This window comes from Tersicoccus mangrovi, from assembly GCF_036881825.1.
Classification (GTDB): domain Bacteria; phylum Actinomycetota; class Actinomycetes; order Actinomycetales; family Micrococcaceae; genus Tersicoccus; species Tersicoccus mangrovi.
Genome location: NZ_JBAJMW010000008.1, coordinates 1 through 57,671, shown reverse-complemented (window position 1 = coordinate 57,671; position 57,671 = coordinate 1). Strand labels below are relative to the sequence as shown.

Annotated in this window: 52 protein-coding genes and 1 other RNA gene (1 of these 53 running past the window's edge); 40 read left to right on the top strand and 13 right to left on the bottom strand. The window is 72.5% G+C overall.

Annotated elements, in window-relative coordinates:
• Window positions 1-135, bottom strand: the beginning of a protein-coding gene (locus V6N00_RS14955) for a GH25 family lysozyme (protein ID WP_334233522.1). Its footprint begins 1,848 nt before the window's first position; the window shows 135 of its 1,983 coding nt (coding positions 1-135); its start codon is at window positions 133-135; the stop codon falls past the left edge of the window.
• A gap of 779 nt (window positions 136-914) precedes the next feature.
• Between V6N00_RS14955 and V6N00_RS14950 the strand changes: the two genes are divergently transcribed.
• The 8 genes from V6N00_RS14950 to V6N00_RS14915 all read left to right on the top strand — a co-directional run bounded on the left by V6N00_RS14950 (window position 915) and on the right by V6N00_RS14915 (window position 7,210).
• Window positions 915-2,111, top strand: a complete 1,197-nt coding sequence (locus V6N00_RS14950; RefSeq protein ID WP_334233521.1) for a hypothetical protein — start codon at window positions 915-917, stop codon at window positions 2,109-2,111.
• Between the two features lie 290 nt (window positions 2,112-2,401).
• A complete protein-coding gene (locus V6N00_RS14945) occupies window positions 2,402-3,622 on the top strand; it encodes a CpaF family protein (protein WP_334233519.1) in 1,221 nt (406 codons plus the stop codon).
• Between the two features lie 2 nt (window positions 3,623-3,624).
• The gene (locus tag V6N00_RS14940; RefSeq protein WP_334233517.1) at window positions 3,625-4,482 is read left to right on the top strand and encodes a type II secretion system F family protein; all 858 of its coding nucleotides are present in this window, start codon (window positions 3,625-3,627) and stop codon (window positions 4,480-4,482) included.
• On the top strand, window positions 4,479-5,420 hold the full coding sequence (locus V6N00_RS14935; protein ID WP_334233515.1) for a type II secretion system F family protein: 942 nt from the start codon (window positions 4,479-4,481) through the stop codon (window positions 5,418-5,420). The genes V6N00_RS14940 and V6N00_RS14935 overlap by 4 nt, the downstream gene beginning before the upstream one ends.
• A gap of 183 nt (window positions 5,421-5,603) precedes the next feature.
• On the top strand, window positions 5,604-5,786 hold the full coding sequence (locus V6N00_RS14930; protein WP_334233662.1) for a hypothetical protein: 183 nt from the start codon (window positions 5,604-5,606) through the stop codon (window positions 5,784-5,786).
• A complete protein-coding gene (locus V6N00_RS14925) occupies window positions 5,783-6,214 on the top strand; it encodes a TadE/TadG family type IV pilus assembly protein (protein WP_334233513.1) in 432 nt (143 codons plus the stop codon). The genes V6N00_RS14930 and V6N00_RS14925 overlap by 4 nt, the downstream gene beginning before the upstream one ends.
• On the top strand, window positions 6,201-6,701 hold the full coding sequence (locus V6N00_RS14920; RefSeq protein ID WP_334233511.1) for a hypothetical protein: 501 nt from the start codon (window positions 6,201-6,203) through the stop codon (window positions 6,699-6,701). The genes V6N00_RS14925 and V6N00_RS14920 overlap by 14 nt, the downstream gene beginning before the upstream one ends.
• Entirely contained in the window at window positions 6,698-7,210 is a 513-nt protein-coding gene (locus V6N00_RS14915) for a pilus assembly protein TadG-related protein (RefSeq protein ID WP_334233510.1), read from the top strand. The genes V6N00_RS14920 and V6N00_RS14915 overlap by 4 nt, the downstream gene beginning before the upstream one ends.
• A gap of 54 nt (window positions 7,211-7,264) precedes the next feature.
• Here the strand turns inward: V6N00_RS14915 and V6N00_RS14910 are convergent, their stop codons facing one another.
• A complete protein-coding gene (locus V6N00_RS14910; RefSeq protein WP_334233508.1) occupies window positions 7,265-8,488 on the bottom strand; it encodes a glucose-1-phosphate adenylyltransferase family protein in 1,224 nt (407 codons plus the stop codon).
• Between the two features lie 266 nt (window positions 8,489-8,754).
• On the opposite strand from V6N00_RS14910, the gene V6N00_RS14905 reads away from it, so the two are divergent.
• From V6N00_RS14905 to V6N00_RS14815, 19 genes are all read left to right on the top strand, one after another.
• A complete protein-coding gene (locus V6N00_RS14905; RefSeq protein ID WP_334233506.1) occupies window positions 8,755-10,008 on the top strand; it encodes a family 1 glycosylhydrolase in 1,254 nt (417 codons plus the stop codon).
• Complete coding sequence (locus V6N00_RS14900; protein WP_334233503.1) at window positions 10,005-11,426, top strand: MFS transporter; 1,422 nt, start codon at window positions 10,005-10,007, stop codon at window positions 11,424-11,426. The genes V6N00_RS14905 and V6N00_RS14900 overlap by 4 nt, the downstream gene beginning before the upstream one ends.
• Window positions 11,426-12,046 (top strand): TetR/AcrR family transcriptional regulator, encoded by a 621-nt coding sequence (locus V6N00_RS14895; RefSeq protein WP_334233501.1) that lies wholly within the window; start codon window positions 11,426-11,428, stop codon window positions 12,044-12,046. Before V6N00_RS14900 ends, V6N00_RS14895 begins: the two co-directional genes overlap by 1 nt.
• Window positions 12,043-13,392 carry an alanine racemase gene (locus tag V6N00_RS14890; RefSeq protein ID WP_334233499.1) on the top strand — a complete coding sequence of 450 codons (1,350 nt, stop codon included), beginning with the start codon at window positions 12,043-12,045 and terminating at the stop codon, window positions 13,390-13,392. The genes V6N00_RS14895 and V6N00_RS14890 overlap by 4 nt, the downstream gene beginning before the upstream one ends.
• A 38-nt stretch (window positions 13,393-13,430) precedes the next feature.
• Window positions 13,431-14,726 carry a D-arabinono-1,4-lactone oxidase gene (locus V6N00_RS14885; RefSeq protein WP_334233497.1) on the top strand — a complete coding sequence of 432 codons (1,296 nt, stop codon included), beginning with the start codon at window positions 13,431-13,433 and terminating at the stop codon, window positions 14,724-14,726.
• Window positions 14,723-16,210, top strand: a complete 1,488-nt coding sequence (locus tag V6N00_RS14880) for an aldehyde dehydrogenase family protein (RefSeq protein WP_334233495.1) — start codon at window positions 14,723-14,725, stop codon at window positions 16,208-16,210. Before V6N00_RS14885 ends, V6N00_RS14880 begins: the two co-directional genes overlap by 4 nt.
• A gap of 50 nt (window positions 16,211-16,260) precedes the next feature.
• Entirely contained in the window at window positions 16,261-17,376 is a 1,116-nt protein-coding gene (gene prfB, locus V6N00_RS14875; protein ID WP_334233493.1) for a peptide chain release factor 2, read from the top strand.
• A gap of 242 nt (window positions 17,377-17,618) precedes the next feature.
• The gene (locus V6N00_RS14870; RefSeq protein WP_334233491.1) at window positions 17,619-18,617 is read left to right on the top strand and encodes an alpha/beta fold hydrolase; all 999 of its coding nucleotides are present in this window, start codon (window positions 17,619-17,621) and stop codon (window positions 18,615-18,617) included.
• A gap of 150 nt (window positions 18,618-18,767) precedes the next feature.
• The gene (ftsE, locus tag V6N00_RS14865; protein WP_334233489.1) at window positions 18,768-19,457 is read left to right on the top strand and encodes a cell division ATP-binding protein FtsE; all 690 of its coding nucleotides are present in this window, start codon (window positions 18,768-18,770) and stop codon (window positions 19,455-19,457) included.
• On the top strand, window positions 19,454-20,368 hold the full coding sequence (gene ftsX / locus V6N00_RS14860) for a permease-like cell division protein FtsX (protein ID WP_334233488.1): 915 nt from the start codon (window positions 19,454-19,456) through the stop codon (window positions 20,366-20,368). Before ftsE ends, ftsX begins: the two co-directional genes overlap by 4 nt.
• A gap of 2 nt (window positions 20,369-20,370) precedes the next feature.
• Entirely contained in the window at window positions 20,371-21,831 is a 1,461-nt protein-coding gene (locus V6N00_RS14855) for a peptidoglycan DD-metalloendopeptidase family protein (RefSeq protein WP_334233487.1), read from the top strand.
• A 134-nt stretch (window positions 21,832-21,965) separates the two neighbouring features.
• The gene (gene smpB / locus V6N00_RS14850; RefSeq protein WP_334233485.1) at window positions 21,966-22,451 is read left to right on the top strand and encodes an SsrA-binding protein SmpB; all 486 of its coding nucleotides are present in this window, start codon (window positions 21,966-21,968) and stop codon (window positions 22,449-22,451) included.
• Entirely contained in the window at window positions 22,444-22,845 is a 402-nt protein-coding gene (locus V6N00_RS14845) for a hypothetical protein (RefSeq protein WP_334233483.1), read from the top strand. The genes smpB and V6N00_RS14845 overlap by 8 nt, the downstream gene beginning before the upstream one ends.
• Before the next feature lie 140 nt (window positions 22,846-22,985).
• Window positions 22,986-23,356, top strand: a transfer-messenger RNA (tmRNA) gene (gene ssrA, locus V6N00_RS14840).
• A gap of 151 nt (window positions 23,357-23,507) precedes the next feature.
• Window positions 23,508-24,284, top strand: a complete 777-nt coding sequence (locus V6N00_RS14835) for a dienelactone hydrolase family protein (protein WP_334233481.1) — start codon at window positions 23,508-23,510, stop codon at window positions 24,282-24,284.
• Window positions 24,285-24,346: 62 nt separating this feature from the next.
• A complete protein-coding gene (locus tag V6N00_RS14830) occupies window positions 24,347-24,571 on the top strand; it encodes a hypothetical protein (RefSeq protein ID WP_334233479.1) in 225 nt (74 codons plus the stop codon).
• Window positions 24,568-25,971 (top strand): MFS transporter, encoded by a 1,404-nt coding sequence (locus V6N00_RS14825; protein ID WP_334233478.1) that lies wholly within the window; start codon window positions 24,568-24,570, stop codon window positions 25,969-25,971. Before V6N00_RS14830 ends, V6N00_RS14825 begins: the two co-directional genes overlap by 4 nt.
• A gap of 79 nt (window positions 25,972-26,050) precedes the next feature.
• On the top strand, window positions 26,051-27,916 hold the full coding sequence (locus tag V6N00_RS14820; RefSeq protein ID WP_334233476.1) for a glycoside hydrolase family 13 protein: 1,866 nt from the start codon (window positions 26,051-26,053) through the stop codon (window positions 27,914-27,916).
• Window position 27,917: 1 nt separating this feature from the next.
• The gene (locus V6N00_RS14815) at window positions 27,918-28,355 is read left to right on the top strand and encodes a YrdB family protein (protein ID WP_334233474.1); all 438 of its coding nucleotides are present in this window, start codon (window positions 27,918-27,920) and stop codon (window positions 28,353-28,355) included.
• Here the strand turns inward: V6N00_RS14815 and V6N00_RS14810 are convergent.
• The 6 genes from V6N00_RS14810 to V6N00_RS14785 form a co-directional block, all read right to left on the bottom strand.
• Window positions 28,294-29,145 carry a metal-dependent transcriptional regulator gene (locus tag V6N00_RS14810; protein WP_334233472.1) on the bottom strand — a complete coding sequence of 284 codons (852 nt, stop codon included), beginning with the start codon at window positions 29,143-29,145 and terminating at the stop codon, window positions 28,294-28,296. The two genes, V6N00_RS14815 and V6N00_RS14810, sit on opposite strands and share 62 nt — an antisense overlap.
• The gene (locus V6N00_RS14805) at window positions 29,142-30,326 is read right to left on the bottom strand and encodes an Nramp family divalent metal transporter (protein WP_334233660.1); all 1,185 of its coding nucleotides are present in this window, start codon (window positions 30,324-30,326) and stop codon (window positions 29,142-29,144) included. Before V6N00_RS14805 ends, V6N00_RS14810 begins: the two co-directional genes overlap by 4 nt.
• Before the next feature lie 302 nt (window positions 30,327-30,628).
• Entirely contained in the window at window positions 30,629-31,468 is an 840-nt protein-coding gene (hisN, locus tag V6N00_RS14800; protein ID WP_334233471.1) for a histidinol-phosphatase, read from the bottom strand.
• Between the two features lie 109 nt (window positions 31,469-31,577).
• Window positions 31,578-32,708, bottom strand: coding sequence for a ribosome small subunit-dependent GTPase A (gene rsgA / locus V6N00_RS14795; RefSeq protein WP_334233470.1), 1,131 nt, complete (start codon window positions 32,706-32,708; stop codon window positions 31,578-31,580).
• 31 nt (window positions 32,709-32,739) lie between these two features.
• Window positions 32,740-34,092 (bottom strand): 3-phosphoshikimate 1-carboxyvinyltransferase, encoded by a 1,353-nt coding sequence (gene aroA / locus V6N00_RS14790; RefSeq protein WP_334233468.1) that lies wholly within the window; start codon window positions 34,090-34,092, stop codon window positions 32,740-32,742.
• Window positions 34,093-34,102: 10 nt separating this feature from the next.
• Window positions 34,103-34,834, bottom strand: coding sequence for a DoxX family protein (locus V6N00_RS14785; protein ID WP_334233466.1), 732 nt, complete (start codon window positions 34,832-34,834; stop codon window positions 34,103-34,105).
• Window positions 34,835-35,164: 330 nt separating this feature from the next.
• Between V6N00_RS14785 and V6N00_RS14780 the strand changes: the two genes are divergently transcribed.
• Both V6N00_RS14780 and rsrA read left to right on the top strand, forming a co-directional pair.
• Window positions 35,165-35,881 (top strand): sigma-70 family RNA polymerase sigma factor, encoded by a 717-nt coding sequence (locus V6N00_RS14780; protein ID WP_416385094.1) that lies wholly within the window; start codon window positions 35,165-35,167, stop codon window positions 35,879-35,881.
• A complete protein-coding gene (rsrA, locus tag V6N00_RS14775; RefSeq protein ID WP_334233462.1) occupies window positions 35,878-36,141 on the top strand; it encodes a mycothiol system anti-sigma-R factor in 264 nt (87 codons plus the stop codon). Before V6N00_RS14780 ends, rsrA begins: the two co-directional genes overlap by 4 nt.
• 112 nt (window positions 36,142-36,253) lie before the next feature.
• On the opposite strand, the gene V6N00_RS17235 is transcribed toward rsrA, so the two are convergent.
• Window positions 36,254-36,328 (bottom strand): 50S ribosomal protein bL37, encoded by a 75-nt coding sequence (locus V6N00_RS17235; RefSeq protein ID WP_369299106.1) that lies wholly within the window; start codon window positions 36,326-36,328, stop codon window positions 36,254-36,256.
• Window positions 36,329-36,496: 168 nt separating this feature from the next.
• Between V6N00_RS17235 and V6N00_RS14770 the strand changes: the two genes are divergently transcribed.
• Window positions 36,497-36,895 carry a VOC family protein gene (locus V6N00_RS14770; RefSeq protein ID WP_334233461.1) on the top strand — a complete coding sequence of 133 codons (399 nt, stop codon included), beginning with the start codon at window positions 36,497-36,499 and terminating at the stop codon, window positions 36,893-36,895.
• 34 nt (window positions 36,896-36,929) lie between these two features.
• Here V6N00_RS14770 and V6N00_RS14765 read toward each other — a convergent pair whose 3' ends face one another.
• A complete protein-coding gene (locus tag V6N00_RS14765) occupies window positions 36,930-37,532 on the bottom strand; it encodes a GDSL-type esterase/lipase family protein (protein WP_334233459.1) in 603 nt (200 codons plus the stop codon).
• 106 nt (window positions 37,533-37,638) lie between these two features.
• Complete coding sequence (locus V6N00_RS14760) at window positions 37,639-41,475, bottom strand: multifunctional oxoglutarate decarboxylase/oxoglutarate dehydrogenase thiamine pyrophosphate-binding subunit/dihydrolipoyllysine-residue succinyltransferase subunit (RefSeq protein ID WP_334233456.1); 3,837 nt, start codon at window positions 41,473-41,475, stop codon at window positions 37,639-37,641.
• A 381-nt stretch (window positions 41,476-41,856) separates the two neighbouring features.
• On the opposite strand from V6N00_RS14760, the gene guaB1 reads away from it, so the two are divergent.
• From guaB1 to V6N00_RS14730, 6 genes are all read left to right on the top strand, one after another.
• Window positions 41,857-43,329 (top strand): GMP reductase, encoded by a 1,473-nt coding sequence (gene guaB1, locus V6N00_RS14755; RefSeq protein WP_334233454.1) that lies wholly within the window; start codon window positions 41,857-41,859, stop codon window positions 43,327-43,329.
• 222 nt (window positions 43,330-43,551) lie between these two features.
• A complete protein-coding gene (locus tag V6N00_RS14750; protein ID WP_334233452.1) occupies window positions 43,552-45,030 on the top strand; it encodes a hemolysin family protein in 1,479 nt (492 codons plus the stop codon).
• The gene (locus tag V6N00_RS14745) at window positions 45,027-46,082 is read left to right on the top strand and encodes a hemolysin family protein (protein WP_334233449.1); all 1,056 of its coding nucleotides are present in this window, start codon (window positions 45,027-45,029) and stop codon (window positions 46,080-46,082) included. The genes V6N00_RS14750 and V6N00_RS14745 overlap by 4 nt, the downstream gene beginning before the upstream one ends.
• A gap of 235 nt (window positions 46,083-46,317) precedes the next feature.
• Entirely contained in the window at window positions 46,318-47,301 is a 984-nt protein-coding gene (locus V6N00_RS14740) for a metal ABC transporter solute-binding protein, Zn/Mn family (protein ID WP_334233448.1), read from the top strand.
• On the top strand, window positions 47,298-48,128 hold the full coding sequence (locus V6N00_RS14735; protein WP_334233446.1) for a metal ABC transporter ATP-binding protein: 831 nt from the start codon (window positions 47,298-47,300) through the stop codon (window positions 48,126-48,128). Before V6N00_RS14740 ends, V6N00_RS14735 begins: the two co-directional genes overlap by 4 nt.
• A 1-nt stretch (window position 48,129) precedes the next feature.
• Entirely contained in the window at window positions 48,130-49,038 is a 909-nt protein-coding gene (locus tag V6N00_RS14730) for a metal ABC transporter permease (protein ID WP_334233444.1), read from the top strand.
• A 53-nt stretch (window positions 49,039-49,091) separates the two neighbouring features.
• On the opposite strand, the gene V6N00_RS14725 is transcribed toward V6N00_RS14730, so the two are convergent.
• Window positions 49,092-49,550 (bottom strand): Fur family transcriptional regulator, encoded by a 459-nt coding sequence (locus V6N00_RS14725; protein WP_334233442.1) that lies wholly within the window; start codon window positions 49,548-49,550, stop codon window positions 49,092-49,094.
• Window positions 49,551-49,668: 118 nt separating this feature from the next.
• Between V6N00_RS14725 and V6N00_RS14720 the strand changes: the two genes are divergently transcribed.
• The 4 genes from V6N00_RS14720 to V6N00_RS14705 all read left to right on the top strand — a co-directional run bounded on the left by V6N00_RS14720 (window position 49,669) and on the right by V6N00_RS14705 (window position 53,157).
• Complete coding sequence (locus V6N00_RS14720) at window positions 49,669-50,328, top strand: MBL fold metallo-hydrolase (protein WP_334233440.1); 660 nt, start codon at window positions 49,669-49,671, stop codon at window positions 50,326-50,328.
• 114 nt (window positions 50,329-50,442) lie between these two features.
• Window positions 50,443-51,504, top strand: a complete 1,062-nt coding sequence (locus V6N00_RS14715) for a magnesium transporter CorA family protein (RefSeq protein WP_334233437.1) — start codon at window positions 50,443-50,445, stop codon at window positions 51,502-51,504.
• A gap of 37 nt (window positions 51,505-51,541) precedes the next feature.
• Window positions 51,542-52,408 carry a sulfurtransferase gene (locus tag V6N00_RS14710; RefSeq protein WP_334233435.1) on the top strand — a complete coding sequence of 289 codons (867 nt, stop codon included), beginning with the start codon at window positions 51,542-51,544 and terminating at the stop codon, window positions 52,406-52,408.
• Window positions 52,409-52,641: 233 nt separating this feature from the next.
• Window positions 52,642-53,157 carry an HIT family protein gene (locus V6N00_RS14705; RefSeq protein WP_334233434.1) on the top strand — a complete coding sequence of 172 codons (516 nt, stop codon included), beginning with the start codon at window positions 52,642-52,644 and terminating at the stop codon, window positions 53,155-53,157.
• A gap of 400 nt (window positions 53,158-53,557) precedes the next feature.
• On the opposite strand, the gene hrpA is transcribed toward V6N00_RS14705, so the two are convergent.
• A complete protein-coding gene (gene hrpA, locus V6N00_RS14700) occupies window positions 53,558-57,583 on the bottom strand; it encodes an ATP-dependent RNA helicase HrpA (protein ID WP_334233432.1) in 4,026 nt (1,341 codons plus the stop codon).
• Window positions 57,584-57,671 lie beyond the last annotated feature (88 nt).

Genomic DNA, 57,671 nt, shown 5'->3' with positions numbered 1-57,671 from the left:
GGCACCGGGACCGACGACGAGAGCGAGGGCGAGTCCCGCGGTGAGCAGGCGGGTGATGGCCCGGTTGGGGCGCGGCGTGGTCGAGTCCGAGTGTCCGCCTGCTGAGACCAGGCGTTCGTTGCAGTGAAGTGTCATTGAATAATCTCCGCGATGACGCCCGCGGGGCTGGGCGCGAATTGGCACACCGGTCGGTCCGGTGAGGGCTGATCCCGCCGTGAACACCCCCCGATGCTCACGACGTGTCGCCTCGACACCGGGCGGCTGGCGGCCGCCCCGTCGAGATCACGACAGTGTTTCAGGGTGGGGCCGGTGTGGCTGCCGTGATGACGTGTCGATCACGACCGTCACTCCAGTCCCGCCTGCGACTATCGGCCCCGCCTATACCCGTGTAAGCGCTGTCAGCTGAGAATCACGGGCCTCGGCGTGTCCTCCCTCCGGCGTGTCGGGGCGGTGCGGGAAGGATATGCCGGTGACCCGGCACATCACGAACAGCTCACCGCCGCTCTCGATCAGGCAGCCGCCCGGAGGAGCCCTCCGGCCAGATCAGCCGACTCCGGTCGTCTGCCGCGGGCGGCCCTGCGGCGATCCGGCCGCGGCCCCGATTCCGCTCGCGGGGCTGGTGCGGGTTCGGGGCTGGGGCCGGGGTGGGTTCGTCGTGGGCGGCTTCCCGCTGGTGCGAGGAGCGGGGGCTGTCCACCGGACGCCGCCAGTGGCTGGTCGGCATGGGCCGCACCGGTTACGCTGCTTCCACGGTCCGGTGTCGACGGGCCGTCGCGGAAGCCGGTGGGGGACGCCGCGTGAATACGGGGGGTCCGTGTGGACGCTGTTCCTGTCGTCAGGTACCGGTCCGCGGATGTGCCGGAGCGCGGTCGAGCCGGATCGAGTCGGCCGACGAGCGTTGTGCAGCCCGGCTGATGCGGCGGCGCTGGACCGGCCTGCCCTGGTGGGCGCGCGCGGTGATCGTCGCGGTCGTCATCCGGATCGCCCTGCTGCCCCCGCTGCTCCTGGCGTGGCACGAGCAGGGGCCCAACCGCACCTCCTACCCGCAGGGTTCGCCCACCTTCGGGCGGTTCCTCGGCGAGTCCTGGGACGGTTACTGGTATCGGCGGATCGCCGGGAGCGGGTACCCGCCGACGCTTCCCGTCGGGCCGGACGGCACCGTCCAGCAGAACGCCTGGGCCTTCTACCCGGTGTTCCCGTTCCTCTGTCGTGCCGTGATGACGGTGACGGCACTGCCCTGGGACGTGGCAGGGCCGCTGGTGGCCACGCTCTGCGGACTCGGCGCCGCCGTCGTCGTCGCCCGAGTGGTCCAGGTGGCGGCGCCGGCCGCGGTGCACGCCCGGCCGGCTCTGCCGGAGCTGGCCGCCGCGGCGGTGACGGCATTCCCGAGTGCGGGCGTTCTCACGATCGCCTATTCCGAGGCCACGGCGCTGCTGCTGATCGCCGTGAGCCTCCTGCTCCTCCATCGGAGGCGATACGGGTGGGCCGCGCTGGCCATCGTGGTGCTGGGGTTCACCCGGGCCGCCGCCCTGCCGATGGTGGTGGTCGTCCTCTGGCACGGGATCGCCCGCTGGCGCAGCCGGGGCTGGGAGGACTTCGCGCCGCGTGACCGGGTGGTGGTGCTGCTCCTCGCCGCCGTCGGCGGCGTCTCAGGATTGATCTGGCCGTGGCTGACAGCGGCGGTGACCGGAGTGCCGGACGCCTACTTCCGCACGCAATCCGCGTGGCGCGCCGGGGCCGCGGCCGATGTGCCCTTCCGTGGGGTCGCGGACAAGCTCGCCGAGTGGGTGGGCTCGTTCGCCCTGCCCCTGGTGCTGGTCGGTGCCGTCGTGGTGATAGTCCTCTCCTTCACGCCCCCGGCACGGCGGCTGGGCCCGGAGCTGCAGGCCTGGGGAGGCTCGTACTTGGTCTACCTGCTGGCGGTGGGCACCCTGTCCTCGAGTCTGCTCCGTTTCGCCCTGCTGTCGATCACCCTGCCCCTGGCGCTGGTCGCGTGGCCGCGCCGCCGCTGGATGCAGGCCGTCCTGGTCGTCGCACTCGTGGCCCTCCAGGCGGTCTGGTTGCTGCGGATCCTCGTCTACGACGGGCCCGGTGACGCCTTCGCGCCGTGAGGCCCCCGTGGCAGGTCGGAACCGCGCCGTCCTGCCGGCTCCCCGCACCTCGGGGGAGGCCGCGAGCCCACCCCGTTCGCCGCACCGGGTGGGCCCGTCGTCCGCGGCATGCCGCCGGCTGCGACGCCGGCACCGTCGGCCGGTGCGAGGAGCGCGGGGCGTTGTCCACAGGGCGCTCCCCAAGGCTGGTCGGCTTCGGCCGCGCCGGTTACGCTGCTTCCACGGTCCGGTGACGACGGGCCGTCGCGGGAGCCTGTGGGGGACGCCGCGTGAATACGGGGGGTCCTTCAGTGGACGCTGTTCAGATCGTCGAGGGGGAGGTCCGCGAGCTCATCCGGCTCCGTGGCCTGGACCCGGCCCGGCAGGGGCCGGAGGTCCGCTTGCTCATCGACGCCGCGGTCAACGACTACTCCGAGCGCGCTCTCGTCACGTCCCTGCCTCCGCTCGGTGCCCTGTCCGCGGCCCAGCGTCAGGTCTTCGACGCGGTCGCCGGCTTCGGCCCCCTGCAGCCGTTCCTGGACGATCCGGGCATCGAGGAGATCTGGATCAACTCACCTCGCGAGGTGTACGTCGCCCGCGGCGGGGAATCCGAGCTGACCTCGCTGTCGCTGACCGACCAGCAGGTGCGCGACCTGGTCGAGCGGATGCTCGCGTCCTCGGGTCGGCGTCTCGACCTGTCCAGCCCGTTCGTCGACGCCGCGCTGCCGGACGGCTCCCGGCTGCACGTCGTCATCCCCGACGTGACCCGGCGGCACTGGTCGGTCAACATCCGCAAGTTCGTCGTGCGCGCCCGCCGCCTCGAGCACCTCGTCGACCTCGGGTCCCTCTCGCCGTCGGCCGCCCGATTCCTGGCCGTGGCTGTCGGGGCGGGTCTGAACATCCTGGTCTCGGGGGCCACGCAAGCGGGCAAGACCACGCTGCTCAACTGCCTCGGCGCGTCGATCGGCTCACGCGAGCGGGTCATCACGGTCGAGGAGATCTTCGAGCTGCACCTGCCGCTGCGGGACGTCGTCGGGATGCAGTGCCGCCAGCAGAATCTCGAGGGGACCGGTGAGATCCCGCTGCGACGGCTGGTCAAGGAGGCGCTGCGGATGCGGCCGGACCGGCTCATCGTCGGCGAGGTCCGCGAGGCCGAGGCGCTCGACATGCTCATCGCGTTGAACGCCGGTCTGCCGGGCATGGCCAGTGTCCACGCCAACTCCGCACACGATGCGCTCGCCAAGATCTGCACGCTTCCCCTGCTCGCCGGCGAGAACATCAGCGCCGCGTTCGTCGTCCCGACCGTCGCCTCCTGCCTCGATCTCGTCGTCCACGCCGAGCGACTGGCCTCGGGCCACCGTCAGGTCGCCCAGATCCTCGCCGTCGGCCGCCGCGTGGAGAACGGCGTGATCGAGAGCGCCGTCCTCTTCGACCGGCGCGACGGCGAGTTGGCTCCGACCGGCAGCGGCATGCCAGTCGAGGACAAGCTGATCCGCGCCGGTCACCGCGTCGCCGACCTGCTGGAGGTGTGACGATGTCCGTGGTCCTCGGCACGCTTCTCGGCATCGGCCTGCTGCTGGTCTGGTGGTCCTGCTGGCCCCGGACGGCCGCACGCGCTCCCGGCGATCGCCCCGGCCGCCTGCGGGCCATGCTCCTCTCCGCGGGAATCGAGAACGTGAGCCCGGCGGCTCTGCTCGCCACCTGCATCGGCGCCGGTGTCCTCGTCCTCCTCCTCGTCTTCGTGGTCAGTTCGGGTGCCACGCCCATCGCTGCGTGCTTCGGGCTGTTCGGCGGCTGGCTCCCCCTGGCCGTGGTCCGGTGGCGCGCCCACCGGAGGGCAGCGTCCCTGCGGGAACTGTGGCCCGACGTCGTCGACCATTTGCGATCTGCCATCCGTGCCGGCCTCTCGCTCGCCGAGGCGCTCACGCAGCTGGGGGAGCGCGGGCCGGAGGACCTGCGCCGTTTCTTCCGGGACTTCGGCGCCGACTATCGTTCCGGCGGCCAGTTCGAGGCCGCCCTCGATCGACTCAAGGAACGGCTCGCCGACCCGGTCGCCGACCGCATCATCGAGGCGCTGCGCATGACGCGCGACGTCGGCGGCTCGGACCTGGGCCGGCTGCTCGGCACCCTCTCCGACTTCCTGCGCGAGAACTCCCGCACCCGCAGCGAGCTCGAGGCCCGGCAGTCGTGGACGGTCAACGCCGCACGGCTGGCGGTCGCGGCGCCCTGGATCGTCCTGCTCCTGATGGCGACGCGTCCGGAGGCCGTGGCGGCCTACAACTCCGCCGCCGGTGCCGCCGTGCTGATCGGCGGGCTGGTCGTCTCGATCGTCTGCTACCGGCTGATGCTGCGGATCGGCTCCCTCCCGCCCGACGAACGGGTGCTGCGATGACGGCCGAGCAGTGGGGCTGGGCCGTCCTGCTCGGGTCGGCGGCCGGTCTCGGTCTGTGGCTCGCGATCGTGCGGCTGCCCGTCCTGCGGGCGCCGACGTTCGCCGACCGGATCGCACCGCAGCTGCGCGGCGCCGCCACCCGTTCCCGGCTCCTCGACGACAGTGCACCCGCGACGCCGTTCGGCCCGGTCGAGCGCATCTTCCGTCCCGTGATCGTCGACGTCGCGCGTTGGTTCTCGCGCTTCACCATCGGCAACGCGGCGACGGACCGTCGGCTCCAGCAGGCCGGACGGGACGACACCGTCCTCGACTACCGCGTGCAGCAGACCGTCTGGTGCGGTCTCGGCCTCCTGGCCGGCACGGTGGTGGCGGTCGCAGGCGCCCTTGCCGGCCGGCTCTCGACCCTGGCCGCCCTGCTCCTCGTCCTGGCCGGTGCGGTCGGCGGCTTCGCCCTGCGCGATGCCGTGCTCGGTGCGCAGATCAAGCGCCGGGAGGCGCGCATGCTCGCGGAGTTCCCGAGCCTGGCCGAGCTCATGGCGCTCGCGGTCAGCGCCGGGGAGAGCGCGGGCGGCGCACTCGAGCGGGTGGTCCGCACCTCGCACGGTGAGCTGGCAGGGGAGTTCGCGCGGGTCCTGGCACAGAACCGGGCGGGTACGCCCCTGCGGACGGCCCTCGGAGACCTGTCGCGCCGCACCCGGCTTGCGCCGCTGGCTCGATTCGTGGACGGACTGAATGTCGCGATCGAACGCGGGACGCCGCTGGCCGACGTGCTCCACGCGCAGGCCGCGGATGTCCGGGACCTGTCCAAACGCCAGTTGATGGAGGCCGCCGGCCGCAAGGAGATCGGCATGATGGTGCCGCTCGTCTTCGGTGTCCTGCCGCTCACGGTCGTCTTCGCCGTCTTCCCCGGCATCGCCCTGCTGAACCTCGGTTGGTGACGCACGGACGATCCGATCCCTTCCCACCCGCCGGTCCGCCGGCACGACACCGCACAGGAGAGCACCATGACGCACCACATCACCACCCTCGCCACGACGCTGCCGCGGACCCGGCCGCAACGGTCAGAGAGCAGTGCAGCCCCGACCGGCATCGTCGCCCTGCTCGTCGCCGCACTCGTCGCACTGCCGCGGCTGGCCCTCGCACGGGTGCGGAGCGACGACGGCGCCGAGCGGGGCGACGTCCCCGGCTGGGTGATGATCACCCTCATGTCCGCCGTGCTGGTCGCGGCCCTGCTCGCCATCGCCGCTCCCGCCCTGCAGGGACTGTTCGAACAGGCCATGCAGCAGGTGCAGCCCCGCCGATGAGATCGGCGGGGGCGGGCAAGGTCGCCGACGAGGTCGCCGCCGGTCGCCGGCAGCGCGAGGACGCCGAGCGGGGATCCGCCGTCGTCGACTTCGTGCTCGTCGGCGCGGTCCTCACGCTGCTCGCCATGTCCATCGTCCAGCTCGCCGTCATCCTGCACGTCCGGAACACGCTGATCGATGCCGCGAGTTCCGGTGCCCGTTACGGGGCCCTGGCCGACCGAACTGCTGGCGAGGGGCAGGAGCGCGCCCGGGAGCTCGTGCAGTCCACCCTGGGGGCGGACTACGCCGGGTCGGTGACGGCCGAGGAGACCCGCGACGGCGGTCGCCGCACCCTCACGATCGTCATCAGTGCGCCGATGCCCGTGCTCGGGTTGATAGGGCCGTCGGGGTCGCTCCGAGTACAGGGGCACGCCAGTGCAGGGCCATGACGCGGCGCACCGTGCATCGGCGTCCCCGCGGCCCTCCCTCGACGCGATACGTCGTCGTGTCACCGGTGCCCCCGGTGAGGCGGACAGCGGCAGTGCCGTCATCGAGTTCGTGGTGCTCGGGAGCCTCCTGGTGGTGCCGGTGGTGTACTTCATCCTCAGCCTCGGGGCCGTGCAGGCCGGGTCCTTCGCCGTCGTCGGAGCCGCCGATCAGGCCGCCAAGACCATCGCGCTGAGCGAGGCCGCGGCCGACACCGGTGCGGCCGAGGCCGCGGCGTCCACGACGATGGCCGACTTCGGCTTCGATCGGGGCGCGTACACCGTCGGCGTCGCGTGCTCGGACTCGCGGTGCAGCGAGCCGGGTTCCCGCGTCACCGTGACCGTCCGCCTGACCGTGCCGTTGCCCCTGGCGCCGTCGGTCGGCGGGTCGGCGCTCAGTGCCGCCACCGTCCAGTCCAGCGCCACCGAGATTCTCGGCAGGTTCCGGTGAGCCGCCGTCACCCGACAGCCCGCGCCGCGACGGACTGCGCGACGACGGGCCGCCGGGCAGCGACGAAGCGACGCGCCGATGACCGGGAGGCCGGTCAGATCACGGTGCTCATCATCGGGTTCGTGCTCCTGACCCTGCTGGTGACGAGCGTGGCCGCCGGCATCACCGCCGTCTACATCGAGCACAAGAAGCTGCTCGCGATCGCCGACTCGGCGGCGCTGGCCGCCGCGGACACCTTCGACCTGGCCGGGGACGGCGCGACGACCGCGCCTGTTCCGGTGCTGCGCTCGGACCGGGTGAGCGGGGCCGTTCGCGCCTACCTCGACGGCCTGGGTCCGGACGCGGCCGCCGACGGGTTGGCGATCGGCGCGGGAACCGGCACCTCCGACGGGCGGACCGCGCAGGTCGAGCTGCACGCCGTCGTCCGGCCCCCGCTGATCAGCATCGTCATGCCCGACGGCATCCCGATCACGGCGGTCGCGCAGGCCCGCGCCGAACTGCGGCAGTGACCGGCGAGCTGTGACGCCGACTCGACCGAACAGTGGGGAACGCCGACGCGGTGCTCAGTCCGCCCGGTCGGCCACCGGGAACTGCGCACCGGCCTGGATCGTGCGCCGTGCACGCACCTCGTAGTGGTCGCCGAGAACGGTGATGTCGGCGTCGCCGTCCCCGTCGGAGGAGAGGGTGTGGTCCTCGGACGCGCCCACGCCCACCTCGGCGCCCGCGCCGATCCGCGTGTCGATGTCCACGAGCGCCTTCGTCACCGTCGCGTCCTCGGCGACCCGCACACCGTCCATCAGCACGGAGGCCCGGACGGTGGCGCCCGCGGCGACGTTCACGCGCGGCCCGATCACCGAGTCGATCACCATGCCGTGGATCTCCGCGCCGGGGCTCACCAGGCTGTTGCTCACGCTCGCGTCCGCGGCGATGAACGCCGGCCGGGTCTGCGGCTGCGCCGTGTAGATCGGCCAGGCGGCATCGGCGACGTCGAACCCGGTGCCGCGCAGCAGTTCCTGGTGCGCCTCCCAGTAGCTCTCGATGGTGCCGACGTCCCGCCAGTAGGTCTCGAGCCGGTGCTCGACCACGGTGCCGTGCTCCACGAGGTGGGGCACCAACGCGTCCCCGTAGTCCTCGAGCTTCCCGTCCCGCTCCAGCAGCATCGCCAAGGTGTCCAGCAGCGCGTCCGCGTCGTAGAGGAACACCTCGGTGCCCACGAGCCTGCTCGCCGGCTCGTCCGGCTTGTACGCGAAGTCCGTGACCCGCCCGTCCTCGGTCTGCACCACGGAGAACCGGGACACGTCCCCGGAGAGCTGGGTGGTCACCATGGTCAGGTCCGCGCCCGCAGCGAGGTGGGTGTCGACGACGTCCCGGTAGTCCAGCCGGTAGAGATGGTCGGCGCTGAGGGTGAGCACGAGGTCCGGGTCGAGCTCGCGGATCAGCTCGGCCTGCCGGTACAGCGCGTCCGCGTTGCCCTGAGCGAAGCCCTCTCCGTCGTCGCCCTGAAACGGCGGCAGCAGCCGCAGCCCGCCGTGCGTGCGGTCCAGGTCCCACGGCCGGCCGTTGGCCACGTGCTCGTTGAGGTAGTGCGGCTGGAACTGCTCGATCACCCACACGTCCGTGATCCCGCTGTGCACGAGGTTGGAGAGCGGCACGTCGATCAGGTGGTACGAGCCGGCGAACGGCAGCGCCGGCTTGGCCTTCTCCGCCGTCAACGGGCCCATCCGACCGCCGGCACCTCCGGCGAGCAGCACGGCCAGGACGGTGGGGCGGGCACGGCCGGCACTCATGGGACTCCAGACGGGGAGGGGGGTGAATCCGCCGAGCGTAGCAGCGGGCCGTGGGAGGTGTCTGGGTCGCAGCCGGACACCGGACACCGTCGACGGCACCATCGGCCGGCCACGGTCGTCGGCCACGACACGCGTCCGTGATCAGCCCTTGACAAGGGACGGAACTTCTTGGACGCTTGTCCCACTTCAGGATGGGGGTCCCGGTCGTATCCGACGGCCGGCTGATTCGATCAGGCCGAGCATCCTCTCGAGTCAGGAGCACCGACGTGCCAGGACCCCAGCTCACCGACCAGCACACGCCGCACCTGACCGACGACGAGTCGATGTTCGGTGCGGCGTTGGAAGGTGCGGTGCTCGACGCTGGAGCAGTCCCGTCGGGCCACCTCGGGGAATCCTCCGACGACGCCGCGCTCGCGGCGGCCCTGGGGCTGGACGACTACCGGTTCTGCCTGAGCTGGCCGCAGGTCCAGCCCGACGGCGGCCTCGGCGGCAGTCTCGACCCCGCCGCCCTCGACCACTGGGACGCGCTCGTCGACCGGCTGCTCGCCGCCGGAGTCCGCCCCATCCCCACGCTGCACCACGGCGACCTGCCGCCGGGTCTCGAGGCCGCCGGCGGCTGGACCGGACCTCAGGTGGTCGAGCGGTTCACCGCATGGGCCGAGGCCGTCGCCGCCCGCCTCGGGGACCGCGTCGACACGTGGATCACCCTCAACGAGCCGGTCATGACGACGCTGCGGGGCGGCGCCGCAGGCGACCCCGACGCCGGTGCGCGCGCCCTGCGCGCCGCGACGCCCACCGCCGTCGCTCAACTGCTCGCCCACGCGACCGCCGCGCGGGCGATCCGCGCCACCCGGTACGACGCCCAGGTGGGCCTCGCCAACGACCATGCCCGGGTGCAGCCCGCCTCGGACCGGCCAGAGGACATCGCCGCCGCCGGCGTCTTCGACGTGCTCTACAACCGGCTCTACACCGACCCGGTGTTCTCCGGTGACGTCCCGCAACTGTCCGTGCTCGGCGGCGGCATCGACATCCCCGATGAGCACCGAGCGCTGATCGCCGGCTCGTGCGACTTCTACGGGGTGAACCTCTCCGCACCGCTGCGCATCGGCGCCACCACCGGGGCCGGCGCGGACGCTGCCCTGCCCTTCTGCCACCGACCCGGACCGACGAGCCCCGACGGCTCGGACCAGGCAGCCGGGACCGGCTGGATGACCCGGCCCGACGACCTGCGCGCGGTCCTGATCGACCTGCGCCTGCGGCACGCCGGCGCCCTGCCGCCCCTGCTCATCACCGAGAACGCCGCGACCTACCCGGCGCACTCCTCCCCGGCACAGCCGACTATGACCCGCGAGGACCTCGACCGCATCGACGTGCTCGCCGGCCACCTGCGCGCCGTCGCGGCGGCCCGGCGGGAGGGGCTCGACCTCCTCGGCTACTCCGTGCGGGTGCACGACGGCACGGCGGAGCGATCCAGCACGGCGGAGCGATCCGGCGCTGCCGACCGGCTCGTCGCCTCGTGACGGCCGGGGAAGCCGACTCGACGGCGGCCGGGACCGCGCTCCGGGGGGACGCGGTCCCGGAGCCGGGCCACCGCACCCCCGGCATCGGTGCGCGCTGGTTCCTCTCGTTCGGCGCCCTGTGGCTCGTCGTCTGGATGGCCCAGCTGACCCCGACGCAGCTGCTGCTGCCCCAGCAGGTCCGCACCGGTTCCGCCGACGCCGGGGGCAGCGGCTGGACCGGCGGCGTCATCGCGTTCGGCCTCATCTTCTCCGCGGTCGGCCTGCTGGCCCTCGTCTCCGCCCCGGTCATCGGACGCCTCTCGGACCGGCGCTCGGGGCGCCGCCGGCGGCCGTTCCTCGTCGGCGGCGTGGTCCTGGCCAGCGTCGGCATGGTCGCACTCGGCCTGCAGACGACCACGCCGGGCGTGCTCCTGGGCTGGCTCGCGGTCTCGCTCGGGATCGTCGCGGCGTCGACCGCGGCGACCGCGGTCGTCGCCGACCAGGTCCCGGCCGCGCGACGGGGCGTGGCCTCCGGCGTCATCGGGGCGACCCAGGCGGTCGGGCTGATCCTCGGCGTCGCGCTGTGCGTGCTGTTGGTCCTGACCGTGCAGGGAGGGTACTGGCTGCTCGCGGCGCTGCTGCTCGTCGTGGGCCTCGCCGGCGCGCTGCTCCTGCCGGACCCGCCGGCCGACGGGGTCGACGAGGCCGTCACGGTCACCGACACCGCCGACGAGACGGATGGGCCCGCGCCGACCGGCGGCGACGTCGTGACGGCCGACCCGGCGACCCACACGGGAACGCTGTCCCGTGCCACCCGTGCCACTCGCGCCGCCGTGACAGGTGCGCGGGACATCGCCGCCCGGCTGCGGGAGCAACGTCCGCTGCGTCTGGTGCTCGGCTGGACCGCGCTCGTGAACACCGGCAACGCCCTGGCCACCGGCCTGCTGCTGTTCTTCCTCGTCGACGGCCTGGGCATCGAGGAGACCGGTGCGAACGATCAGCTGCTCGCCGTCATCGCCGTCTACACCGTCTTCGTCGTCCTCGCCTCCTTCGTCGGCGGCTGGATCTCCGACCGCTGGGGCCGGCGTCGCCCGCTCGTGGCCGCGACCGCGGGTCTGCAGCTGATCGCGGCGGTGCTCATCGTCCTGGTGCCGTCCGTCGGGGGACTCACCGTCGCCGCGGCCCTGCTCGGCCTCTCCTACGGCGGCTTCAGCTCGGTGAACCTCGCCCTCGTCGTCGACGTGCTGCCGGACCGGCAGACGGTCGCCCGGGACATGAGCCTCGTGCAGATCGCGCAGAACGGCCCGCAGACCGTCGCCCCGGTGATCGGCGCGCTCGTCGTCGCCGCCACGGGAGGCTTCACCGCCCTGTTCGTCGTGACCGGCCTGCTCTCCGTCGCGGCCATGCTCGTCGTCGGCCGGCTGCGGGGGGTGCGCTGATGACCCGCGTGCCGGTCGAGGAACGCCGGGAGCAGCTGATCGCGGCCGCGATCGACGTGATCTGCGACGAGGGGGTGGCCGGGGCGTCGCTGCGGGCCATCGCCGCCCGCGCGGGGACGTCGCTGGCCTCGGTCCACTACGCGTTCGCGTCGCGCCTGGCCCTGCTGCAGGCGACCATCGAGCACCTGATCGACGCGTCCGCCCGCTCGGTCGCGGACCTGGAGGCGCCGCCCGAGGTGCCCCCGCGCGCCCTCATCGAGGCGCACCTGCGGGCCTACCTTGCCGACGTGCAGGCCCACCGCAACCGCGAGCTCGGGCTGCTCGAGCTCACCCTGACCGCCGTGCGCGACCCGAGCCTCAGCCCCCTTCCGGCCGAGCTGTACGGGCAGTTCTACGCGGCGGCGACGGGGATCGCGGAAGCCTTCGCGAAGCAGCTGGGCACCCCGTGGACGGTGCCGGTGCGCCGGGTCGCCCGCACCATCGTCATGATCACCGACGGCCTGGTGCTGTCGTGGCTCGCGACCGACGACGCCGAGGTGGCCGAGGACCTGATCGCCGCGGGCACGGACACGCTCGCGGCCCTGCTCGGCGCCGGTGACGGCGACGGGCGCCCGGCATGAGCGCCCGCCGGGGGACCGGCGCCCTGCTGGATCTGGCCGACCCCGGTCTGCTCGCCGAGGCTGCGCGGCGACCCTGGACCGACCCGGCGGCGTTCTGGCCGGCCCTGACCGCGGCGACGGCGGACCGGCCGGCCCCGCTCGCCGTCGTCAGCGCCGCGGCGCTCGCCCACAACGCGCACGACGTGCGCCGCCGGGTCCTCGCCGGCGCAAGGGCGCGGGCACACTCGGAGTCACCGGGTCCGGGAGCGCCGGGCGATCGGCGTGATGCGGCCGTGCCGACCATCCGGGTGGGCAGCAAGTCGGTCCGCACGCGCGGCCTGCTCGACGCCGTGCTCGCCCTGAACGGGTATGCCGGGGTCTTCGGGTACACGCTCGCCGAGGCGCTGCACCTGCATGCGCACGGCGTCGACGACGTCGTCGTCGGCTACCCGACCGCGGACGCGGAGGCGATCGCGCGGTTGTGCGCGGACGAGGCCGCCGCCGCGGCGATCACCGTGATGATCGACGACGTCGCCCAGCTCGACCTCATCGACGCGGTCCGCCCCGCGGGACGCCGGCCGGACCTCGCTGTCTGCCTCGACCTGGACCTCTCCCTCGACCTGCCCGGCCCGCTGCCGCGCGTGGGCGTGTGGCGATCACCGCTGCGGACGCCCGAGCAGGTGCGTGCGCTCGCCGAGGCCGTCACGCGCCGTGCCGGGTTCACCGTCACGGGGCTGCTCGGCTACGAGGCGCAGATCGCCGGCGTCCCGGACCGGCCCGCCAACCGGGCGCGTGGCCTCGTCGTTCGCCGCCTGCAGACCACGTCCCGGCATGACGTAGCCGACCGGCGGGCGCGCGCCGTGGACCTCGTCCGCGCGGTCGCGCCGCTGCGGTTCGTCAACGGCGGCGGCAGCGGCTCGGTCGAGTCGACGGCCGCCGACCCGTCCGTGACCGAGGTAACGGTCGGCTCCGCGCTGACCGGACCGCGCCTGTTCGACGCCTACGCGGCCTTCACGCCCGCACCCGCCACCGCGTTCGCCCTCGACGTCGTGCGCAACCCGTCGGCCGGCCGTGCCACCCTGCTCGGCGGCGGATGGATCGCCTCCGGTCCGCCCGCCGACGACCGGCAGCCCACCGTCGTGTGGCCCGCCGGCGCCCGGTTCGAGCCGCTCGAGGGCGCCGGCGAGGTGCAGACCCCGTTGCGGGTCCCGGCCGGAGCGTCCCTGACGCCCGGCGACCGCGTGTGGCTGCGGCACGCCAAGGGCGGCGAACTCGCCGAGCACGTCAACGAATACCTCGTCGTCGACGGCGGCCGGGTCCGCGACGCCTGGCCGACGTACCGCGGCGACGGGATGGCCTTCCTGTGACCCGCGCGCTGAGGGCCCGGGGGAGGGCCGTCGGATCCGTGCAGCGGTGGCACAACTGGGGCCGCACCGAGGCGGTCGAAGGCATTCGCGTCGTGCGCCCGGACGACACCGATGAGCTCGCGTCCCTGCTGGCCGACGGTTCGGCCCAGCACGTCCGGCCGCTGGGTAGCGGGCACTCCTTCAGCGGCATCGGCGCCCCCGAGGAGGTCGCACTCGACGTCGGCGCGTTCTCCGGCCTGCTCGCGGTCGACCGCGAGCGCCGGCGGGTGACCCTCGGAGCCGGCACCCACCTGTGGGAGATCCCCGGCCTCCTCTCCGGCCACCGGCTGGCCATGCAGAACCTCGGCGACATCGACCGGCAGACGCTCGCCGGCGCCCTCTCCACCGGCACCCACGGCACCGGCGCCGCATTCGGGGGCCTGTCCACCCAGGTGGTGGGCGTGACGCTCGTGACGGGGGACGGCCGCGTCCTGACCGTCGACGAGGACACCCAACCCGAGCTGCTGCCGTTCGTCCGGCTCGGCCTCGGCGCCCTCGGCGTGCTGACCGAGGTGACTCTGCAGTGCGTTCCGGCCTTCAGCCTGCGCGCCGAGGAGGCGACGCGCGATCTCGCGTCCCTGAACACCGACTGGGACGGCTGGTTCGACGGCGCGGACCACGCCGAGTTCCACTGGTTCCCGGGCACCGGCAGGGTCGTGACGAAGACGAACACCCGCCTGCCGGGCGACTCAGCGCTGGCGCCCCGCTCCCGGATCGGCCGGTGGGTGGGGGAGGAGCTGCTGGCCAACGCCGTCTTCGGCGGCCTCTGCGCGGTCAGCCGCCACCTCCCGCGCACGGTGCCGGTGATCAACCGGGTCGCCACCGCCGCGATGGGCCGGGGCACCTTCACCGAACCGTCCCCGCGGGTCTTCGCCGCTCCACGGCGCGTGCGCTTCCGGGAGATGGAGTACGCCGTGCCACGCGAGCAGATGCAGGAGGCCTTCGGCCGGATCCGGCGCCTCGCGGACGGGTGGCCCGAGCCCGTCGAGTTCCCCGTCGAGGTGCGCGTGGCCGCCGCTGACGACGTCGCCCTCTCCCCGGGCCACGGGCGGGACATCGGCTACATCGCCGTGCACCGTCACCTGCGCCGGGACCACACGGCGTATTTCGCCGCCGCCGAGCGGATCTTCGCGGACCACGACGGACGCCCGCACTGGGGCAAACTCCACCGGTTGGATGCCGACGACCTCGCGGCGCTCTACCCTCGATTCGAGGAGTTCCTCGCCGTCCGCGACCGGCTCGACCCCGCCCGGCGTCTCACCAACCCCTACCTGCGAAGGGTGCTCGGCTCATGACGACCTCGCACGACACCGCCACCGGCCCCGACATTGACACTGCGGCGACCGGCAATCCCGGTGACGACTCCGTCGCCTTGCCCGCCGGCCTGGACGTCCATCTCGAGCGACTCCGCGGGGTCGTGGACTCCGGTGCCACCGACGTGCCGTGGCGCCTGGCCGCCCTGCGCCGGCTGCGGCGGATGCTCGTCGACGCCGGCGACGAACTCGCGGACGCCCTGGCCGCGGACCTCGGCAAGCCCCGGCGCGAGTCGGCGATCAGCGAGATCGGCGTCGTCATCGGCGACCTGGACGACGTGCTGCGCCGGGTCCGCCGGTCCGCCCGGCCCCGGCCCGTGTCCGTCCCGCTCGTGCTCGCACCCGCGACCGCCTGGGTCCGGCGCCAGCCCTACGGGCTCGCGCTCGTCATCGCGCCCTGGAATTACCCGCTCAACCTCGCGCTCGCCCCGATCGTGGGCGCGCTCGGCGCCGGCAACACGGTCGTGCTCAAGCCGAGCGAGCTCGCGCCCGCGACGAGCGCGACGTTGGCCCGGCTGCTGCGCCGCTACGTCGGCGACGACGCCGTCGTGGTGGTCGAGGGCGGCGCCGCCGAGACCACCGCACTGCTGCAACGCCGGTTCGACCTCGTCGTCTACACCGGCGGCGCCCGCGTGGGCCGCATCGTCGCTGAGGCCGCCGCCCGGCACCTCACCCCGACCGTGCTCGAGCTCGGCGGGAAGTCGCCGGTCTGGGTCGACGAGACCGCGGACCTGGACGTCGCCGCGGACCGGATCGTGTGGGGCAAGCTGATGAACGTCGGCCAGACCTGCGTGGCGCCGGACCACGTCCTGTGCACGCCCGCCGTCGCCGAGCGCCTCGTGCCGCGGTTGGAGGCGGCGATCACCCGGATGTACGGCGCGGACCCGCGGCGCAGCCCCGACTACGGCCGGGCCGTCACCGTCGATGCGGCCCGCCGGCTCCGGGCGATGGCCGGCCTCGGCCCAGCGCCGGACGCGGACCCCCGCTACGTGCCGCCCGTCGTGCTCACCGGTGCGGCCGCCACGCCGGCCATGACGGAGGAGATCTTCGGGCCGCTGCTGCCCGTCGTCACCGTCGACCCCGCCGACCCGGTCACGGACGCGATCGCCCGCATCCGGGCGGGGGAGAAGCCGCTGGCCCTCTACCTCTTCACCCGCTCGGCCGACGTCCGGCGACGGTTCACGCGCGAGACGAGCTCCGGCGCGCTCGGCATCAACGTCACCGTGGTGCACCAGACCGTGCCGGGCCTGCCGTTCGGCGGGGTGGGCGGCAGCGGGTACGGCAACTACCACGGCCGCTGGTCCCTCGCGACCTTCTCCCACGACCGGGCGATCCTGGCCAAGCCGACCCGGCCCGACACCCTCAAGGTCGCCTACCCGCCGTATCGCCGGCTCACCGACGTCGTCTACGGACTGCAGGCGCGCCGTCCCCGGGACTGGGGTCGCCGTCGTCCACCCCGGGCCTGATCCGCCCGGGGCACGGGCGGTGCGGCGGGGTGCCGTAGGCTGGTGGCACCATGGCAGCCACTGATTTTCCCGCTGAGATCGCCCAGCTCCGGTCCACCTTCGCCAGCATCGAGAACGTCGTCGATGTCGAGAAGGTGCGCGCCGAGATCGCCGAGCTGAGCGAGCAGGCCGGCGCCCCGGACCTCTGGGACGACCCCGAGTCCGCCCAGCAGGTCACCAGCAAGCTCTCGCACCGGCAGTCCGACCTGGAGCGGGTCGAGAGGCTCGGCTCTCGCATCGACGACCTCGAGGTGCTGGTCGAGCTGGCCGGCGAGGAGGACGACGAGGACACCCGCGCCGAGGCCGAGCGGGAGCTCACCTCGATCAAGAAGTCGCTGAGCGATCTCGAGGTCGTGACCCTGCTCTCGGGCGAGTACGACGAGCGGGAAGCGGTCGTCACCATCCGCTCCGGCGCCGGGGGCGTCGACGCCGCGGACTTCGCCGAGATGCTCATGCGCATGTACCTGCGCTGGGCCGAGCGGCACGGCTACCCGACGTCGGTCCTGGACACCTCCTACGCGGAGGAGGCCGGCCTGAAGTCGGCGACGTTCGAGGTCAAATCCCCCTACGCGTTCGGCACCCTGTCCGTCGAGGCCGGCACCCACCGCCTCGTGCGGATCAGCCCGTTCGACAACCAGGGCCGCCGCCAGACCTCCTTCGCCGCGGTCGAGGTGATCCCGCTGATCGAGCAGACCGACAGCATCGAGATCCCCGAGTCCGACCTGAAGATCGACGTGTTCCGCTCCTCGGGCCCCGGCGGTCAGTCCGTCAACACGACCGACTCCGCGGTGCGCATGACCCACCTGCCCACGGGCACCGTCGTCTCGATGCAGAACGAGAAGTCCCAGATCCAGAACCGCGCCGCCGCGCTGCGCGTCATGCAGTCCCGCCTGCTGCTGCTGAAGAAGGAGCAGGAGGACGCCGAGAAGAAGGCGCTCGCCGGCGACGTCAAGGCCTCGTGGGGCGACCAGATGCGCTCCTACGTGCTCAACCCGTACCAGATGGTCAAGGACCTGCGCACCGAGCACGAGGTCGGCAACACCGCCGCCGTGCTCGACGGCGAGATCGACGACTTCATCGACGCCGGCATCCGCTGGCGGGCCGCGGCGCGCACCACCGCCGAGTAGCCGGACCCACCCCGATCCACCCGGGTTGTCCCCAGTCGGACGGGCACCCGGACCCTGCGGATGCCGGTGATGGCATGATGATGCCGTGAGGCCTCGGGGGCGAGGGCTCATGCATTCCGCGGCAGGGCCGCGGGGGTCGGCACGCCCGGTGACGGGGGCGGGGCCGACAGATCCGCACGTGGGGGCCGCCCGGCGCGTACCTGCCCCTTCGGGAAAGCAGTGATTCGGGAAAGCAGAGTCCAATGGAGCCGTTCCTCACCCGGTCGTACCGCCAGGACCGGATCGCCGTGCGCGGAGGCGACCTGACCGTGGGCGTGTGGGAACCCGTCGCGGGCCTCGACGACGACGCCGTGGCCGCCGTCACGCCGCACCCGCCGATCACCCCCACCACCGGATACACCGCCGTCGAGCCGCCGGCCGCGGCGGAGGTCCCCACGGGGCCGCGCACCATCCTGCTGCTGCACGGGCTGACCGGGCACCACCAGGCCTTCCTGGCCGTCGCCGACCGACTGGACGCGTACCGCGTCCTCGCGCCCGATCTGCGCGGCCGGGGTCAGAGCTACCCCCTGCTCGGCCCGTACGGCATGGCCGCCCACGCGGACGACCTCGCCCAGGTCCTCGAGGCCGAGGAGGCGCGGGACGTCGTCGTCGTCGGCTACTCGATGGGCGGGCTCGCCGCGCTCGTTCTCGCGCACCGGTACCCGGGCCTGGTGCAGTCGCTGGTGCTGCTGGACATGTGGCTGCCCCGGCTCGCCTTCCCGAGCGAGGACCGCGACGCGACCGTCTCGCACATCTTCGCGCCGCTGTTCGCCACGATCGAGCGCCGGTACGCCAGCCTCGACGAGTACCACCGCTTCTGGGAACGGTCCGGACGGTTCGACGCCCCGCTGTCCGAGCAGGCGCGTGCCGCGCTCGACTACGCGCTGCACGGCCGGGAGCCCGAACTCGGGATCCGGGTCCAGCAGCGTGCCGCGTGGGACGACGCGATCGAGGTGATGGGCGCGGAGGACGTGCTCGCCGCGCTCAACGGCCTGTCCCACCCGGCCCGCCTGCTCTGGCACCGTGCGGGCCACGCGGAGGGCGCCGCCGCCTGGGACATCGCGGACAGTGCCGAGTCCTGGGCGTCCCTGCTGCCCACGCTGACCGCCGTCGAGTACCCGGCCGACCGGCGCATCCCGCTCTTCACCGACGACGGCGTCGCCCGCATCCGCGCAGCCGTCGACGAGCTCGCCCGCTCCTGAGACCCACGACCGCGACCCGCCGGGCGACACACCGGCACGGCTCACGGAGCACCGGTGGCCTCCGCCCTACACTCGAACCGCCGAGGCCCCTGATCCCAGGTACGGTCCTGCCTCGGTGCCGTGGGGCGGGCCGGGAGCAGCACAGCGCGCATGATCCGATTCGACAGTGTCACGAAGGTCTACGACGACACGTCGCGCCCGGCCCTCGACGGCATCACCACCGAGATCGACCGGGGCCAGTTCACCTTCCTCGTCGGCGCCTCCGGGTCCGGCAAGTCCACGTTCATCCGGCTCGTCCTCAAGGAGGAGGCACCGTCGCGGGGCTCCGTGTACGTGGCGGGCCAGAACGTCTCGACCATCGCGCCCTGGCGCGTGCCCCGGTTCCGGCGCGGCATCGGCGTCGTGTTCCAGGACTTCCGGCTGCTGCCGAACAAGACGGTGGCCGGCAACGTCGCCTTCGCCATGCAGGTGCTCGGCAAGAGCCGCACCATGATCAAGCAGACGGTCCCCACCGTCCTGGAGACCGTGGGACTGGAGGGCAAGGACGGCCGGTTCCCGCACGAGCTCTCCGGCGGTGAGCAGCAGCGCGTGGCCATCGCCCGCGCCATCGTCAACCGGCCGGCCATCCTGCTCGCGGACGAGCCGACCGGCAACCTGGACCCGGCCACCTCGATGGGCATCATGAAGATCCTCGAGCGCATCAACCAGAACGGCACCACCGTCGTCATGGCCACCCACGACGGCATGATCGTCAACGAGATGCGTCGCCGGGTCATCGAGCTGAACAACGGCGCCATCGTCCGCGACGACGCCGAGGGCATCTACGAGGGCGCCCGGTGAGGGCCGCCTTCATCCTGGGGGAGATCGGCCACGGGCTGCGCCGCAACCTCACCATGGTGGTCTCCATCGTCCTGGTCACCTTCGTCTCCCTGACCTTCGTCGGCGCCGCCGCGCTGCTGCAGATGCAGATCAACCAGATGAAGGGCTACTGGTACGACAAGGTCGAGATCTCCCTCTTCCTGTGCCAGCAGGGCTCCGTGTCCCCGACCTGTGCCTCCGGGGCGGTGACCGAACAGCAGCGCGAGGCGATCGCCGCCCAGCTGCAGTCGCCGACGTTCGCCCCCTACGTCGCCTCGGCCCACTTCGAGTCCTCGGCCGAGGCGTTCACCCACTTCAAGGAGCAGTTCAAGAACTCGCCGATCGTGGACACGGTCACGGCGGACCAGCTGCCCTCCTCGTTCCGCATCCAGCTGAAGGACCCGACGAAGTTCGACGTCATCCGGGAGGGCTTCTCCTCGACCCCGGGCGTCGACACCGTCAACGACCAGCGGGAACTGCTCGAACCGCTCTTCTCGAAACTGAACCAGGCCTCCGTGTTCGCGCTCGTGACGGCCGGCATCATGATCGTCTGCGCGGTGCTGCTGATCGCCACCACCATCCGGCTCTCGGCGTTCAGCCGCCGGCGCGAGACCGGCATCATGCGGCTCGTGGGTGCCTCCAAGTCGGTGATCCAGCTGCCGTTCGTGCTCGAGGGCATCATCGCGGCGACCATCGGCTCGGTGCTCGCCTCGGCGGCGCTGTGGTCCTTCACCCGGTTCTACGTCGAGGACTACCTCAGCCGGGAGAGCCAGGACCTCGCGTTCATCTCGTCCAACGACGCGCTGCTCGTCGCACCCGCCCTCATCGTGCTCGGCATCGTCCTGTCCGGCGCCTCGTCCGTGCTCACCCTCCGTCGCTACCTGAAGGTGTGAGCGTGGCTCCTTCGATCCACCCGGACCCGACGTCGTCGTGCCCGGTGACCCGGACCGCCCGCAGGACCGCACGCGGGACCGCCCGCTGGGCGTCCGTCACCGCCGCCGCCGTGCTCGCCGCGGGCCTGACCGCGGTCGGCACCCCCGCCACGGCGGACGACCTCGACAACCGGCAGTCCGCCCTCGAGCAGGAGGCGCGCGACGTCGGCGAGGCGATGGAGAACCTCGACGCCGGGATCACCCGGTCCATCGCGCAGCTGCGCGTCTACCAGAAGCAGTTGCCCGGCGCCCGGGCCGCGCTCGCCCAGGCGCAGGCGAAGGTGGCCGCCGCCACGCGGGAGGTCGAGTCCCAGTCGGCACGACTCACACTCGCGGAGCAGTCCAAGGCGGACCTGGACGCCCAGCTTCGCCGTGACCGGCAGTCGGCGGACCGGACGCGCCGGGCCATCGGCGCCATCGCGGCGCAGGCCTACAAGAACGGCGGCCTGTCCAGCAACGTCTCGCTCGTGCTCGGTACCGGCGACGGGCAGGACCTGACCGACAGCATCCGGCTCGCCGACGCCGCCCTGCGCAGCCAGAGCACCGCGCTGAGCGCGTGGACGCAGCAGCAGGCGACCGACCAGAATGCCGCCGCCCGGCTGCGGGCCGTCCAGGACGAGATCCAGCAGCTCAAGGCGAAGGCCGAGGCCGCCCTCGCGGCGGAGCAGGCGGCCCGTGATGCGGCGGCCGCGCGGAAGACGAACGTGGACCGGCTCGTCAGCCGCAGCGCCACCCTGACGGCGCGGCTGAAGGCCAGGCGGCCGCAGATCAGCCGGCAGCTGGCGCGGGTCGAGGCGGACCAGGCGCAGGTGCGCAACCAGATCGCCGAGCGGCAGCGCCGGGAACTGGAGGCGGCCCGGCAACGCGCGGCCGCCGAGGCCGCCGCGCGTGCCGCCGCCGCAGCCGCCGCCCGGCAACGAGCCGCTGCCGCGGCCGCCGCAGCGGGCCGGGCCCTCGCACCCGCGCCGGTCGAGAACGACCCGGCACCGGCCCCGTCCGGGGGGTTCGGCTTCATCCACCCGGTACCGGCGGGCGTGCCCGTCACGTCCCCGTACGGGCTTCGTCCCGTCCCGAAGGGCACCATCGACTTCACCGGGACCGGCACCTACCTGCACACCGGCCAGGACTTCGGTGCGGCCTGCGGCACGCCGTTGCTCGCCCCGGCCGACGGGGAGGTCATGTTCGCCGACGGCGCGGTGCCGACCGGCGGCAATCGCATCGTGCTCAGCCACGGCATCATCGGCGGCAACGCCGTCTCCACGATCTACTATCACCTCACCTCGTCCCTGGTGCACCCGGGCCAGCACGTCACGCAGGGCCAGACCATCGGCTTCACCGGGAGCACCGGCAACTCGACGGGCTGCCACCTGCACTTCGAGGTCATGGTCAACGGCTCCCTCGTGAATCCCTCGCCGTACCTCTGATGGCGCCCTGACGGCACGTCGACGCGGCGCGTAGACTGGTGAGTCGCCCAACCGGGCGACGGTGGCCGCCTGGCCGCCCGCATGTACCCACGGCGCGACGGTGATCCGTCGCGCCACCCCGGCAGGAGGAAGCCGTGCCCCAGGACCGTGGCGCCCGCGACGGCGGCAAGACCGTGGCGTTGAACCGGAAGGCCCGGCACGACTACCTGATCTCCGACACGTTCGAGGCCGGTCTCGTGCTGCAGGGCACCGAGGTCAAGTCGCTGCGCGAGGGGCACGCCAACCTCACCGACGGGTTCGCCGTCTTCTACAACGACGAGTTGTGGCTCGAGGGCGTCCACATCCCCGAGTACAGCCAGGGCAGCTGGACCAACCACACCGCGCGCCGCCGCCGGAAGCTGCTGCTGCACCGGGAGCAGCTGATCAAGATCTCGCAGAAGACGCGGGAGTCCGGTTACACGATCGTGCCGCTCTCGCTGTACTTCGTGGGCGGTCGCGCCAAGGTCGAGATCGGCATCGGCCGCGGCAAGCGCGACTACGACAAGCGGCAGTCCCTGCGCGAGGCGCAGGACAACCGCGAGGCCGCCCGCGAGATGCGAGCGCGCAACCGTCGTGGCTGACCGCCGCCCGGCGACGCGACCGGCGGGCAAGCAGTCGGGCACGCAGACGGGTCAGCGGCCCACGCGGAATCTGCGGGGCGCCTCCGCCGGGGGACCGGCGCCGCCGGCGTCCATGCCGTGGTGGACGACGACGCTCATCGTGCTGGACCTCATCTGGCTCGTCTTCACCCTGCTCGGCACGACCATCACCTACGCGCTGGCCTCCTTCGTCGACCAGACGTTCTCGTGGTACCTGCTCATGGTCCTCGTCCTGGCCGCCTACGCCGCGTTCGTCGCCGTGCCGGTGAGCGCGGTGCTCGCCGTCCTGCTCATCCGGCAGCGCCGCTGGCCCTGGTTGCTGGTGCCCGCGCTCGTGATCGGCGCCGTCATCGTCGGCTTCCTCGCGGCCACCTGACCGCTGACCCGGGCGTGCGACCGCGGGCCGGGAGCGGGAAGACGCCGGCCCTCGCGTGCGTTATGCTGGATGGTCCGGACATGTTCCGGACGGATGTCGCGACCCGGGTCACCGGGAATCGGCGTTTGGCAACTGCATACGGGGATGACAGGTTTCGACGATGTGAGTTGCGACAGGGGAAGCGGGCCGAGGATGCAGAGTCATCTCGTCAACGCTCTCTGCAAACCAACAAGTGCCAATTCTAAGCGCACTGACTTCGCTCTCGCTGCCTGAGCAGCCAGAATGAGTCCGTCAGCCCGGGGGTGCTCCCGCCCCGGTGACTGGCGTCGATCAGGGAGCCACTGCCCTCAGTCCAGGCCGCAGGGACTGAGGGGACACTGATGCGGCTGGGCCCGGGTCAGCCACCTGTCTGCAGGATGGCTGGGGCCGAGAAAACCCGACGCAGACTGCGCCCGGAGAAGTCCTGACAACACCACATCGGACGGGGGTTCGATTCCCCCCATCTCCACTCATCCCATTCGTCACCCGCCTCGCTGGGTCGGCGCAACGGCCACGGGCCGGCACCTCTCGGGTGCCGGCCCGTGGTCGTTCCCGGTGCTGATCATGACGCCGCGCGCCGGATCGTCAGCATGCTGTCATGATCGAGTCCTAGACTCGGAATCATGCCGACCATCGAGCTGACCAGCGACAACACCACGACCACGAACGGAACCGGGCAGGCCGTGACCGCCTGGCTCGCCGAGCCCGCCCCGGACGCGCCCGTGCGTGGCGGCCTCGTGCTGATCGAGGAGGTGTGGGGCGTCAACGACCACATCACCGACGTCGCGGGCCGGCTCGCCGCCGAGGGCTACGTCGTCATCGCCCCCGAGATCCTGGCCCTCGGCGTCGACCTGGAGGAGGCCGCCGAACTCGGCCGGATCCGCTCCCATGGCACCGACGAGGAGCGCCACGCGATCCAGCCCCGCTTCCGGGAGCTGCTCGCCCCCACGCGGTCGCCCGAGTTCGCGCGCGCCGCGACCGCGGCACTGCGCACCGCCGTCGACCGCCTGCTCTCCGACAGCCGGGTCGACGGGCGCGTGGGTGTGCTCGGCTTCTGCTTCGGCGGCACCTACAGCCTCGCTCTCGCGGCGGCCGACGACCGGCTACGTGCGGCGGTGAGCTGGTACGGCGCCCCGATGGACGCGGACCAGCTGCGCACGGTGACCTGCCCGGTGCTCGCGTTCTACGGCGAGGAGGACGAGCAGGTGACAGCCAGCCGGCCGCAGGTGGAGGAGGCGCTCGGCGCGATCGGTGTCCCGTTCGAGGGCATCGTCTACCCCGAGGCCGGGCACGCGTTCTTCAACGACACCAACCCGCTCGCCTACCGTGCCGAACCGGCTGCGGACTCCTGGCGCCGGACGCTGGACTTCCTCGCGGCCAACCTGCCGGGCGGTCGTTGAGCCGCCCGCAGGGCACCGCCCGGCCCGGGCGCTGCCATCCTGCCGGGTCCTAGACTGATCCGGTGAGTTGGACCGACCACCGGCCGCCGTGGTTGCCGCCGATCCCGCCCCCGCACCCGGGGCGCTGGCTGATCGCCATCGGGCTGCTCATCCTCGCTGGTGCCTTCGTGTTCATCCTCGTGATGACCGTGGTCGGCGGCACCCACACGCTCTGGACGCTCGTGACGATCCTCGTCGGCCTGGCGTTCCTCCTCGGCGGCCTGCTCACCCGCCGGCGCGGGCGATGAGCGGGCGCGCCGTCCGCACCCCGGCCACACCGCTGCAGCGCCGGGTGCTCGTCATCGCGATCCTCGCCTCGTTCATCGCGATCCTCGACGGCTTCGTGGTCAATCTCGCCCTGCCGGCGCTCGGCCGCGAACTCGGCGGCGGGCTGAGCGCCCAACAGTGGGTGGTCGACGCGTACCTGCTGACCCTCGGCGCGTTCATCCTGCTCGCCGGGGCGATCTCGGACGTCGTCGGCCGCGGACGCATCCTGCAGTTGGGTCTGTGGGGGTTCGGCATCACCTCCCTGCTGTGCGCCGTCGCCCCGAACCCGGAGCTGCTGATCGCCGGCCGTGCTCTGCAGGGGGTGTGCGGCGCGATGCTCGTGCCGAGCTCGCTCTCGCTGATCATGGCTCACTACGACGGGCGGGAGCAGGCCGCCGCGATCGGCACGTGGACCGCCTCGACGGGGGCCGCGACCATCGTCGCCCCGCTGATCGGGGGCCTCGCGGTGGACCTCGTCGGGTGGCGGATCATCTTCGTCGTCAACATCGCGCCGATCGCCGTGTGCCTGGCGCTGCTGCCCGTGCTCATGCGCTCGGACCGGCGGCGACCCGGGGTGCGCATCGACGCGCTCGGCGGGACGTTGACCGTCGTCGGGCTCGGCGGCCTGGTCTTCGCGCTGATCGAGGCCGGGCGGCTGGGGTGGGCCCACCCGCTCGTGCTGGCCTTCACCGTCATCGGCGTCGCCGGGATCACCGGGCTCGTGGTGCACGAACGGCGCGCCCCCGCCCCGATGATCCCGCCGGACCTGCTGCGGATCCGCAACGTGGCCTGGGGCAACGCGGCGACGTTCGGCATCTACGGCGCCCTCGGCCTCAGTTCGCTCGTGCTCACCCTGTACCTGCAGCAGGTGGCCGGCTTCCGTGCCACCACGGCCGGGCTGGCCACCCTGCCGACCACCATCATGATGATCGCCTTCTCCGCGCCGATCGGCCGGCTCGCGGGCCGGTGGGGAGCCCGCTGGTTCATGACCATCGGCCCCCTGACGGCCGCCGTCGGCCACCTGCTCATGCTGCGTGTGCACCCCGACCTGGACTACGTGCGGGACCTGCTGCCCGGCGTCCTGCTGTTCGGCGCCGGGCTGACCATCACGGTGGCGCCGCTGACGTCGGCGATCCTCGGCGCCGTGCCGCAGGACGTGGCCGGGGTCGGCTCGGCCATCAACAACGCCGTCGCCCGCATCGCCGGGCTCGTCACCACCGCGTCCGCCGGCCTCGTCATCGGGGGCGCCCTGGACACCGCGGGCCTGCACCGGGTGCTCGTCGTGTGCGCGGCCCTGCTCGCGGCCGGCGCCCTGCTCTCGGCCGTCGGCATCCGAACGCCGGGTCCGGCGCCGAGCCGGCCCGACGCGGCGAGAGCCTGACCGGCACCGATCCGCGCCGGCCGGGGCGCCGACCGGGCAACGCCGTGCCTCGCGTCAGGCCACCTGCCATCATGGACGGATGACCGGAACCCTCGGCGATGCCGCCGCGACCCTCTCGTCCGCCGTCCCGGATCCCGCCGACGCCCCCTGGTGGACGCGCGCGGTCGTCTACCAGATCTACCCCCGCAGCTTCGCCGACGGCGACGGCGACGGTTTCGGCGATCTCGCCGGCATCCGCTCCCGGCTCGACCACCTCGCCGACCTCGGCGTCGACGTCATCTGGCTGTCCCCGATCTACCCGTCCCCGCAGCACGACAACGGCTACGACATCGCCGACTACCAGGACATCGATCCGCGCTTCGGCACGCTCGAGGAGTTCGACGAGCTGCTCGCCGCGACCCACGAGCGCGGCATGAAGCTGATCATGGACCTCGTCGTCAACCACACCTCCGACGAGCACGCGTGGTTCACCGACTCGCGCTCCTCCCGGACTGCGGACAAACGCGACTGGTACATCTGGCGCGACCCCCGGCCCGGCTTCACCGGCGGCACGCCCGGCGCCGAGCCGACCAACTGGCGGTCCTTCTTCTCGGGGTCCGCGTGGCAGTGGGACGAGGCCACCGGCCAGTACTACCTGCGCCTCTTCGCCCCGCAGCAGCCCGACCTGAACTGGGACAACCCGGACGTCCGTCAGGCCGTGTACGCGATGATGCGCTGGTGGCTCGACCGCGGCGTCGACGGCTTCCGCATGGACGTCATCAACCTCATCTCCAAGGGCGAGTACGTCGACGTCGAACCGGTGACCTCCGGGATGCCGCTGGGGGCCGAGCAGTACGCCAACGGGCCGCGAGTGCACGAGTACCTGCAGGAGATGCACCGGGAGGTGTTCGCCGGCCGGGACGCCGAGCTGATGACGGTGGGGGAGACCCCCGGCACCCCGCTCGAACACGCCCAGCTCTACACCGACCCGACCCGCGCCGAGGTCGACATGATCTTCCAGTTCGAGCACGTGGGGCTCGACCACGGCAAGGGCGGCAAGTGGGACCCGGCCACCCTGGACCTGCGGCACCTCAAGGCCAACCTCGCCCGCTGGCAGGACGGCCTGTACGGCCGGGGCTGGAACTCCCTGTACCTGAACAACCACGACCAGCCGCGTCTCGTCTCCCGGTTCGGGGACGACGGGCAGGCGGCGGTCGAGCAGGGCGACGTCGACGGCGGCAACCGGACGCGCTACGCCTCCGCGACCGCATGGGCCGCCGTGCTGCACCTGCAGCTCGGCACGCCGTTCATCTACCAGGGCGAGGAGTTCGGGATGACCAACGTCCCCTTCGCCGGGATCGAGGACTTCTTCGACGTCGAGGCCGTCAACCACTACGCCGAGGCGGTGCAGCAGCAGGGGGCGGACCCGCGGGACGTGCTCGCGGCCCTGCGCCTGATGACGCGGGACAACGCCCGCACGCCCGTGCAGTGGGACGACTCGGTGCACGGCGGGTTCAGCGCCGGGTCGGACCGGCCGGACGCCACCCCGTGGATGCCGGTCAACCCGAACTACGCGACGATCAACGCCGCGGCGGACCGGGCGTCGAGCCGGTCGATCTTCCGCTTCTACCAGCGCCTCATCGAGCTGCGCCACACCGACGACGTCGTTGCCTTCGGCCGGTTCGACCTGCTCGAACCCGACCACGAGCAGCTCTTCGCGTTCACCCGGACCCTCGGCGAGCGGGTGCTGCTCGTTACCGCGAACCTGAGCGGGCAGGCCTGCGCGCTGCCGGCGACGTGCCGCCGGGACGGCGCGACGCTCGTGTTGACCAACCTCTCCGAGGACGAGCGGGGCGAGACGGACCCGGCCGTGCTGCGGCCGTGGGAGGTGCGCGTCACCGCTGTCACCGTCGCCGCCACCGCCTCGGTCACCGCGGGCGCGCCGGACGCCGGCGCCGGGGCCTGACGTGACGCGGCGGGCGCGGCCGGGTGTGCTGCTGGTGAGGTCGCTGCTCTCGTTCCTGCTCGAGATCGGTGCGCTGATCTCCCTGGGCGTGGCCGCGTTCCACCTGCTGTCACCGGGCTCGGCGGTGCCGCTGGCCATCACCACACTCGTCGTCGTCGTCCTCGCGTGGGGCCGCTGGATGGCGCCCCGCGCGGCGCACCGGGTCGGACGGCCCGCCCGGCCCCTGCTCGCGGCCGGCTTCCTGCTCGTGGCGGCCGCGCTGCTCTCGTTCTCGGGGCTCGGGTGGCCGGGGCTGGTCATGGCCGGCGGCGCCGTCGTGCTGTTCGCGCTCGAGCAGCTCGGCGTGGGTCCGGACGAGGAACGCCCGGCGCGGGTGCTCAGTCCGCGGCCGACACCGGCCGACGGCGCTCAGCGGCGGGGTGCCCCGGACGCGGGCTGAGCGTGCAACCGGGGTGCTCGCCGCGGCTGACCACCCACACGGCGGCGACCGCGGCGGGGGTGAGCCGGACGTCGGTCCGCCCGGCGAGCTTCCTCGCGGCGGGGTCTGCGTGAGCGTCCTTGAGGCCGAGGTCCTTGCGCACGCGCATGCCGCCGGCGTCGCCCGCGCCGGTGCCGGCCCCGACCGGACCGTCCGCCAGCAGCGTCAGGGCGCTGTCCGGTCCGATGCCGAGGTCGGCGAGCTGCCGCAGCAGCGCCGGATCCGCGTCGCTGACCCGGCGCACGCGCACGGGGTGGTCGACGTCGAAGTCCGCCAGCGGCGTGGCCTCGACCACCGGCACGGTGCCGTCCCGGCGGGGGATGGGGTCGCCGTGCGGGTCGCGGTCCGGGTCGCCGAGCCGCTCGGCGATCGCTTCGATGAACCGGTCCGAGACGGCGTGCTCGAGCCGCTCCGCCTCGTCGTGCACCTCGTCCCACCCGTACGCGAGCTCGGTGGCCAGCCACGTCTCGAGCAGCCGGTGCCGCCGGATCATGGCCACGGCGAGCACGCGCCCGGCCTCGGTGAGCTCCACGGGCCGGTAGGGACGGTGGACGACGAGCCCGCGCTCGTCGAGCCGGCGCACCATCTCCGAGGCGGACGCGCTCGTCACCCCGAGCCGGGCGGCCAAGGCCGTCGTCGTGATCGGCGCCGGGTGCCACTCGGTGTGCGCGTGGATGGCCTTGACGTAGTCCTCGACGCTCGCGCTCGCGGCGGATGCGGTCTCCGCCGGGTCCCGGCGTCGCGCGCTCACGTGGCGGCGCCCGTGACGGTCAGCCACAGCAGCAGCACGTTGAGCGTGACGATGAGCGCCACGGCCGTCCACGCCAGCACCCGCGTCAGCACGGGGTCCCGGTACCGGCCCATCAGCGAGCGACGGCCCGTGTAGCCGACCAGGGGGATGACGGCGAACGGGATGCCGAAGGAGAGCATCACCTGCGAGATCACGAGCGCCCACGTCGGGTCCACCCCCACGGCCAGCAGGACGACGGCGGGGATGAGGGTGAGCGCCCGGCGCACCAGCAGCGGGATGCGCCAGCGCATCAGCCCGCCCATGATGACGGCGCCGGCGTAGCTCCCCACCGAGGTCGAGGCGAGCCCGGAGGCGAGCAGCCCGATCGCGAAGAGGACACCGATCACCGGGCCGAGCGCGGAGACGATCGCGGCGTGCGCGCCGGGGATCGTGTCGGTGCCCTCGCGGCCGCCGAGCGTGGACGCGGCGAGCAGCAGCATGCCGATGTTGACCAGCCCGGCGACGGCGAGGGCCCCGCCGACGTCGAGGCGGGTGGCGCGCAGCACGAGCCCGGTGTCGCGGCGGGCGTGATGGCGGTCCCGGCTGAGCGCCGAGTGCACGTAGACCGCGTGCGGCATCACGGTGGCGCCGAGCATGCTCGCGGCCAGCAGCACCGACTGCGGGCCGGCGAAGTGCGGCACGAGGCCGCCGAGCACGCCGCCGGCGTCGGGCGGGCTGATCACGAGGCCGGTGAGGAAGCCGAGGGTGATGACGGCGAGCATCCCGACGACGATCCGCTCGAACGGCCGCTGCCCGTGCCGGGTCTGCACGACCAGGACCCCCATCGACACGAGGCCGACGATCAGGCCGCCGACGGGCAGGGGCAGCCCGAACAGCAGCTGCAGCGCGATGGCGCCGCCGACCACCTCGGCGAGGTCGGTGGCCAGCGCCACGAGTTCGGCCTGGACCCAGAAAACCCGCCGCGGCCAGGGGGAGAGGCGCTCGCCGAGCAGTTCGGGCAGCGAACGGCCGGTGACGATGCCGAGCTTCGCCGACTGGTACTGGACCAGCACGGCGACGGCGTTGGCCGCGACGAGCACCCACACGAGCAGGTAGCCGAAGGTGGCCCCGGACGTGAGGTTGGCGGCCACGTTGCCCGGGTCGACGTACGCGACGGCGGCGACGAACGCGGGTCCGAGCATGGCCGCGGACGGCCAGCGCCGGCGCCGGCGTGGTGCGGGATCCGCCGGGGAGGTGCCTGCCGTCGCTCCGTCGTCCTGCCCGCCCGGTCCGTCGAGGCGCGCTCCGCCGTCGTGCCGCTCATCGTCCGGTGCGGGGGTGTGCGGCACCGCATGCTCCGGCGCCGCATCCGGGACGGTTCCCACAGGCCGGCCGGAAGAGTTAGGCATACCTGAAAATTACCGCCGGCGACGGCGCGCGGCAATGCGCGTCCACGCCGCAGACCGGGGGACCAGCTCGGAGGAGAGCCGGAGGGATCGGGCGGTCAGCCCTGAGCGGGCGTGAGCGCGAGTTCGTCGAGGCCGGGGTTGAGCCGGCGCAGGACGTCGGTGTGCAGCCGCGCGTTGCTGGCCAGCGCGTTGCCGCCGAACGGCCCGTCGACGCCGTCGAGCGAGGTGAAGCGGCCGCCGGCCTCGGTCACGATGGGCACCAGGGCGGCCATGTCGTGCAGGTTGAGGTCGGGTTCGCACGCGATGTCGACGGCGCCCTCCGCCACGAGGCAGTAGGACCAGAAGTCGCCGTACGCGCGGGTGCGCCAGACCGTGTCGCTGAGGTCGAGGAACGCGTCGAGGACGCCGCGGTCACGCCATCCACCGAGGGAGGAGTAGGAGAGCGAGGCGTCCGCGAGGGTCCCGACGTCGGAGACCCGCAACCGGGTGGCGGCCGCCAGGGACCGGCCGGTGAAGGCGCCGCCGCCCTCGGCCGCCCACCAGCGCTTGTTCAGCGCGGGGGCGGAGACCACCCCGACGACCGGGCGGCCCTCGTCGATCAGGGCGATCAGCGTCGCCCACACGGGGACGCCGCGCACGAAGTTCTTGGTCCCGTCGATCGGGTCGATCACCCAGCGGCGCGGACCCGAGCCGGTCGAGCCGAACTCCTCGCCGAGCACGGCGTCGCGGGGCCGCACACGGGCCAGCTGGGCGCGGATCGACTCCTCGGCGGCCGTGTCGGCGTCGCTGACCGGCGTCATGTCCGGCTTCGTCTCGACCTTCAGATCCTGCGCCTTGAACCGCGCCATGGTCTGCGCGTCGACGGCGTCGGCGATGACGTGCGCCAGGCGCAGGTCCTCGGTCCAGGGCGAGGAGGTCCGGTCGCGGGTTGTCATGCTGTTCACGGTATCGTCTCCGGGCTGGGGCGCCCGAGCCGGGCGCGCGGTGTCCACGCGCTCACGGTCACCGGGCGGTACGGGGGCGGGTGCGGGTCAGGGGTGCGGGTCAGGGCTCCGTCTCGAGGGCGGAGCCGAGCTCCTTCTCGGCGGACGCCTCCGCCTCGCCGACGCCCAGCAGGCGGCGGAACGAGGCGAGCCGGGCCGGTCCGGCCGGGCCGGCGCCGCCGTCGGCCACCCAGGCGTCGAGCTCGCAGCCGTCCTCGGCACTGCGGTGCTCGCAGCCGCGCGGGCACTCGTCGGCCCCGGGCTCGAGGTCCTCGAAGGCCCGCAGCAGCGTGTCGGCGGAGACGTGCGCCAGCCCGAAGGACCGGATGCCGGGGGTGTCGATGATCCAGCTGCCCGGCGCGGAGTCGGCCACCCGGATCGCGAGGGCCGACGAGGAGGTGTGCCGCCCGCGGCCGGTCACGTCGTTGACGGATCCGGTGGCCCGGTCCGCGGCCGAGAGCGCGTTGACGAGCGTGGACTTGCCCACCCCCGAGTGGCCGATGAGGACGCTGATCCGCCCGTCCAGCCGTTCGTGCAGGGTGCGGATGGCGTCCGGGTCGAGAGCCGCGTCCTCGCTGTCGCTGTCGTCGTCCTCGTCACCGACGGTATGGGAGGTGCTCGACGCGCTGCCGGTCCGGCTGATGACGACGGGCAGGTCCAGGTGCGCGTAGTTGGCGAGGAACGGGGCGGGATCGGCGAGGTCGGCCTTCGTCAGGCACAGCAGAGGAGTGATGCCGGCGTCGTAGGCCGCCACGAGGGCCCGGTCGACGAAACCGGTGCGCGGCTCGGGCCGGGCGGCGGCGGTGACGATGACGAGCTGGTCCGCGTTCGCGACGACGACCCGCTCGACCGGGTCGGTGTCGTCCGCGCTGCGGCGCAGCACCGTGGCGCGCTCCCGGATCCGCACCAGCCGGGCGAGGGTGTCCTCGGTGCCGGTGACGTCGCCGACCAGGTCGACCTCGTCGCCGGGCACGATCGCGGTGCGGCGCAGTTCCCGGGCGCGCGCGGCGATGACGACCCGCTCGTCCGGGGTGTCCTCGTCGACGACGGTCGTGTACCGGCCGCGGTCCACGGTGATGACGCGCCCGATCACGGCGTCGCGGTGCTCGGGGCGGTCCTTCGTCCGCGGCCGGGTGCCGCGCTTGTTGGGGCGGATCCGGACGTCGGACTCGTCCCACTCCCGGCTGCTCACCGGGTCCTCGCGTGCGTGCTCACGGGGCGGCTCAGGCGAGGCCGGCGAGCATGCGGGCCCACAGGTCGGCGAACTCGGGCATCGTCTTGGCGGTCGTGGCGATGTCCTCGACCCGCACGCCCGGTGTGACGAGGCCGAGGACCGCGCCGAATGTCGCCATCCGGTGGTCGGCGTAGCTGTGCAGGTCGGCGGCGTGCAGGTCGCCGCCGTCGATCACCAGCCCGTCCTCGGTCTCCGTGGTGGGCGCGCCGGCCCGGGTCAGCTCCTCGCGCAGCGCGGCGAGCCGGTCGGTCTCGTGGCCGCGCAGGTGCGCGATGCCGTGCAGGCGGGAGCGGCCGGGGGCCACGGCGGCGAGGGCGGCGACCGTGGGGGCGAGCTCACCGGCCGCGGAGAGGTCCAGGTCGACCGGGCGCAGGTGGGTCGGGCCGGTGACGGTGAGCAGATCGGGGCCGCGGGTGACGGTGGCCCCGAAGGCGGGCAGGATGTGCCGCCAGTGGTCCCCGCCCTGGGTGGTGTGCTCCGGCCAGCCGGTGAGGGTGACGCGGCCGCCGGTCACCAGCGCCGCGGCGAGGAAGGGACCGGCGTTGGAGAGGTCGGGCTCGACGGCGACGTCGAACGGGCGCACCGCGCCGGGCTCGACGGTCCACACGTCCGGGGTGCCGTCGTCGACGACGACGCCCATCTCGCGCAGCACCTGCACGGTCATCTCCACGTGCGGGAGGCTGGGGATGGGCGGTCCGGCGTGCTCGAGGCGCAGGCCGGAGGCGAACCGGGGAGCGGCGAGCAGCAGCGCCGAGACGAACTGGGAGGACGCGGAGGCGTCGATGACGACGCGGCCGCCGGTCACGCTGCCGGTGCCGTGGACGGTGAAGGGGAGGGCGTTCCGGCCGTTGTCCTCGACCTCGACACCGAGCGCCCGCAGCCCGTCCAGGACGGCGCCCATGGGACGGCGCCGGGCGCCCTCGTCCCCGTCGAACCGCACGGGTCCGGACGTCAGGGCCGCCAGCGGGGGGACGAACCGCATCACGGTGCCGGCGAGCCCGCAGTCGACGGACCGGGGCGCCTCAGCCGCGCCACCCGCGTCGGGCGTGTCGGTGGGGATCGCGGCGGTGAACCGCCAGTCGGGGCCGAAGTCGCCGTCACCGGGAATCTCCTCGACGGATGCCCCGAGGGCACGGACCGCGGCGAGCATGAGGTGCGCGTCCCGGGAGTGCAGCGGGGCCCGCAGGCGGGAACCGCCCCCGGCGAGGGCGCCCAGGACGAGATACCGGTTGGTCAGCGACTTCGACCCGGGCACGCTGAGCACCGCGTCCACGGGTTGCGTCGCGAGCGGAGCCTCCCACCAGGGGAGGCTCCGCTGCGGTGCGTCGGTCGTGCCGGTCATCGGGTCGGGCTCAGAGGATGCCGGCGGCCTTGAGCTGCTTCTCGGCCTTCTTCTGCCACTCGGAGACGTTCTTCGACGCGTTGCGGCTCGCGTTCTTCGACGTCTTCGCGGCCGTGCTCTTCACGTTCTTGCGGACGTCGGCCGTGCTCTTCTGCAGATTCGTGCGCGCGTCCGCGGTGCTCTTCTGCACGTTCTTCTTCGTGTCCGCCGCGACGCTGCGGACGTTCTTCTTCGCGTCCGCGGCGGTCTTCGCGATGTTTTTGCGGGTCTCCGAGCGCTGCGCGGAGCGCTTGGCGCTGGTCGCGGCGTGCTCGGCGCGCCAGGCCAGGGACGGCTTGCCGTTGCGGTCGACGGCGGCCAGGGCGGCGCCGCCGGCGAGGCCGACGTTCTTGAGCAGCTGCGTCCGGCGGGCGGTCTTCTGCTCGGCCGTGTCGGCCGGCGCCTGCGAGAACTCGACCCACGCGTTGACCGCCTGGGTGCCCACGAGCACGGTCGAGGCCAGCCGGCTGAACCTGCCGATGGCCAGCAGCGCACCCGCGCCGGTCTGCACGCCGCCGAGCACCCGGGTGACCGTGACCTCGTCGCGCGTGTACTGGGCGACCTGCGGGGCCACCGAGCGCAGGCCGCCGAGCACCGGCTGCAGCGAGGAGGCCTGGGTGGCGGCGTTCCTGACCCGGTCGATGCCGGAGAGGACGAAGGTGCCGGCGAGGGCGGGGCGGGCGAAGAAACGAACGAGCGTCATGATCTGCCTCCAAGCGGTGGGACGACGGCGCCGACGTGCGGTGACGGCCGTGCTGGCCGGCGGTCCACGGCGGCGCCGAGGGTCGGTGCTTGTCAGTTTTCCATCTTTTCCGCCCTCCGCCCACCCGGGCCCGACGCACGGGGCCCCGCAGAGCAGGATCGGAGCTGGATCGGGACGGTGTCTGGACGGTGCCGGGAGGGGAAAAGGCGGTCGGCCTCCCGGGGCCCGGGGAATAACAGGTCGGTTCGCCGTGGTTGGCATCTGGCGGAAGGAACGGTCGATCGCGACGACCGATTCGGAACGACCAGGACGGACACGGGAGGAGGGGCCATGCCGGTGCTCGAAGCGACGCCAGTAGACTGGACGACGATGACTTCAGCACCCCGCACGCCCCCTCCGGCGGCCGGCGCCGCCGCGAGCGACGCGCCGACCGATTCCCCCGATGTCGACGTCGCCACCGAGACGGCGGAGGAACGCCGCGCCCGTTTCGAGCGGGACGCGCTCCAGTACGTCGACCAGCTGTACTCGGCCGCCCTGCGGATGGCCCGCAACCCCGCGGACGCCGAGGACCTGGTCCAGGAGGCCTACGCCAAGGCCTTCTCGGCCTTCCACCAGTACAAGCCGGGCACGAATCTCAAGGCCTGGCTGTACCGGATCCTGACCAACACGTACATCAACCTCTACCGCAAGCGGCAGCGGGAGCCCCAGCAGTCGCAGTCGGAGAACATCGAGGACTGGCAGATCGCGCGGGCCGAGTCCCACACGTCGACCGGGCTGCGCTCGGCCGAGGCGGAGGCCCTGGACCACCTGCCGGACTCGGACGTCAAGCGCGCCCTGCAGGAGATCCCCGAGGACTTCCGGCTGGCCGTCTACCTCTCCGACGTCGAGGGCTTCGCCTACAAGGAGATCTCGGAGATCATGGGGACGCCGATCGGCACCGTGATGTCGCGCCTGCACCGCGGCCGGAGGTTGTTACGAGAGAAGCTGTCCGACTACGCCGCGGACCGCGGTATGAAGGTGAGCAGCACCAAGGAGAAGACGACATGAGTGAGGACGACTGCACGGCCCTGGGGGGCTGCACGGATTCCAGGATCGAGCGACTCTACGAGTACCTCGACGGAGCGTTGGCGCGCGAGGACATCGCCGAGATCAAGGCGCACCTCGACCACTGCCCCGAGTGCGTCCAGGAGGAGGAGGTCGAGCGGGTGATCCGCACCGTCGTGCGGCGCAGCTGCGCCGAGACCGCTCCCGAGACGCTCAAGGCCACGATCATCAGTCGCATCACCGCCGTTCGCGTCTCCCGTTGACCACGTGACCGCCCCGCCGGCGGCGGCCGAGCCGTCACCGCCGGCAGTCGTGCGGGCATGAGAAAGGGCCCTCGGACATCGTCCGGGGGACCTTTCTCATGCCGTCAACGGCTCAGGTGTTCGGCCGCTTGCCGTGGTTGGCCCCACCGCGCTTGCGGTCGCGGCGCTTGCGTGCCCGCTTGCTCATCACTGCCTCCTTCGCCGTCGGTCGTCATCGTCGCCGTCCATTCTCCCACAGTGGGAGCCGTGCTCCGGACCCGGTCGCCGCACGGCTGAGGACGGGAGCTGTCCGCATCGACTCCTACGCTGGCGTCCGTCAGTCCCTCACGAACGTCCCTCACGAGCTGGAGAAGCCATGGATCTGCGCTGGTACTCGATCGTCATCGACAGCCGCGACGTCGCCGCCCAGGGTCGCTGGTGGGCCGAGGTGCTGAACTGGCAGGTGGTGTACGAGGCCGAGGACGAGGTCGTCGTCATCCCGCGCTGGGCGGAGGAGACCGTCGCCTCGACGCCGTTCGACCGGGTGCCGCCGGGGCTGGTCTTCGTGACCGTGCCGGAGGAGAAGGCGGGCAAGAACCGCCTGCACCTGGACCTGGCGCCGCACACGAGCCTGGACCGGGACGAGCAGATCGACCGGCTGCTGCGGCTCGGCGCCACCCGAGCCGACGTCGGCCAGGGCCCCGACGGCACGTGGGACGTCTTCGCCGATCCCGAGGGCAACGAGTTCTGCCTGCTCTCCTCACGGGATCAGTAGCGGGGCGACGCCGGTTGAACCAGGGGGCCGGCCGTCACGCGGGGACGGGCAGCCGCATCCACTCGTACCAGCCGCGGTGCAGCACGAGCCACGCGAGCAGGCCGTACCCGGCCTGACCGGGCCGGCCGTCGTTCGCGGCCAGGTCCGCGCGCCACTGCTCGTGGTGCTGCAGCGGCGTGAAGGTGTCGACGTAGATGTGCCGCCGCCGGGTGGTGACGTCGGCGAACGCGGCGGACAGGTCCGCGAGGCGCCGGTTCCGCACCGGGTCGAGTCCCGGGGGCGGCCCGACGACGATCACGGGGATGCCCTGCTGCGAGGCCCCGTCGATGATGTTGGCGAGGTTGAGCCGGCTGCGGGCGCTGGAGACCTCGACGTCCAGGTCGTGCGCGGCGAGGCCCACGACGAGGCGGTTCTCGGCGCCGTCCTCGAACCGGCGGCCCACCTCGTCCTGCCACCGGGCGGCCAGCGCCTCGGTGCCCTCCTGCGGGGCGGCCAGGGTGTACGCGGCCAGGTCCAGGTCGTCAGTGGGGGTACGGGCGATCACGCGGCCGAACCAGCCCAGGGCACGCGGGTCGCCGACGCCGGCCAGCAGCTCGTCGCCGACGGCGCTGATGCGGACGGTGCGTTGCTCGAACACGGCGGAGACGACCCTTCCCTGGTGGGGACAGAACGAGAGAGCGAGATGGTGCGGAGAGCCGCCGACGGGCGCCGTGGACCGGCCACGGCGCCCGTCGCGGGGTGGATCAGTTCGCGCCGAACGCCGAGGAGACGAGCCCCTGCAGTTCCACCGCATGGCGCTTGGCCGACCCCGTGGCGGGGGAGGCCGAGGCCGGGCGGGACACGAGCCGCACCGGGCGGTCGAGCTGCGGCGCCAGGTTCAGGCCCATGAACGGCCACGGACCCTGGTTCGCCGGCTCGTCCTGCGCCCAGACGATCTCCGCGTTCGGGTACGTCGCCAGCTGGGCCCGCACCTCCTCGAGCGGCAGCGGGTAGAGCCGCTCGACCCGGATGATCGCGGTGTCGGTGATGCCCTGCTTCTCCCGGTGCGCCGCGAGGTCGTAGTACAGCCGGCCCGAGACGATGACGACGCGCTTGACGTCCCCCGCCCGCAGGTTCGCCTGGTCGCCGATCACGGGCTGGAACGTGCCCTCGGTGAAGTCCTCCACCGAGGAGGCCGCGGCCTTGAGGCGGAGCAGCTGCTTCGGCGTGAAGACGATCAGCGGCCGGCGCGGCTTGCTGAACGCGTGCCGCCGCAGCAGGTGGAAGTGCGACGCCGGGGTCGTCGGGTTGGCCACCGTCATGTTGTCCTCGGCGCACAGGGCCAGGTACCGCTCGATCCGCGCGGAGGAGTGGTCCGGGCCCTGCCCCTCGTAGCCGTGCGGCAGCAGCAGGGTGAGCGAGGACCGCTGACCCCACTTCTGCTCGGCCGAGGAGATGAACTCGTCGATGATGGTCTGGGCGCCGTTGGCGAAGTCGCCGAACTGCGCCTCCCACAGCACGAGGGCGTCGGGCCGCTCCACCGAGTAGCCGTACTCGAAGCCCATGGCCGCGTACTCGCTCAGCAGCGAGTCGTAGATCCACAGCTTCGCCTGGTCCTCGGTCAGGTGCGTCAGCGGCGTCCACTCGTCACCGGTCATCCGGTCGTGGAACACCGCGTGCCGCTGCACGAACGTGCCACGGCGGGAGTCCTGGCCGGCGAGCCGGACGGGCACGCCCTCCATGAGCAGCGACCCGAGCGCGGCGAGTTCACCGAAGCCCCAGTCGATGCCGCCCTCGCGGGACATCGCCTCGCGCTTCTCGAGCAACGCCTTGAGCTTCGGGTGCACCGTGAAGCCCTCGGGGATGTCCAGGTGGGCCTGGCCGATGCGGGCCAGTCGCTCAGCGCTGATGGCCGTCGAGTCCGGCACGATGATCCCGCCGTCGTCCTCCTGCTGCGCGGTGGGGCGCTCGAGGTCGGAGACCGCGTCGCTGTCCTTCGTCACCACCGGCATCGGGGAGGTCTGGGCGGCGTGCGTCTCGGAGAAGACCCGTTCGAGCCGCTCCTGGTAGTCCTTGAGCGCCTGGTCGGCCTCCTCCTGGCTGATGTCGCCGCGGCCGACGAGGGCCTCGGTGTACAGCTTCCGGGTGGAGCGCTTGTGCTCGATGAGGGTGTACATCATCGGCTGCGTCATCGAGGGGTCGTCGCCCTCGTTGTGGCCGCGGCGCCGGTAGCTGATCATGTCGATCACGACGTCCTTGTGGAACCGCTGCCGGTAGGCGTACGCCATCTGGGCGACCCGCACCACGGACTCGGGGTCGTCCCCGTTGACGTGGAAGATCGGCGCCTGCACCATCCGGGCGACGTCGGTCGAGTAGACCGAGGAGCGCCCTGAGGACGGAGCCGTGGTGAAGCCGACCTGGTTGTTGACGATCACGTGGATCGTGCCGCCGGTGCGGTAGCCGCGCAGCTGGGAGAGGTTCAGCGTCTCGGCGACGACGCCCTGGCCGGCGAACGCGGCGTCACCGTGCACCTGGACGGCGAGCACCGGGAATGAGGTGGGGCCGTCGGAGCCCTGGTTCAGCCGGTCCTGCTTCGCCCGCACGATGCCCTCGACGACGCCGTCGACGGCCTCGAGGTGCGACGGGTTGGCGGCCAGGTAGACCTTGGTCTTGTTGCCCTTCTCGGAGACGTACGAGCCCTCGGTTCCGAGGTGGTACTTCACGTCACCGGAGCCCTGGACGGACTTCGGGTCGACGACGCCCTCGAACTCGCGGAACACCTGGGCGTAGGTCTTGCCCGCGATGTTGGTCAGCACGTTGAGCCGGCCGCGGTGCGCCATGCCGATGGCCACCTCGTCCAGCCCGTCGTCGGCCGCGTTGTCCATGATCGCGTCCAGCAGCGGGATGAGGGACTCGCTGCCCTCGAGGGAGAACCGCTTCTGACCGACGAACTTCGTCTGCAGGAAGGTCTCGAACGCCTCGGCGGCGTTGAGCTTGGCGAGGATGTGCAGCTGCTCCTCGCGGTCCGGCTTCTTGTACGGGTGCTCGAGCCGGTCCTGGAACCACTGGCGTTCCTCGGGGGACTGGATGTGCATGTACTCGATGCCGACGTTGCGGCAGTACGCGTCGCGCAGGACGCCGAGGACGTCGCGCAGCAGCAGCTTCTGCTTGTCGCCGAAGCCGCCCGTGGGCCACTCGCGGTCCAGGTCCCACAGGGTGAGGCCGTGGGTGCGGATGTCGAGGTCCGGGTGCTTGCGCTGGACGTACTCGAGCGGGTTGATGTCGGCCATCAGGTGGCCGCGCACGCGGTACGCGTGGATGAGCTGCTGGATCCGGGCGACCTTGTTGATCTGCTCGATCGGGTCGACCTGCACGTCGTGCGCCCAGCGGACCGGCTCGTAGGGGATCCGCAGGACCTCGAAGATGTGGTCGTAGAAGTCCTGCTCGCCGAGCAGCAGCTGGTGCACGAGGCGGAGGAACTCGCCGCTGCCGGCCCCCTGGATGACCCGGTGGTCGTACGTCGAGGTCAGGGTGATGATCTTGCTGATCGCGTGCTTGGCCAGCGTCTTCTCGCTGGAGCCCTGGAACTCGGCAGGGTACTCGAGGGCGCCGACGCCGATGATGGCGGCCTGGCCCGCGGAGAGCCTCGGCACGGAGTGCACGGTGCCGATGCCACCCGGGTTGGTCAGGGAGACCGTCGTCCCGGAGTAGTCCTCCATGGTCAGCTTGTTGTTGCGGGCCCGCTTGATCAGGTCCTCGTAGGCCGTCCAGAACTCGACGAAGTTCATCGTCTCGGCCTTCTTGATGTTCGGCACGACGAGCGTGCGCGAGCCGTCCGGCCTCGGCAGGTCGATGGCGATGCCGAAGTTCACGTGCGCCGGCTGCACAGCGGTGGGCTTGCCGTCGACCACCTCGTAGCGCACGTTCTGCGACGGGAACGCGGCCAGGGCCCGCACGACGGCGAACCCGATGAGGTGGGTGAAGGAGACCTTGCCGCCCTGCGCCCGGCGCAGGTGGTTGTTGATCACGATGCGGTTGTCGACCAGCAGCTTCGCCGGGACGGCCCGCACGGTGGTGGCGGTCGGCACGGTGAGGCTGGCGTCCATGTTCGCGGCCACGGCCTTCGCGACACCCTTGAGGACGGTGCGGGTGTCCTCCTCGGTGCGCTGGTCCCGGTCGTTCGCGGGCAGCTGCGCCGGAATGGGCGTGCGGATGCGGGTGCTGTTGGTGCCCGGCTCCGCGACGGGGGTGGGCTTGGCGCCCAGGATCGTCGAGCGGGAGCCCTTGGCGTCGGCGTCGGGATCCGCGGGGTTGGTGGTCGGACCCTCGTCGGTCACGTCCGAGCCGCTGCGGCGGGACTCCTGGGGGGTGCGCTCCTGCGGGGCCTGGGCCTGCTCGGCCCGCGGTGCGGCGGGGCTGGCGGGAGCGGTGCCGTTGCCCGCCTGACCGTTCGGCGTGTCCGCCTCGAAGGAGTCGAAGATCGGCCACCACTTCTGGTCGACCGAATTCCGGTCCTTCGTGAACTGTTCGTACAGTTCATCGACGAGCCACTCGTTGCCCGCGAACTCCTCGGGAATGCGCTGGTGTGGTTGGTGTGGCAATGAATTCGCCTCTTCCGTCTGTGCTGCCCGATCCACCGTCGCCTCACACACGCTCAGGCCGTACGCGCGACGTGCCGGACGTCCCGTGGTCGGCTCGTCATCAGGCCGCGCGTGGTCGCGCCTGGGCAGCGGAGACCACCGCCAGTCTAGTGACCATGGGTGAGGGTGGCTAATCACGGCACCGCCGACGGCAACACGGCGATCGACGTGATCCACGACACGTCGAGAGTGACCCGGGTGAGCATCGAGACGGCGCGGCGACGGCGCGAGATTCGAACACCACGGCGGGCGGAGATTTGTCCGCGGCGCTCGCCGGACGGTATCGTGGTGAGGTTTTGCCCCCCGGATGACCACCCGGACTGCCGCAGGAGAGCACCGAGAATGAAGTTCCTCACCGAGCCGACGACCGACCTGACCTACGCGGACGTGTTCATGGTGCCGTCCGCCTCCGACGTGGTCTCCCGCCTCGACGTCGACCTCGCGACCGACGACGGCACCGGGACCACCATCCCCATCGTCGTGGCCAACATGACCGCGGTGACCGGCCGGCGCATGGTCGAGACGGTCGCCCGCCGCGGCGCGCTCGGCGTCCTGCCCCAGGACGTGCCGCTGCCGGTGATCGCCGAGGTGACCGCCTGGGTCAAGGGGCGGCACACCGTGTTCGAGACCCCGGTGCGGCTCGGCCCCGCCGACACGGTCGTCGACGCCCTCCACCTGATCGGCAAGCGCGCCCACGGGTACGTCGTCGTCGCCGACGACGAGGGGCACGTCCTCGGCGTCGCCGGCGAGGCCGATCTGGCCGGTGTCGACCGTTTCGCCTCCCTCGAGTCCGTGCTGCGGCCGGTGCCGACGGTCGACGCCGCCGGGCTGGACGCCGCGGACCTCGCGTCCGACCCGGCCCGCGCCGAGGCCGCGCTGCGCGAGGCCTTCGCCGTCCTGAACGAGACCGCGTCCGGGTTCGCACCCGTGGTGCGCGACGGCGTTCTCGCCGGCGCCCTGACCCGCACGGGCGTGCTGCGCTCGGGCCTCTACCGTCCCGCCGTCGACGCGCAGGGTCGCCTGCGGGTCGCCGCCGCGGTCGGGATCAACGGCGACGTCGCCGCCAAGACCCGGGGCCTGCTCGACGCCGGGGTCGACACGCTCGTCGTCGACACCGCCCACGGCCACCAGCGCCGCATGATCGACGCGCTGCGCGTCGTCCGCTCCCTCGCCCCGCACGTGCCCGTCGTCGCCGGCAACGTCGTCAGCGCGGCCGGCGTGCGGGACCTCGTGGACGCGGGCGCCGACATCATCAAGGTCGGCGTGGGCCCGGGCGCCATGTGCACCACGCGCATGATGACCGCGGTGGGCCGGCCCCAGTTCAGCGCCGTGCTCGAGTGCGCCGACGAGGCGCGCGCGCTCGGCAGGCACGTGTGGGCCGACGGCGGCGTCCGCTACCCGCGCGACGTCGCCCTGGCCCTGGCGGCCGGCGCGAGCCAGGTGATGATCGGTTCCTGGTTCGCCGGAACCCACGAGAGCCCCGGCGACCTGCAGGAGGGCGCCGACGGCCGCCTGTACAAGGAGAGCTTCGGCATGGCCTCGGCCCGCGCCGTGCAGAACCGCACCCAGCGCGAGGAAGCGTTCGAGCGGGCGCGCAAGGGCCTGTTCGAGGAGGGCATCTCCAGCTCGCGGATGTACATCGACCCCGCGCGGCCCGGCGTGCAGGACCTGCTGGACGGCATCACGTCGGGCGTGCGCAGCTCGATGACCTACGCCGGCGCGCGCACGCTCACCGAGTTCCGGCAGCGCGCCGTCGTCGGCATCCAGTCCGCCGCCGGGTACGAGGAGGGCCGCCCGCTCGCCCAGAGCTGGTGAGCGGGGCCTGCCCCGTTCCGCCCGTTTCAGGGCGGAAGTGCTCTTGTAGACTGGAACTCTTATGGGACGACACTCACCCCGCCGATCCGTGAGGAGGGCCCCGGGCGCAGCTGATGCTGCCCCGGGTCGAAGTTCCTCCTGGCCCCTCGGGGCCGTCCGTACGAGCGCCGCCGGGCTGCCTGACCGGCACGCTCGATTCCCGCTGCCGGTCCGGAGCCGTTGATGGAATGGCTGCTCCTGCTGGCGGGTGTCGTGCTCGTGCTCGGCACCGGCTTCTTCGTCGCCGTCGAGTTCTCCCTGGTCGCCCTCGACCAGACCCAGGTCCAGCGCTCCGTCGCCGCCGGTGAACCCGGCGCCGAGGCACTCCTGCGCTGCCTCAAGAGCCTGTCGACGCAGCTGTCCAGCTGCCAGCTCGGGATCACGCTGACGACGCTGTTGACCGGTTACGTCATGGAGCCCTCGCTCGCGACGCTGCTGCGCGCTCCGCTGCTCGCCGTCGGGGTACCGGATCCCCTGCTGCACGGCATCGCCCTCGTGGTGGCCATGATCATCGCCACCCTGTTCTCGATGCTGCTCGGCGAACTCGTGCCCAAGAACATCGCCATCGCGATCGCCCTGCCGCTGGGCCGGGCGCTGGCCCGCCCGCAGCTGATGTTCACCGCCGTGTTCAAGCCGGCGATCATCGTGCTCAACGGCTTCGCGAACCGCATCCTGCACCTCATGGGCCTGGAGGCGAAGGAGGAGCTCTCCGGCGCCCGGTCGCCCGAGGAGCTCTCCTCGATGGTGCGGCGCTCGGCGCAGCTGGGCACCCTGGACGCCGGGACGGCGACCTTCGTCTCCCGCACCCTCGGCTTCGCGAGCCAGACGGCTGCCGACGTCATGACGCCGCGGCCCCGGATGGCGTCGGTGGACGGCGAGGCGACGGTCGCCGACGTCGTCGAACTGGCCCGCAGCACGGGCTACTCGCGCTTCCCCGTGCTCGGCGCGTCGGTCGACGAGATCCGCGGCGTCGTGCACGTGAAGAAGGCCATCGGGGTGCCGGCCGAGCGCCGCGCCCACCTGGCCGTCGGGGTCATCATGACCGACGTCCTGCGCGTGCCCGAGACCGTCCACCTCGACGCGCTGCTCGCCGAACTGCGCGACGGCAACCTCCAGCTGGCCGTCGTGCTCGACGAGTACGGCGGCACCGCCGGCATCGTCACCCTCGAGGACCTGGTCGAGGAGATCGTCGGCGAGGTCTCCGACGAGCACGACCGGGTCAAGCCCGGCGTGCTGCAGAGCGCGGCGGGGGACTGGTACTTCCCGGGCCTGATGCGCCCCGACGAGGTCAGCGAGCAGATCCCCGGCCTGGCCGTGCCGGACGAGTCCGGGTACGAGACGGTCGGCGGCTTCGTGATGAGCGAGCTCGGCCGGATCCCGGTCCCGGGCGACACCGTGCCGCTGGAGGCCGGAGTGCTCACCGTCGAGCGCATGGACGGCCGCCGCCTCGACCGGATCCGTTTCACGCAGCGACCGAGCGACACCACGACCGACGGCCCGACGCTCGACGGCACGACACCCGAGAGCACGACACCCGACGGCGGCGCCCGACGCGATGCCGGCGACGGTGCCGGCGACGGTGCTCCCGTCACGGCGACGCGGACACGGCTGTCCGGCTCGCACGCCGTCGCCCCGACGCAGACGGGAGGGCGGACCCGATGAGTGACTGGTTGGGCATCGTCTGGCTCGTCGTCCTGCTGATCGGCAACGCGTTCTTCGTCGGCGCGGAGTTCGCCATCATGTCCGCGCGGCGCAGCCAGATCGAGCCGCTGGCCGAGACCGGGCACCGGCGCGCGAAGACCACGCTGTGGGCGATGGAGAACGTCTCCCTCATGCTGGCGTGCTCGCAGCTGGGCATCACCGTCTGTTCGCTGCTGATCCTGCAGGTCGCCGAGCCGGCCATCCACCACCTGATCGCCGATCCGCTCGGGATCGTGGGGCTCTCGGAGGAGGTGGCGTCCGTCGTCGGATTCGCGGCGGCGCTGTTGATCGTCACCTTCCTGCACGTGACCCTCGGCGAGATGGTGCCGAAGAACATCTCGGTCTCCGTGGCGGACCGCGCCGCGCTCGTGCTGGCCCCGCCGCTCGTGTTCGTCGGCCGCCTCGTCAAGCACGTCATCATGGCGTTGAACTGGACGGCCAATCACGTCGTGCGGCTGTTCGGCGTCCGCCCGAAGGACGAGGTGACCTCGACCTTCACCCTGGACGAGCTGGCCTCGATCGTCGAGGAGTCCACGCGCACCGGCCTGGTCGACGACGAGGCGGGCATCATCTCCGGTGCCCTCGAGTTCTCGGGCCACCACGCGCGGGACACGATGGTGGCCGTCGAGGACCTCGTGACCATCGGGGTCGGGGCGACGCCGGAGGAGTTCGAGCGGATGGTCGGGCGTACCGGCTACTCGCGGTTCGTCTTCGTCGACGAGGCGGGCAACCTGACCGGGTACCTGCACCTGAAGGACGTGCTCGGGATCGACCCGGCCGCCCACCAGCGGCCGATCCCCGAGTCGCACGTGCGCACCCTGGTCAACCTCGCGCCCGAGGAGGAGGTGGAGGACGCGCTGGCCCTCATGCAGCGCACCGGCTCCCACCTGGCCCGCGTCATCGACGCCGACGGCCGGACGCTCGGTGTCCTCTTCCTCGAGGACATCATCGAGCAGCTGGTCGGCGAGATCCGCGACGCGACCCAGACGCAGGACTCGCGCCGCAACGGCTGACGGACGGCGGTGCGCCGCGCGAAGGACGACCCGTCGGGAATGTAACGCAGATGCGAATCGTTCGCGACTGTGGTTAGGATGACGAGGTCGCTTGTTGCGATCCATTGTCATCTCGATCCAGTGTCATCTGGACTCGTCGTCATCGTCGATCCGTCGTCGTCTTCGAGTCAGTCGCCCGTCGCCGCGGCCGCCGTCCGTCCCGGACCGGCCCGCCTCCTTCGAACCGAGGTCCTCCGTGCCCCGCCCCGCCCGCACCCTCACCGCGCTCGCGGTCGCCGCCCTCCTGCTGCCGCTCGCCGCGTGCAGCGACAGCGGCGGCACGAACGCCGGCTCCTCCGCCTCCTCCGGTGACGGCCGCCTCCAGGTGGTCGCCTCCACCGACGTGTACGGAGACATCGCCGCGACCGTCGGTGGCGACGCGGTGACGGTGACCTCGCTGATCAACCGGCCGGACCAGGACCCTCACTCGTACGAGGCGACGGTGCGGGACCGGCTGGCCGTGTCCAGGGCGGACCTCGTCATCGTCAACGGCGGCGGCTACGACCCGTTCATGGAGTCGCTGATCTCGGCGGACCACGTCGCCGCGGCGAACGTGATCGACGCGGTCGCCACCTCGGGCCTGGAGGAGAGCAGCGCCGGCGCCTCGGAGTCGCCGTCCGACGGGCACGATCACGGCGCCTTCAACGAGCACGTCTGGTACAGCCTGCCGACGGCGGAGAAGATCGTCGCCGCCGTGAAGGACAGGCTCGCGGCCCAGCGGCCGGCCGACGCGAAGGCCTTCAACACCAACGCCGACGCGCTGACCGCGAAGCTGGCCGCCCTGCGCGCGCGGCTGGCCGCGGCGAAGTCCGCCACCGCGAAGGACGGCGTCCAGCACGACGTCGCGATCACCGAGCCCGTGCCGCTGTACCTGCTGCAGGACGCCGGGCTGCACAACGTCACCCCGGCCTCGTTCACCCACGCCGTCGAGGAGGGCGGGGACGTGTCCCCGACGGACCTGAACGCCGTGCGCACGCTCATGCAGCAGAAGAAGGTCGCTCTGCTCGCCTACAACACCCAGTCCGAGAGCGAACAGACGCGGGCCGTCGCCGCCGCGGCGCAGAGCGCGGGCGTCCCCGTCGTCGACTTCACCGAGACCCTGCCCGACGGCACGCACTACGCTGACTGGATGTCCGCGAACATCGGCGCTGTCGAGTCCGCCCTGCGGGCCCGGCGGTGAGCCCCGCTCCCACCACCCCCGCCGCCCGTCTGGACGGTGCCACCCTCTCCTTCGGCGACCGCCGCATCTTCGACGGCCTGGACCTGACCGTCGAACCGGGCGAGTTCCTCGCCGTTCTCGGCCCCAACGGCTCCGGCAAGACCACCCTGCTGCGGACACTGCTCGGACTCCAGCACCTCGACGCCGGCACGGTCACGGTCGACGGGCACGCGCCCGGACGCGCCTCCGCCCGCACCGGCTACATCCCGCAACAGCGGCCGTTCGCGCCCTACACCCCGCTGCGGGCACGTGACCTCGTGGGCCTCGGGCTCGACGGCACCCGGCTCGGCCTGCGCGTCAAGCGGCGCGAGCACGCCCGCCGCGTCGACGAGCTGCTCGAGCGGGTCGGCGCGACGTCCTACGCGGACGCCCCGGTCGGGGCGCTCTCCGGCGGGGAGCAGCAGCGCCTGCGCGTGGCCCAGGCCCTGGCCACCCGGCCGCGGCTGCTGCTGTGCGACGAGCCGCTGCTCTCGCTGGACCTGAAGCACCAGCAGGCCGTCGCCGAGCTGATCGACCGGCAGCGCACCGACCAGGGCAGCGCCGTCGTCTTCGTCACCCACGAGATCAACCCGATCCTCGACCACGTGGACCGGGTGCTCTACCTCGTCGGCGGACGGTTCCGGCTGGGCACGCCGGACGAGGTGCTGCGCACCGACGTGCTCTCCGACATGTACGGGTCGCGGGTCGAGGTGATCGAGACCGGCGGCCGGCTCGTCGTCGTCGGCCTGCCCGACGCCACGACCCATCACCACCACGATCACCAGGCCGATCCGGGCGAGGAGGACTGACGTGAACACCGACGCGTTCTGGGGTTCGATCATCAACTTCGCCGACTACGGGGAGCTGCTGCCGCTCGTCACCACCTCGCTGGTCGCCGCCGCCGTGCTCGGGCTCGTGGGCGGGTTGATCGGGGTGTTCGTGATGATGCGCGACCTCGCCTTCGCCGTGCACGGCATCGCCGAGCTCTCCTTCGCGGGAGCGTCCTTCGCGCTGCTCATCGGGGTCAACGTCATCGCCGGCTCGCTCGTCGGGTCGGTCCTGGCCGCCGTCGTGCTCGGGCTGATGGGCGTGCGGGCGCGGGACCGCAACTCCACGATCGGGGTGCTGATGCCGTTCGGCCTGGGCCTCGGCATCCTCTTCCTCTCCCTCTACCAGGGGCGCTCCGCCAACAAGTTCGGGCTGCTGACCGGGCAGATCGTCGCCGTCGAGGCCGTCCAGCTGCAGTGGTTGCTGGTCGTCGCGGTGGTCGTCCTCGCCGGGCTCGCCGTGCTGTGGCGACCCCTCGTGTTCGCCAGCGCCGATCCCGACATGGCGGCCGCCCGCGGCCTCCCGGTGGGCGTCCTCTCGGTCGCCTTCATGGTGCTGCTGGGCCTGTCCGTGGCGTTGTCCATCCAGGTGGTCGGCGCGCTGCTCGTGCTCTCGCTGCTGATCACGCCCGCCGCCGCGGCACTGCGCGTGACCTCCACGCCGTGGCTCGTGGCCGTGCTCAGCGTCGTGTTCGGGGTGACGGCCGCGGTCGGCGGCATCCTCCTCGCCCTCGGCGGGACCATCCCCATCAGCCCCTACGTCACCACCATCTCGTTCCTCATCTACCTGGTGTGCCGGGTGACGGGCGCGGTACGGGAGCGGCGGGGCGGACACGCGCGGGCCGGGCGGTCGCCCGAGCTGGAGCCCGACGACGCCGTCGCGGTGTCCTGAGCCGGCCGCGGTGTCCTGAGCCGGTCGTCCGGCTCACCTTCTGCCGGGGCGGGTCAGCGCCGCGCGGCCGAGCACCGCGGGCAGAGCCCGTACACCTCGACGGTGTGCTCGACCTCGGTGAAGCCGTTCTCGGCGGCGATCCGCTCGGCCCACGACTCGATCGCGGGCGCCTGCACCTCCACCGCCTTGCCACACACGCGGCACACCAGGTGGTGATGGTGGACCGAGACCTCGCACCGGCGGTAGACGGCCTCGCCGTCCGCCCCGCGCAGCACGTCCACCCGGCCGTCGTCGGCCATCGACTGCAGCACCCGGTACGCCGTCGCGAGCGAGACGCGCTCACCGCGCTCGGTCAGGATACGGTGCAGCTCCTGGGTGCTGACGAAGTCGTCGAGCTCGTCGAGGACGCGGGAGACCGCGGCGCGTTGACGGGTGTTCCGCTCGGCCGGACGCGAGACCTGACGGGCATCCGCCGGGGCGTCCGCGGCGGCTGAGGACGATCGGCTCGACACGGGGGATGCCTCCTGCGGCGGGAGAGACTGCTCCGTCGAGCCTAGCAGCGCGGGGCCCGAGGACCCGGCGCGGAGGACCGCCCCGGCAGGCCGACGTGACGCTGGCTACGCTGGGGTCATGCAGTTGACGAAGTACACCCATTCCTGCGTCCGCCTCGAGGACCACGGCACGGTGCTGGTCATCGATCCCGGATCCTTCTCCGAAGTGGACACCGCCCTGCAGGGCGCGGACGCCGTCCTCATCACCCACGAGCACCCCGACCACGTCGTGCCCGAGAAGCTGCTCGCCGCCCTCGCGGCCTCACCGGAGCTGACGGTGCACGCGCCCGCCTCGGTGGCCGAGAGCCTGCGGGCGGACGCCGACGCCGCCGTGGCCGACCGGATCACCACCGCCGAGCCCGGTACGAGCTTCGAGGTGGCCGGCTTCTCGGTGCGGACCGTCGGCGGCCAGCACGCTCTGATCCACCCGCGCATCCCGATGGTCGCCAACATCGGCTACGTCATCGACGAGAACGTCTACCACCCGGGCGACTGCTTCATCGTCCCGGACGGCGTCGCGGTGAAGACGCTGCTGGTGCCGCTGCACGCCCCGTGGTCCAAGACCGCCGAGGTGATCGACTTCGCGATCGCCACCCGGGCGCCGCGGGCCGTCCCGATCCACGACGCGCTGCTGACCGACACCGGTCGCGGCATGGCCGAGACGCATCTGGGCACGCATGCCGGGGCCTACGGCGTCTCCGTCGAGCACCTCGACCCGGGTCAGAGCATCGAGGTCTGAGGTACAGGCCGTTCGCGCAGGAACCGCGACCGGCGGCTCACCTGCGCGAACGTCGTCCTTCGCGTCGAGCCGCCGGTGCACGGACGGCGCCTGAGCCGGGCCTAGGCTGACCCCATGCTCAACGTGAGGATCTTCCGGGACGGACGGCACGAGGACCGCCGTCTCGACGTCGACGAGGTCGCGTCGCTGTCCCAGGCTCACGACGCGTGCCTGTGGGTGTGCCTGCCGGCGAGCCGCCGCGACGAGGTGCGCCGCCTGTTGCCGGTCCTCGGCGTGCACCAGCTCGCCGTCGAGGACGTCGTCACCGAGCACCAGCGGCCCAAGCTGGAACGCTATGCCGACCACCTCTTCCTCAACGCCTATGCGGCGCGCATCGAGGACCGCCCGGGCCGGATGCCGGGGCTCGCGCTGACCGAGGTGTCCGCGGTGATCCGGCGCAACGTGCTGATCGTGCTCGCGGAGGACGACGGCTTCGATGCCGACGACGTGCTCAGCCGCGCCGACGACAACGAGGAACTCGCCGGGACCGGGGTGTGGCGGCTCGTGCACGCGCTCGTCGACAATCTGGCCGACAGCCAGCTCGCCGCGGCCGAACGCCTCGACGAGGCCGCCGACGCCCTGGGTGACGACCTGTTCTCCGAGGACGAGGGGTCGACGCGGAGTTCGCTGCAGCGGGACGGTTTCACCCTGCACAAGACCCTCGTCAACCTGCGCCGTGTGCTGCTGCCGATGCGCGAGGTGACGGCGACCATGCTGCGGCACGTGCACGAGGACGCCGCCGGTGGCGACGGCGGGGACGCCGCGGCCCGGAATGGGGAGCAGTCGGAGCCGGACGAGAGCAAGCAGCGCAGGCTCGCCGAACTCGCGGCCTACCTGCAGGACGTCAACGACCACGTGCTGCGCGCCATCGACTGGACCGAATCGGCCCGCGACATGTCCACGAACGTGCTGCAGACGCACCTGACCATCCAGGGCAACACGCTCAACGTCGTCATGAAGAAGGTCACGAGCTGGGCGGCGATCATCGCCGTGCCCACCCTGATCACCGGCTTCTACGGGATGAACGTCCCGTACCCCGGCTTCGACACCGTGCCCGGCGTCGTCGTCGCCTGCTTGCTGATCCTCGTGTGCTCCGGCGCGCTGTGGTGGCAGTTCAAACGACGGGACTGGCTGTGAGCGGGATGGGCTTCTCGACCACGACGACGGAGGAACGATGACGGAACAGACCTCGCAGGACCTGATCTCGGCGGCCGACCTGGCCGAGGCACTCGCCGCGTCGCGGTCCGGCGGCGGCCGGCGCGTCGTGCTGCTGGACGTGCGGTGGAAGCTCGGCGACCCGCACGGGGCCGAGCACTACCGCGAGGGACACGTGCCGGGCGCCGTCTACGTCGACCTCGACCGGGAGCTCGCCGCCGAGCCCACCGCCACGACCGGCCGGCACCCGCTGCCCGAGCCGGCGCGGTTCTCAGCGGCGGTTCGCCGGTGGGGCGTGAACCCGGGCGACACCGTCGTCGCGTACGACGACGCGAACGGCTTCGGGGCCGCGCGCGCCTGGTGGTTGCTCCGGCATGCCGGCCTGGCCGACGTCCGCGTGCTCGACGGGGGACTGGCCGCGTGGACCGGCGCGGGACACGAGCTGGACCGCGAGCCGGTCGACCCCGTGCCCGGGACGGTCGAGGTCGGCTGGGGCCGGATGGCCGTCGTGGAGCTGCCCGACGTTGCCGGTGCTGCCCGCGACGGCGTGCTGCTCGACGCGCGGGCGGGGGAGCGGTACCGGGGTGAGACGGAGCCGATGGACCCGAAGGCGGGACACATCCCCGGCGCGCTCAGCGCCCCCACGACGGAGAATCTCGCCGCCGACGGCACGCTGCTTCCGCCGGACGCGCTGCGGTCCCGCTTCGAGGCACTCGGCGTCACCGCCGGCGTCACGGTCACCGCGTACTGCGGTTCCGGGGTGAGCGCGGCCCAGGAGGTTCTGGCGCTGCGGCAGGCGGGGATCGACGCGGCGCTGTTCCCGGGGTCGTGGTCCCAGTACGCCGCGACGGACGGGCCGGTGGCCACCGGCGGCGAACCCGGCTGAGGGCAGGCGGAATTCTCCGTTCCGCGGTCACCCGCACCGAGATCGACGCCGGTGTGGGGTGCGTCGAGGCGGCTCGGCGTCGTCTGCCCGAGTCCGTCGGTTCCGCCCGTGCGCCCCGGTCGGTGACCACCCCCTGAGGGCGGCACCGACGGACTCACCGAGCGCTCAGCGCTGCCTGGTGGCCGACGGATTGCCCGTGGCGCCGCCGGACCGGGCGCCGGTAGCGTGCCGGTATGACCTTCGGACGACCCAAGCCCCCACCGCCCGGCACCCGCTTCACGGCGGAGAGCTCCACCGAGAAGATCTCCACCGAGAAGGCGGAGCCGACGCTGTTCACCCGGATCATCGACGGCGAGATCCCCGGTGACTTCGTGTGGAAGGACGACGCCGTTGTCGTGTTCCTCTCGATCGGGCCGCTGGCCGATGGACACGCGCTCGTCGTGCCGCGTGCCGAGGTGGACGCCTGGACCGACCTGCCCGCCGACCTGATATCACACACCATGGAGGTCGCCCAGATCGTGGGCAAGGCGCAGTTGCAGGCGTTCGACGGCGAGCGCATCGGCGTCATCATCGCCGGCTTCGAGATCCCGCACACCCACGTGCATGTCTTCCCGGCCACGTCCGAGAAGGAGTTCAGCTTCGCCAACGCTGCGAAGGACCCCGACATGGACCGGTTGGCCGCCAACGGCCGGGCCCTGCGTGCGGCGCTCCGCACTGCCGGCCACGAAGCCAACGTCCCGGAGGACTGACCTCGGCTCGGCAACCGTCCGAGCCGCCGTGGCTGTCCGTCCGGCGCCGGCGAAGTTCGTGCTTCCTGCGTCGAGTGGGCCGACGACGTCGTCACTCGCGCAGATGAGGGCGTCATCCGTCCACTCGGTGCGAGCGGGTCGTCGAGTGGGCGGACGATGTTGTTGCGGGCGAGTTTCGCCGCATCGACCGTCCACTGGGTGCGTGCGGGTCGTTGAGTGGGCGGATGATGTCGTTGCGGGCGAGTTTCGCCGCATCGACCGTCCACTGGGTGCGAGCGGGTCGTTGAGTGGGCGGACGATGTCGTTGCGGGCCAGTTTCGCCGCATCGAACGTCCACTCGGCGCGTCATGCGGCGGCGGAACCGGCCCCGGCCGAAGCGCGAGCACCGCCTGGATCGGCGTCAGCCGCTCGTGGCCGCCTTCAGCGCCGTGCGCACCCGCTTCTCCGAGACGGAGTAGGCCGTCCCGAGTTCGACGGCGAACAGGCTGACGCGCAGCTCCTCGATCATCCACCGCACGTGCGTCAGCGCCGCCGACGGGCGGGCGCCCGGTGGCAGGGCGGCGACGGCCGCGTCGTACTCGTCCTCGAGGCGCTGCACGACGGCCATCGACAACCCGTCTCGCTGGACATTCGTCGGCAGCTTCTCCAGCCGCCGGCTGATGCCCGTCAGGTAGCGCGGGTAGTGCTGCAGTTGCGCCCATCCGGTCGCCGCGACGAACCCCGGGTACACCAGGTGCTCCAGCTGGGCCTTGATGTCGTTCAGGGCACTGACCAGCGTGAGCGACGTCGTGCCCTTGAGCGACCGGCGGATCTGCGCGGCCTCCGCGAGCACTTTCTCCACGACGGCGGTGACGGCGAAGACCGTGTCGATCAGCTCGGCCCGGACGTGCTCGAACAGCGCGTCGTACGCGGCCCGGGTCCACGGCGCGTCCGCCGGCACCAGCCGGTCGATCGCGGCGAGCGTGCAGTCCTCGATCAGCGACGCGACGGAGCCGTGCGGGTTCTGCGTGAAGGTCAGCTTCTCCCGGTTGGAGAGGTGGTCCAGCACGTACCGCTGCGGCGAGGGCACCCGGAGCGCGAGCAGCCGGACGACACCGCGGCGCTGCGCCTGCGCCGCCTCGTCCCGGTCGGTGAGGGCCCGCAGGGAGACGGTGTCCCCGTCGTCGACGAGTGCCGGGTAGCCGGTGACGGCGTGCCCGGCGACCGTCGTGGAGACCTCCCGCTCGATCGTCCCGGACCCGTCCGGCCACGCGGTCAGGCCCGTCTGCTCGGCGAAGGCAGGCCCGGCGGCCGACCCGGCGGCGGTATCGGTGGGCGACGCCGGCGCCCCCTCCCGTCCGCGACCCCGCCCGCGGCCACGACCGCGACCCCGCCCACCGTCGGCGGAGTCGGTGCCGGTCGCCAGGCCGCGGCCGGCGGCCTCGCCGACCGTCTGCCCACCCAGCGTCGCCGCGACGGCGCGCCGGGACGCGTCCGCCAGCCCGGCCTGCAGCCGCTCGAGCGACGTGTCCTCGCCGAGCACGCGGCCGGTGCCGTCGACGACGACGAACCGCAGCCGCAGGTGCGCCGGGATCGCGGCGACGTCGAACAGGGCCGGGTCGACGACGATGCCGCGCAACCGCCGCAGCACGAGGGCGAGTGAGGGCAGCAGCTCGTCGGTCGACGCGTCGAAATCGGCGTCCAGGGCCTCGACGGCCGAGCGCGCGACGTCGGGAGCCGGCACGACGTTCTTGCGGATCGCCTTGGGCAGGGACCGGATCAGCGCGGTCACGAGCTCGACCCGCAGGCCCGGGATCTGCCACGCGAACGGGCCCGGCTCCAGCTGCTGGAGGAACAGCACGGGCACGGTGACGCTCACGCCGTCCTCGGCGCCGGGCTGGTGCGTCCGCTCGGCGGCCGGGTCGTACGCGTAGGTCAGGGCCAGCTCGTGGCCCTGCTGGCCCCACACCGTGGGGAACGCGTCGGTGTCCAGGTCCTCGCCACCGGCGAGGACGAGGCTGCGGTCCAGGTCGAGCAGGTCAGGGCGGCGGTGGCGTTCCCGCTTCCACCAGGCGTCGAAGTGCCGGCCCGAGACGATGGACGCCGGCAACCGCTCGTCGTAGAACTCGACGAGGGTCTCGTCGTCCACGCGCAGGTCACGGCGCCGCATCCGGGTCTGCAGCTCCTCGACGGAGTCCAGCAGCTCGCGGTTGCGGCGGAAGAACGGGTGGTGGGTGCGCCAGTCGCCCTCCACCAGGGCGTGCCGGATGAACAGGTCGCGGGAGACCTCCGGGTCGATCCGCCCGTAGGTCACGCGGCGGCGGGCGACGATCGGCAGCCCGTACAGGGTGACCTTCTCCCACGCCATGACGGCGCCGCTCTTCGCGGACCAGTGCGGCTCGGAGTAGGAGCGCTTGACCAGGTCCGGCGCGAGGTCCTCGACCCAGGCCGGGTTGATCCGGGCGTTGACCCGCGCCCACAGCCGGGACGTCTCGACCAGCTCGGCGCTCATCACCCAGTCCGGGTTCTTCCGGAAGAGGGAGGAGCCGGGGAAGATGGCGAACCGTGTGCCGCGGGCGCCGGTGTACTCGCGCTTGCGCTCGTCCCACAGCCCGACCTGGCTGAGCAGCCCGGCCAGCAGCGACTGGTGGATGGCATCGTGACCGGCGACGGCGTCGACGTCCCGGCCCGGGGCCAGGGTGATGCCGAGCGGCTTGGCGAGCTGGCGCAGCTGCGCGAACAGGTCCTGCCACTCGCGGATCCGCAGGTAGTTGAGGAACTCGGCGCGGCACAGCCGGCGGAACGCGTTGCCGGAGAGCGCCCGCTGCTGTTCCTGCAGGTGGTTCCACAGCAGCAGGAAGCCGGTGAAGTCGCTCGTGGGGTCGACGAAGCGGGCGTGCTTCTCCTTGGCCTGCGCCTCCTTGTCGGCGGGCCGCTCGCGGGGGTCCTGGATGGTCATCGCCGCGGCGAGGATCATCACCTCCTTGGCGCACCCCCGCTTGGACGCCTCGACGATCATCCTGCCGAGCCGCGGGTCCACCGGCAGCTGGGCGAGCTGGCGGCCGACCTCGGTCAGGGCCGACCCGCGTGACGGCGTCGCCTCACCGGCACGCGCCGCCGCGGTCCGTGCCGGGGCGAGGGCGCCGAGCTCCCGGAGCAGGGTGACGCCGTCGTTGATCGCCCGCTCGGCCGGAGGCTCGACGAACGGGAACGCCGCGACCTCCTTCGGGCCCTCGGCGATGCCCATCGCGGCCATCTGGAGGATGACGGCGGCGAGGTTGGTGCGCAGGATCTCCGGGTCGGTGAACTCAGGACGGGCCTCGAAGTCCTCCTCCGAGTACAGCCGGATGCAGATGCCGTCCGCGACGCGGCCGCAGCGGCCGGCCCGCTGGTTGGCCGACGCCTGGGAGATGCGCTCGATCGGCAACCGCTGGACCTTGGTGCGCACGCTGTAGCGCGAAATGCGTGCCGTGCCGGGGTCGATCACGTACCGGATGCCCGGCACGGTCAGCGACGTCTCGGCCACGTTGGTGGCGAGCACGATGCGCCGGTGCGGGCCCGGGGAGAAGACCCGGTGCTGTTCGGCCAGCGACAGCCGCCCGAACAGGGGGAGCACCTCCGCGTCGGCGAGCCGGCGGTTGCCGGGCAGACGGGCGCGCAGCGCCTCGGCCGCGTCGCGGATCTCGCGCTCGCCGGAGAAGAACACGAGGATGTCGCCGGGCGCCTCGCGGGAGAGCTCGTCGACCGCGTCGCAGACGGCGTCGAGCGGGTCGCGGCCCTCGGCCTGGGCGTCGCCGTCCTCGTCGTCCTCCTCGGCCGGCTCGGTCAGCGGCCGGTAGCGGACCTCGACGGGATACGTGCGGCCGGAGACCTCGAGGATCGGGGCGGGCTCCGGCGCCTCGCCCTCGGCCGGCGGCAGCGCGAAGTGCTCGGCGAACCGCTCCGGGTCGATCGTGGCGGAGGTGATGATGACCTTCAGGTCCGGCCGGGTGGGCAGCAGCCGCTTGAGGTAGCCGAGCAGGAAGTCGATGTTCAGGCTGCGCTCGTGGGCCTCGTCGATGATGATCACGCTGTAGCGGCGCAGCTGCGGGTCGTTCTGGATCTGCGCGAGCAGGATGCCGTCCGTCATGAGCCGGATGCGGCTGGCCGGACCGGTGACGGAGGTGAACCGCACCTGGAATCCGACCGTCTCGCCGACGGTCTCGCCGAGCTCTTCGGCGATGCGCTCGGCGACGGTGCGGGCCGCCAGTCGCCGCGGCTGCGTGTGGGCGATCAAGCCGCGCTCGCCGAGGCCCAGCTCGAGACACATCTTGGGGATCTGGGTGGTCTTGCCCGAGCCGGTCTCCCCGGCGATGATCGTCACCTGGTTGGCGGCGACGGTGGCCATGATGTCCTCGCGGCGTGCGCTGACGGGCAGCGCGGCGGGGTAGCTGATGGTGGCCGGCACGATGACCCAGTCTAGGTGTTGTGGGTCATGACGTTGCCGACGGTGGGGTGGGGGTGAGGAAACGGGCTCCTGGTCGGCACGATGGGAG

Coding starts and splice junctions, on each gene's coding strand:
- V6N00_RS14950 (WP_334233521.1), top strand. CDS start 915: ATGCGGCGGCGCTGGACCGGCCTGCCCTGGTGGGCGCGCGCGGTGATC.
- V6N00_RS14940 (WP_334233517.1), top strand. CDS start 3,625: ATGTCCGTGGTCCTCGGCACGCTTCTCGGCATCGGCCTGCTGCTGGTC.
- V6N00_RS14935 (WP_334233515.1), top strand. CDS start 4,479: ATGACGGCCGAGCAGTGGGGCTGGGCCGTCCTGCTCGGGTCGGCGGCC.
- V6N00_RS14925 (WP_334233513.1), top strand. CDS start 5,783: ATGAGATCGGCGGGGGCGGGCAAGGTCGCCGACGAGGTCGCCGCCGGT.
- V6N00_RS14910 (WP_334233508.1), bottom strand. CDS start 8,488: ATGAGTGCCGGCCGTGCCCGCCCCACCGTCCTGGCCGTGCTGCTCGCC.
- V6N00_RS14895 (WP_334233501.1), top strand. CDS start 11,426: ATGACCCGCGTGCCGGTCGAGGAACGCCGGGAGCAGCTGATCGCGGCC.
- V6N00_RS14890 (WP_334233499.1), top strand. CDS start 12,043: ATGAGCGCCCGCCGGGGGACCGGCGCCCTGCTGGATCTGGCCGACCCC.
- V6N00_RS14880 (WP_334233495.1), top strand. CDS start 14,723: ATGACGACCTCGCACGACACCGCCACCGGCCCCGACATTGACACTGCG.
- prfB (WP_334233493.1), top strand. CDS start 16,261: ATGGCAGCCACTGATTTTCCCGCTGAGATCGCCCAGCTCCGGTCCACC.
- V6N00_RS14870 (WP_334233491.1), top strand. CDS start 17,619: ATGGAGCCGTTCCTCACCCGGTCGTACCGCCAGGACCGGATCGCCGTG.
- ftsE (WP_334233489.1), top strand. CDS start 18,768: ATGATCCGATTCGACAGTGTCACGAAGGTCTACGACGACACGTCGCGC.
- V6N00_RS14835 (WP_334233481.1), top strand. CDS start 23,508: ATGCCGACCATCGAGCTGACCAGCGACAACACCACGACCACGAACGGA.
- V6N00_RS14825 (WP_334233478.1), top strand. CDS start 24,568: ATGAGCGGGCGCGCCGTCCGCACCCCGGCCACACCGCTGCAGCGCCGG.
- V6N00_RS14820 (WP_334233476.1), top strand. CDS start 26,051: ATGACCGGAACCCTCGGCGATGCCGCCGCGACCCTCTCGTCCGCCGTC.
- V6N00_RS14805 (WP_334233660.1), bottom strand. CDS start 30,326: ATGCTCGGACCCGCGTTCGTCGCCGCCGTCGCGTACGTCGACCCGGGC.
- hisN (WP_334233471.1), bottom strand. CDS start 31,468: ATGACAACCCGCGACCGGACCTCCTCGCCCTGGACCGAGGACCTGCGC.
- aroA (WP_334233468.1), bottom strand. CDS start 34,092: ATGACCGGCACGACCGACGCACCGCAGCGGAGCCTCCCCTGGTGGGAG.
- V6N00_RS14785 (WP_334233466.1), bottom strand. CDS start 34,834: ATGACGCTCGTTCGTTTCTTCGCCCGCCCCGCCCTCGCCGGCACCTTC.
- V6N00_RS14780 (WP_416385094.1), top strand. CDS start 35,165: ATGCCGGTGCTCGAAGCGACGCCAGTAGACTGGACGACGATGACTTCA.
- rsrA (WP_334233462.1), top strand. CDS start 35,878: ATGAGTGAGGACGACTGCACGGCCCTGGGGGGCTGCACGGATTCCAGG.
- V6N00_RS14770 (WP_334233461.1), top strand. CDS start 36,497: ATGGATCTGCGCTGGTACTCGATCGTCATCGACAGCCGCGACGTCGCC.
- guaB1 (WP_334233454.1), top strand. CDS start 41,857: ATGAAGTTCCTCACCGAGCCGACGACCGACCTGACCTACGCGGACGTG.
- V6N00_RS14750 (WP_334233452.1), top strand. CDS start 43,552: ATGGAATGGCTGCTCCTGCTGGCGGGTGTCGTGCTCGTGCTCGGCACC.
- V6N00_RS14745 (WP_334233449.1), top strand. CDS start 45,027: ATGAGTGACTGGTTGGGCATCGTCTGGCTCGTCGTCCTGCTGATCGGC.
- V6N00_RS14720 (WP_334233440.1), top strand. CDS start 49,669: ATGCAGTTGACGAAGTACACCCATTCCTGCGTCCGCCTCGAGGACCAC.
- V6N00_RS14715 (WP_334233437.1), top strand. CDS start 50,443: ATGCTCAACGTGAGGATCTTCCGGGACGGACGGCACGAGGACCGCCGT.
- V6N00_RS14710 (WP_334233435.1), top strand. CDS start 51,542: ATGACGGAACAGACCTCGCAGGACCTGATCTCGGCGGCCGACCTGGCC.
- V6N00_RS14705 (WP_334233434.1), top strand. CDS start 52,642: ATGACCTTCGGACGACCCAAGCCCCCACCGCCCGGCACCCGCTTCACG.